The sequence below is a fragment of the Pedobacter sp. MC2016-24 genome (genome assembly GCF_015223055.1).
GTDB lineage: Bacteria > Bacteroidota > Bacteroidia > Sphingobacteriales > Sphingobacteriaceae > Pedobacter.
This window is the reverse complement of record NZ_JADFBX010000001.1, coordinates 1-57,671: the sequence shown is the minus strand read 5'-3', so window position 1 is coordinate 57,671 and position 57,671 is coordinate 1. Positions and strand designations below refer to the sequence as shown.

Here is a 57,671-nt window from a genome sequence, read left to right as displayed (position 1 = left end):
ACGCTTTACTTTTTGTGGCTTGGCTTGCTTTTTAAAAGCGTTACTTAATATTTTAACGCCCAACAGTAAGGTATATACTGATATCACTGGTCTGATGTACTGAGAAAATGCCTCACCGGCATAGCAGAGCAGCAATGATCCCCCAATGGCACCCAATACCCCTGGTATAAGGAGCGTTTTAAAGAGCTTTTTATTCACATTGCCGAAACGATAGTGACTGAAACCTGACGCCCCGCTGGAAAACATTTCGGCTGTATGCACACTTCCCGAAATAACTGCTGGATTCAATCCACCAGATAAGAGCAGGGTAGTAGAAACCACACCATAGCCCATACCCAACGCGCCATCAACCATTTGAGCAGCAAAACCGACAAACAGCATCCATAGAAATTTTTCATCCAGACTACCGTATAATTCCTTTCCTAAATCAATGAACTGGTCATAGGAAAGGTAGGAGTACAATGTATATCCACCGAATACAGAAATTAAAATCAGTATGGATAAGTAAGCAATTTGTCGCCATTTTTTCTCTTGTGCACGATCTTCAATCCTTACTTTAATTTCGTTTTCCGGTAGGCTACTCATGGTATGTGATTTAAAATTCGGTAAACTCAAAAGAGTTCACCGAATGCTGTTTAGGTTACTGGTTGTTGATATATTTTAGCAGAATGACCATAAGTAATATGGTCACCGCGTATATTGTCTATTAAATTGGTAGACAATATTAAGGCAACTTTTCCAATAATCAAAATAAATCTACAGATTTAGTAGAATTAATTTCTGTGGACTTGTCGGTCGAAAGACAAGCCATATGATATTGCATGACAACATAAGTCTGAAAGAAAAGTATTAATTCTTATGCAAATGCACCTGACTATTGAGCACTTTGGTTCTTTTTTGGAACCTAAAGAAAAGCAGAAAGCTGGCCGTTAGTAGTCCGAAGGTTAGACCGTACCATATACCGTTTACGCCAAGCCTCAGCACAATACCCAATAGATAACCGAGAGGGATTCCAATAACCCAGTAGGCAACGAAGGTGATTACTGTAGGTATGTTTACATCGCCAATGCCACGTAAAACACCTAAGCCCACAACCTGGGTACCGTCAAATAACTGGAAGAACCCCGCAATAATGAGCAATTGAGCAGCAATACCAATCACAGCCTGATCTTCGGTATAAATATAAGGAAGCAAATGATTGGCAGCTATAAACAAAATGGCGGTAGCACTCATAAAAAGCAGGATTACATGATAACTCGCGATTGCAGAACTTCTTAAATCCTGAAAATTTCGCTTACCAAAATTATTTGCGGTTTTTATGGTCGCCGCAGAGGCAATACCACTGGCCATCATATATGTTACAGAAGCCAGGTTAATGGCAACCTGATGTGCAGCTTGTTCTATAGCACCAATGGTTCCGATCAAAATGGCAGCTCCACTAAAAGCACTGATTTCAAATGAATATTGCAACGCCACTGGAGCTCCGATCTTAACTATTTTTAAACTTCTGATTTTGTCGATAAACAAAAGCTTAAAACTATGAATATAAAGCTTGAAATATTTCGATTTCAATACATAAGCAGTCATGACTATAGCCATTAATGTACGGTCGATCAGCGTACTTAAACCAACTCCTTTAACACCCATTGGTGCTATACCAAACATACCTTTAACGAAAATAATTCCCAAAATTATGTTAATCAGATTGCCCCAGATCGATACAAACATCGCTTGTTTGGTGAAGCCTAAGCCTTCTGCAAATTGTTTAAAGGTTTGAAAAATCATCAATGGAATGATCGAAATGCCAAGGTAACCAAGATATGGTTTAGCATAAGCAACAACCTCAGGCGACTGCCCAAGATGATCAATTACCAACAAGGTTCCCAAATGAACAAACAGATAGAGCAACACCGATGTTAGTATGTTAATAATCAGACTATTTGACAACAACCTGCCGCACTCTTCATAGTTTTTACGTCCGTTTTCCTGGGCAATCAATGGGGTTAGCCCGTAAGCAATACCCATTCCGATCACAAGTATGAGCATGAAAAGACTGTTCACCAGCGATACTGCAGCCAACTGCACCGTACCGGCAAAGTGCCCAACAATTACACTATCAGCCAAATGAACCAGCGTATGTCCAAGCTGAGAAACCACAATAGGCATCGCCAATCTTAAATTGTCTGAATAATAAGGCTTATATTTTTGGTATAGTGCATGTAACATGTGCACAAAAGTCGGTTATTTTAACCTCGGTTTTTAAAATTCCTGTTTATTTTACCTCAGGTTGTTGTAAAATATTCTTCTTTCTCTGAGGTATTCGGCTTAAGCACACCACTTACAATAAGGTTAACTATTATTTTTTGTGCCTTTTTATTTGAGCTTCTGGTGAGCCTGGTAAATTGTTTCAATGTGATGCGACCTTCCTGCCCAAGATATTCAAACAGTTTCTTCTCATCATCAGTGTATGGGATAAGCTGACCGATAGCATCATTGCTCTTTTTAATGACATCAACTATTATTTTACTGGCAAGTAAACTTTTATCATTGACCCTGAAATAAACCCACCATTTTTTATTTTCATCCAGCGCGTAATGCGGTTTAGTATCACTTTTAGGAATATTGACAACAAGAACCAATTTATCATCTACATAGATCTCCTCAAACTCGGGCTCTATAGCTGGCTTACAGAATTGGTGGGCAGATTTGGTAATCATATACCGCTCTTCATCTTCCGACTTGACGCCGATGATATTGCCGTTATCTGCCACGCCAATCAACAATTTTCCGCCTTTATTATTGGCAAATGCGACAAGACTTTTCGCTATTTTTTCATTGTTTGTAATGGTTTTCTTGAAATCAAGCATTGTGCCTTCACCCTGTAAAATTAGTTTCCTGATGTTCATTTCGTTTAAACTTGATCACAATAATTTAATAGGCAATACGAGATTGCTCTCCCTGATGTAGATTACGAATATAAACCTCGTTCATAACCGTAGCACACAATTCACCCGCTGCATCTTTGATTTCCATCGGGTAGGCTTTTACAAATTTACCGCCGGTGTTCAAAGCCTCGATCGCCTCCGTTAACATATCTTCATTCACCTCAATTGTAAAATACAGGCTTTTCCGTCCCGGTTTCAGGTACTGAATGGAGGCACTTTTAAGCCAAACCCTGACTTTAAACCCTCTACGTTGCAACAACTGGTCAAACAGTAAAGCATAAAATGGATCAGTGGCTGCATAAATTGTTCCACCAAAAATAGATCCGTTATAGTTTTTATTAAATAAACTCTTATTAATCTTCACATCCACCCCACGAAATCCCGGATGAAACCTTTTAACCCAAATCCGCTGAAATAAAAGCGGGGGGTATAAGCAAAGGGCCCATTTAAGGGTTTTTTCTGATACAACCATGATGCTTAAATATCAGAAAGTTTATTGAACTATGAAACTTTATACCACATGTTGAAGTAATTTTTTAGTAAATTAGGATTATGTATATATACGACACGCTTACTGCTGCTGTAGCTGATCTGGATAAACGGGGCTACGAATACGATTTTGAACTGGAGCCAGAGTTTATAGAATGTAAGGCGATCGATTTACGGTTAATGCCTGAAGAATTCGAAATTGATGAATTCTATCGCTTTGAAGGCCTGAATGACCCCGATGACAGCGCAGTCATTTACGCAATATCATCCCAGGTTGGAAATTTAAAAGGTGTAATTATAGACGCCTATGGGGCTTATGCGGAGAACCTGGCGCCAGATCTTCTGGATAAATTAAAAATGCATAAATAGCCTGGATCTGATTTAAATAAAACCATTCTTGATTTATATTGTTAAATCATTGAATTTAAATCACATCCCATGAAAAAAGCATATTTAAGTCTTGTCTTTAGCGGATTCTTAATGTTATCTCTATCGGCTTGCAACTCAACCAAAAATGTTTCCGGCACAACGGATAGCATGAGTCGGGACACAGCGATTTCTGTTCCGACAGATACGATGAAACCAGTTGACACTGCGGTTAAGATGCCGCCTGATACAGCTAAAATGCCTCCCGTGCAATAATGAAAAAAAAAAGGCAGCTTATTAAGTTGCCTTTTTCTTGTTCCATCTGCAAGATTGGTTACACGTAATTTTGCCAAAGCATAGTGTCAAAACAATGTACTATCTGTAATTAAAGCTATTATTGGGGGGTTATTAAGGTTAACTTTGAGCTTAGTTTAATTGAAATGGCATTTAAAGATGAAGTAGTAGCTGCTTATCAAAAAATTCAGGACGAAATTTGTAGCAGCCTTGAAATAGCGGATGGAAAAGCCCGTTTTGAAGAAGAAATCTGGAATAGGGAAGGTGGTGGCGGAGGCAGGACCAGAGTGCTGCAAAATGGCAATGTGATTGAGAAAGGCGGAGTGAATTTCTCAGCTGTTCATGGTAAACTTCCTGACGCGGTTAAAAAAGCATTCAAAGTTGAGAGTGATGATTTTTTTGCGACTGGTGTATCAATCGTTATGCATCCCGCTAATCCATTTGTACCCATTATCCACATGAATATCCGTTATTTTGAAATGGATGAACAAACCCGTTGGTTTGGTGGCGGTATAGACCTTACGCCACATTATGTGATCGATACAGATGCCCGTTTTTTCCATCATCTGTTGAAACAAACCTGTGATGAGTTTGATGCTTCGTTTTACAGCAAATTCAAGGCTACGGCTGATGATTACTTTTTCATTAAACACAGAGAAGAAACAAGAGGGGTTGGCGGAATTTTTTACGACCGCCTGAAGCCAGATAATACAGGACTTTCATTTGATCAGCTGCTCGATTTTTCTGTAGCGGTTGGCAACACCTTTATTCCGGCCTATACTGAGTTAATCGACCGAAACCGGGATGCTGAATTTACAGAACAACAACAGGAATGGCAATACTTGCGCAGAAGCAGGTATGCAGAATTCAATCTGGTCTATGACGCAGGCACTAAGTTTGGCCTTGAAACCAATGGACGAATAGAATCTATCCTGATGAGTTTGCCGCCCCTGGCCAAATGGACATACAATTATAACCCAACAGCTGGTAGTCCGGAAGCAGATACCTTAAGTAAACTAAAAAAAGGGATTTCATGGGCCTAGAGTAGTCAAAATGATACTTCTTTTATGCGATAAAATTTTCCACAATGCGCCTAAACGGCGCATTTTTTATTAAATTCGCAAGGTTATAAGAATACCACATTTAAATCGTTCTTAAGGAACATTAATATTTATGGCAGAAGATTTAGAAAATCAAGAAAACGATAAAGTAATTAGAATCGATATTGACGAGCAAATGAGATCCGCTTACATCGATTACTCGATGTCAGTTATCGTATCAAGGGCATTACCTGATGTACGAGATGGATTGAAACCCGTACACCGCCGTGTTTTATACGGTATGCTCGACTTAGGTGTAACCAGCAGTAAACCACATAAGAAATCTGCCCGTATTGTGGGTGAAGTATTGGGTAAATATCACCCGCATGGTGATGCGTCTGTATATTTTACTATGGTTCGTATGGCTCAGGATTGGAGCTTACGGTATCCAATGGTAGATGGTCAGGGAAACTTTGGACACATTGACGGTGATTCACCTGCAGCGATGCGTTATACAGAGGCCCGCTTCTCCAAAATTGCAGAAGAAATGCTGGCGGATATCAATAAGGATACTGTAGATTTTCAATTAAACTTTGACGATACTTTACAGGAGCCAACAGTTTTACCTGCTAAAATCCCTAATTTGCTCGTAAACGGATCATCAGGTATTGCTGTAGGTATGGCTACCAATATGGCTCCGCACAATCTGGCAGAGGTAATTGATGCAACAATAAACTACATCGACAACAGGGAAATCACCATCGAGGAATTGATGAAGTTTGTTAAAGCGCCGGATTTCCCAACCGGGGGTATCATTTACGGTTACACAGGTGTGAAAGAAGCTTTTGAAACTGGCCGTGGACGCGTATTGATGCGTGCAAAAGCTGAGATTGAAATGCTGAAAGACCGTGAGGTGATCATTGTAACTGAAATCCCTTACCAGGTGAATAAAGCCATGATGATTGAGCGTACGGCTGAATTGGTTGGTGAGAAAAAAATTGAAGGAATTTCTAACATTAAAGACGAATCCAATAAGGATGGTATCCGCATTGTTTACGAAATCAAACGTGATGCAAATGCTTCCATCGTCTTAAATAATCTATTTAAACAAACAGCACTACAAACCTCATTTAGTGTAAATAACATTGCACTGGTAAAAGGCAGACCACAAATGTTAAATCTGAAAGATTTAATCATGCACTTTGTGGATCACAGGCATGAGGTGATCGTTCGCCGTACTAAATTTGAATTGTCTGAAGCTGAAAAAAGAGCACACATCTTAGAAGGTTACCTGATCGCATTAGACCACCTGGACGAAGTGATCAAGTTAATCCGTGCATCGGAAACTCCTGAAGAAGCGCGTGTTGGCTTAATGGAGAAATTTGGTTTGAGTGATATTCAAGCCAGAGCGATCTTAGACATGACTCTACGTCGTTTAACCGGACTGGAACGCGATAAGATTAAAGATGAGTATGCTGAATTGATGAAAACCATTGAGTATTTGAAATCAATCCTGGCTGATGAAGGCCTGCGTATGCAGATCATCAAAGATGAGTTGACAGAAATTCGTCAGAAATTTGGTGATGAGCGTCGTACTCAAATTGTTCACTCTGCGGAAGACATGAGCATGGAAGACTTCATCGAAGATGAGGAAGTGGTCATTACCATCTCACACGAAGGCTATATCAAGCGTACCCCTGCAACCGAATACCGTACGCAAGGTAGAGGTGGTAAGGGATCTAAAGGTTCTGATTCAAGAAATGAAGATTTCATCGAGCATTTGCTGATTGCTTCAAATCACAACTACATGTTATTCTTTACAGAAACGGGACGTTGTTTCTGGCTTAGGGTTTACGAAATTCCGGAAGGATCGAGATTAAGTAAAGGAAGAGCTATCCAAAACATCATCAACATACCTAAAGAAGAGAAAATCAAAGCCTTCATCAAGGTGATTAATTTGAAAGACCAGGATTATCTGGAAAACAATTACATCATCATGTGTACTAAAAAAGGAACGATTAAGAAAACTTCATTAGAAGCTTACTCAAGACCTCGTGTTAATGGTATCAACGCAATTAACATCAATGAAGGTGATCAGTTGTTAGAAGCAAGCTTAACTACAGGATCTAGCGAAATTGTAATGGCTTTACGTTCAGGAAGAGCAATTCGTTTCAATGAAGAGAAAGTCAGACCAATGGGTAGAACCGCTACAGGAGTTAGAGGTGTGACCTTGGGCCACGACAAAGACGAGGTAGTTGGCATGATTGCTGTGGATGATCCGGGAGCAACCGTATTGGTGGTTTCAGAAAAAGGTTATGGCAAACGTACAGATATCGAAGATTATCGCGTTACCAACAGAGGTGGTAAAGGTGTTAAAACCATTAATATCACTGAAAAAACCGGTGCTTTAGTGGCTATTAAAAATGTGACAGACGCTGACGATCTGATGATCATCAACAAATCTGGTATTGTGATCAGAATTGTAGTTAGCGAACTGAGGGTAATGGGACGCGCCACGCAAGGTGTTCGCTTAATTAACCTGAAAGGCAATGATGAAATCGCTTCTGTAGCAAGAATTGAACATGAAGACGAAGAGATTGAAGATGCAGAAAGCCATGTTGTAGTTGATGGTGAGCCAGCAGGAGAGGGTGACGTGGAAGAAGATGTTGAGGAGGAAGGTGATGAAGCAGCTGATGAGGAAACAAACGAAGAAGAAAACTAATGTAAATAACATAAAACTACCCCTGATACGGGTAGTTTTATAACCTTAAAAACAAATTATATTCTAATGAAAAAGATACTTTTAAGTTTAATGTTTGTAGGTGTAGCCTCATTTGCAAACGCTCAGAAAAGTGAAATCAATGAGGCGAAAAAAGCATGGAATCTTTTAGGTATTACCGCTGGGAAAACCTTAACCGATCACTTAAAATCACTGAATGACGGATTGGCGCATACTGATAAGGCTATTGCTAATGAAAAATCAAAAGACTTACCAGACGCCTGGTCATACCGTGCTTTATTTGCATCAAGAATTGCTCTTGTAGATTCTGTAGACCAGAATAACTCAAAGAAATTTCAGGGAATAGCTGAAGAAGCCATAACAAAAGCAAAAGCTTTAGATGTTAAAAATTCTGAAAAGGACAACATTGAGCAAGCCAGTACAAATGTCGAAAACGCATTGAGAAACAGAGCAATTTATGCTTATAAAGCTAAAAATTTCCCTGCAGCACTGGAAGCATTCAATGACATCACCGCAAAACACCCAAATGACACTTCAATGTATGTGAATGCAGGTGTTACAGCTAAAGAAATTCCAAATTATCCTGAGGTGATCAGAAACTTCAAAAAAGCGATTGATCTGAACTATAAAGATGCTAAAATCTTATATTCTGAGATCATCAACATTACCTTTGACAAATTGAAAGACAGTGTAGCTGGATTGGCATTGGTAAAAGAAGCCTCTTTAAAATTCCCTGAAGATTCTTATTTCATTGGCTTGGAAACTGATCTTTACATTAAAAGTGGTGACATCGCTAAATCTCAGGAGATGTTGACTAAATTGATTGCAAAAGATCCAAAAAATGCAACTTATCAATATTTGATGGGAGATACTTATTACAAGCAAGCCTTAGCTGTTCAAAATAAAAGAAACAGTATCGATGCTAAAAAAGTAAAAGAATTCAATGCCATGGGTGTAACCATGATGAAATTCATCGACCAGTCTGTTCCGTATTATAATGCAGCTTTAGCATTAGATCCAAAAAACAGCAACGCTTTAGAAAACCTTAAAATTATTTACCTTTTCAAAGATGATAAAGTTAAATATGAAGAAATAAAGAAAAAAATAGATGCCTTAAAATAATATTCGTTCATTTTAAGCTTAAAAAAGAGGGGTAATTTTTATCCCTCTTTTTTTTTATATAAGTTTGTAGGAAGATGTTTTTATATGCGTAAGATAATTTTTAGTAGTATTTTCCTGGTTTCATTAAGTGGTCACGTAGCTCTTGCACAAAAAAGTCAGCTCCAAATTGCCAAAAATAGCGTTGGTAAATTACAGGTTGCAATCAACCTCAAACAGGATGTCAAAAAACAACTCGACATACTAGGAGAGGGGATTAAAGCAAGTGAAGCGGCTCAGAAAGATAAAAAAACAGGAAAATGGCCTGAAACCTGGGCGCTAAAAGGCTATTTAAGCTCTTATGTTGCAATTATAGATCCCAATGATTCAAATGCAGACAGGTATTATACACTGGCAACAGAAGCCATTGATTCTGCAAAAAAACTCGATAAATTCCAAGCAAATTATCGGTTGATTGAAGCGTCTTCATATAATATAAATATCGTAAAACAAAGAAAAGGAAATAAAGCCTACGCAAACAGTGATTTTGCGGCAGCATTTGATTTGCTTGCCCAGGTGAGCGATTATTTCCCAAAAGACACAACTTTAGCAATCAATACAGCGCTGGCTGCTCAAAACATACAGTCGTTCGATAAATCCCTGATCTATTTTAAAAGAGCCAAGGAAAACGGCATAAAAAATCCAATCGTGTTTCAAAATATGGCTGACATTTACAGCTCAAAATTCGAGCACGATCTGGCCATTAGAACCCTTGAAGACGGGATTAAGGCAAATCCATATAATGTATATTTAACTAACGATTATATCAATCTGTTACTTGATAACGAAAAATATACCGAAGCTGCTCAGGTTATTGAATCTACGCTTAAAGTTGAAACAGGAAATAAATTGCTTTATTATCTATATGGATATCTTCAGCAAAATAAAACAAACTACAGTACAGCGGAATTGGCTTACAACCGAGCGTTAAAATTAGACGAAAATTATTTCGATGCATTATATCAACTTGGTGTGGTTTACATCAATTCAGCAAATGAATCGCTTAAATCCAATAAGAAAGACAATAAACAAAAATACAGTGCATTCATTAACCGTGCAGAAATGGCCTTACTACAAGCGCATGAGATCAATCAGAATGACAAATCTACAGTTCAGTTGCTGATCGATATTTACACCCGTAAAAACAGATTAGATAAGGTACAAGACCTAAAAGGGAAACTGGAGGAGTTTTAAAATTAACGCTTTGAAAAGAAAAGATAAGGTATGTTACAATTCGTTACTTAACATAATATTAATTATAACACAATTATTATATAATTACATATTTCCTGTTTAAATTATAAATTGTGAATAGATTAAACAATTATAAAATCTTATATTGATGCTTTAAACGGTACAACATTTGAATAGCGTTATTCTAAATTTACAGCATGCTTCATCGTCCAATCAGAAATATACACGATTTTTTATTAAGTACGTATTTTGCTGATGGACTCCGCATTACACTTGGTGTACTTTGTCCGTCCTTAATACTCGCGCAATTCAGTATGCTTCAGTATGGTATGACTTTATCGCTGGGTGCTTTGTGTGTCAGCGTTGTGGATACCCCAGGCCCAATTGTTCACCGCAGAAATGCAATGCTCATAACAACTGCATTAATCACGCTCATATTTATAGTGGTCGGTTTAACAAACAGCAATGTTTACTTTACAGGAACATTGATTGTACTGTTCAGTATCGTATTTTCTATGTTTTTCGTTTACGGTACCAGAGCTGCTGCAATTGGCACCGCCTCATTATTGATCATGGTACTGAGTATCGATGATGTCAGACCATGGAATGAAGTATTGATTTCGTCTGGATTGATACTTGCGGGAAGCTTATGGTATACCTCATTGAGTTATTTTTTCTATCGGATCCGACCTTATCGCCTTGTACAACAGACATTGAGCGATTCCATACACGAAGTCGGACTTTTTTTACGTGCCAAAGCCAAATTCTACCATAAAAATATAAACTACGACCAAAATTATGCGGATTTACTGCAATTACAGGTACTAGTTCATGAAAAGCAGGATGCGGTTCGGGAAGTTTTATTTAAGACCAGAGAAATTGTTCGGGATTCTACGCCAGAAGGCCGTTTTTTATTATTGGTATTTGTAGATATGGTTGATTTGTTTGAACAAGTGATGTCAACCTATTACAATTACGATAATTTACATCAGCAGTTTGATTCGTCAGGAATTTTATCTAATTACGAATCCGTAATTATAAAAATAGCGGACGAACTTGATGAGATTGCATTTTCCTTAAAAACGGGAGGCACCCCTCGCCCACCGACTTCGCTGATCGAAGACGTAGAGAGACTGAGGAATGAGATCACAAATTTAGAAAGCAACAATACAGATGGAAAATACAATACATTAGGTATCATTGCTTTAAAAAATATTGAAGTCAATATTGAGAATATTCTGGCCCGGGTTAAAACCATCAATGGTTACTTCAACAAAAAGGAAAAGAAGAATTTAAAACCCAGGGAGATCGAAGTGGAGCGTTTCATTACCCGGCAGAATATCGATATTAAACTACTCTACGAAAACATAACTTTTAGCTCCTCAACCTTCAGGCACTCGTTACGCGTAGCTATTGTGATGCTTATCGGCTTCATTGTCGCGAAATCCCTCAGCTTTTCTCACAGCTACTGGATCCTGCTTACCATATTGGTCATCTCCAAGCCGGGCTTTAGCCTCACCAAAAAAAGAAACTATGAGCGCATCATAGGTACAGTCGTCGGCGCTTTTGTCGGCATGGGCATTCTGGTCTATATCCACGATAAACATACATTATTCTTCATTTTACTGATCTGCATGATTGGAAGTTACAGTTTCCAACGTAAAAACTACGTCGTCAGTGTGCTTTTCATGACCCCTTATATTTTAGTTTTATTTGACTTCCTCGGAATGGGAAGCTTATCTATAGCCAGGGAACGTATTTATGATACACTAATCGGTTCTGGAATTGCCATTTTAGCAAGTTACTCCTTATTCCCAAATTGGGAATACGAAAAACTCAAAGAGGCTATGCTGGATATGCTGAAAGCAAATATGAGGTATTTTGAAGAGGTCACTTATCTCTATGCAGAACAGGTCCACAACCTAACCAATTACAAAGTTGCAAGAAAAGAAGTTTACGTAACCACGGCTAATCTTGCTTCAATGTTTCAGCGCATGTTTTCCGAGCCAAAAAGCAAGCAGGTACTGATGACAGAACTCCATCAGTTCACGGCGCTAAACCATCTTTTTTCGTCTTATATTGCTTCTTTGTCTTTGTATAAAAAAGAACATGATTTTTCGGTTTCCAATTACGAAACCCTTAAACCGGTTGTTCAAAACACCATATACTTGTTCAACCTTTCTATTGATAACCTACAAAGCAACAAAGGATTAACCAGTAATGTTCCATTAATCAGATCTGCTGAAATTACGAGTGGACAAACGGGCGAAGCCTCCATTTCTGAACAATTTGACTCACTGCAAAAGGTAGCTTATGACATTTTTAAATTGTCTGAGAAAATTAAAATTTAAAACCTTCTCAGGTTAAAACTGTTGTTATACATATTAAAATAACATTATGGAAAAATTATATACAGCGTCAGTTACAGCCACTGGTGGACGCGACGGACATATCAAGTCTAGTGATGGAATCATTGAATTTGATTTAAGAAAACCGAAAGAGATGGGTGGTCAAGGTGGCTCTACCAATCCTGAACAACTTTTTGCAGCAGCATGGGGACCTTGTTATTTAGGTGCGCTTGGCTCTGTTGCCCAACATGATGGTGTAGATACAACTGAGGCAACAGTAAATGTGCACGTATCTTTTAATAAGGATGGAAATGCGTTTGTATTGTCTGCAGATCTGGATGTACATATTCCTGGTATTTCATTAGATGAAGCACAAAAACTAGCTGATAAAGCACATCGTGCCTGCCCATATTCCAAAGCAACAAAAGGAAATATCGAGACACGGGTTACAGCAATTTAATTAAATAGGATATTAAAGTCTTCTGAATAGAAATCGGAAGACTTTTTTTATGGAATTAAAGCAATAATTTACTAGCCAGCCCCAATAAGAGTAAAAATCCAAAAACATCTGTAAATGTGGTAATGATGATAGAGGATGCAATTGCAGGATCTATTCCTACCCTTTTGAGAATCAACGGGATCCCCGCTCCTGTCACACCCGCGATTAGTAAATTGCCGGTCATAGCCATAAAAATAACAGCGCCCAGTAATGGATTTGAATCAAAAAATAGTGCAAAAACGAATACAATCAGACCGGTTACAGCCCCGTTAATTAAACCAACAGTAAACTCCTTTAAAACAGCGCGGTAGGCCTGGTTATCCGTCAGATCGTACAAAGAGATACGACGTACCGTAACTGCGAGCGCCTGTGTAGCCGCATTGCCACCCATACCAGCAATAATGGTCATATAAGCAGAAAGAATAGCTATTTGCTTTAAAATAGGCTCATAATGCCGTACCACTGCCGAAGCTAAAAAGGCGGTGCCCAGATTTAACACCAGCCATGGAAGACGCGATTTTACAGCTTCAACCCAATTTCCGCTCAGCTCCTCATCTTCAGATACACCAGAGATCTTTAAAATGTCCTCTGTATTTTCGTCTTCAAGTACATCAATAACATCATCAAAAGTAACACGTCCCAGAAGCTTCATGTCATTGTCAACTACCGGAATACTTGTGATGTTGTATTGAGAAATTAAACGTGCAACTTCTTCCTGATCGGTATCTGGAGTAACCCAGGCTACCTCTGCTTTAACCAATTCCGTAATGAGCACATTACCTTTCGCCTTAATGATGTCTTTAAGTGATACAATACCCTTAAAAACATTGTCGTTGTCTATGACAAAAATGGTGTAAAATTCCTCAATTTCTTCGCTTTGCCGAATGATTTCTTCGATTGCATCCTTCTTGGTCATGTTGATGTTCACCCGGATAAACTCCGTATTCATCAAACCACCCGCTGTTTCCTCATCGTAACTAAGCAGGTTTCGGATATTGGAAGCATCATCTTCGCTCAGATCGCCAAGAATTTCCTTTTGCTCATGTTCTTCCAGTTGAGAGATGATATCTGTTGCATCATCATAATCCAACTCCTCCACAATCTCGGTCCTGCGATCGGGATGCAATTGCAATAGTAATTCTTCAGGATGCGATTCCTCGTGCATCTCCGAAATCACTTCAGAGGCGATTTCAACAGACAAAAGGTTGATGATTCGTTGTTTGTCTTCCTTATTTAAACTCTCGAAAAGAATGGCAATTTCGGACGCGTGATATTCCTCAAGAATAATCTTGAGCTGTTCGTCACCACCAGCTAAGGCAAGTTTTATTTTAGATACATCTGTCCTGTCTAGGTCGAAAGATTGCATGAGATCTCAAAGGTAACATATTCAGCGCTATTTAAACCATCCTTTTCTCCAGAAATAGATGATTTGTAAAACTGCGATTATGGCCATACCAATCATGGTATATAAATATCCATGAGCCTGATACAGTTCTGGCATATTCATGGGTAGGATCTTTCCTGTCTTTGGGTCCTGTTGCGCAAAGTTCATCCCATAAATACCCGCAATAAACGTGAGCGGAATAAAAATAGATGAAATGATTGTCAGCACTTTCATGATTTCATTCATCCGATTACTGATGATGGAAAGATACATATCGATATTACTGGCTGAAATTTCCTTTAAAGACTCTACAATATCTATAATCTGGATACAGTGGTCGTAAGCATCCCTGATGTACATTTTAGTTTCGTCTGTGATCAGGCGGCTATCACTTCTAAGCATATCGTTCAGTTTATCGCGTTCCGGCCATACCACCCTCCTTACCCCGATTAGATTGCGTTTAACGAGTTGTGTATCGAACATAATGCTCTTGTCTGGCTTATCGAACAAACGATCTTCAATTAAGTCTAACTCCTCTCCCCAGGAACCTAATATTTCAAAATAGGTATCCACAATAATGTCCATAAGGGCATACATCAGATAACTGCTGCCGGCAGTCCTGATATTTCCCTTACCAACTTTTAAACGCGTCCGCACCGGCCCGAGGCAATCGTCATAGCTCTCCTGAAAAGTAAACAATACCTGTTTCTTCAAAATGAACGAAACCTGGTCGTTGTCCATATTTTTCTGTTCGTCAAAATGGAGCATACGGCTTACCGCAAAATCATAATCGTCATACTCTTCCAGCTTTGGTCTTTGATATGTACTGGTAATGTCTTCCAAAACCAACCGGCTGATTGAAAAATCTTTGCTTAAACTTTCAAAAAGTGCCGGAGAGTTGAAACCTTTAATCTCTACCCAATACGTAAAATCATGATCTGAAATCAGCTTTGATAAATTATTGATGCTTGTCAGTTCCGCTACTTCGTAAGTATCCGCATTGTACTTGTATAAATTTATACGTGGCTTTAATGCGTTTTCATCAATAAATACACTTCCGGGACTGGTACCCGCTGCCGGCAAAGAATAGCGTTTGTTATGCTTGCGTTTACGTGGTGCTGGTTTCCCCATATCATCAAATATAAGACCTGGCTTGTGGTCCCTGATTAAATAACAAATCTACAATGCTTAGGTTTGTCTTAAACCCAAAACGATCATCAAACACCTGAAAATAAGGTTTTAAATCCACCTCAACAACTGGTTTTTTGAAATGAATTTTAGATCTGAAATCCAGATCAGCACTTATATCTTTAACGTATGCTGTTGTAAATACCGGTGCAATTTCTGTTTTCAACTGCTTAAACAACCAGTTTAGAAGCTCAATGTTATACTCAAACAACCACTCGTACTTTTTACGGTAAAATTGAGCAAATTCATCTTCATAATATTCAAAGTAAGCAGAATTGCGATAGCAGCTCTCAAAGCTCTTCCAATGCAGCCGTTGCCAGTTAAAATCGTTGCTTATTTTCACGTCTTTAATCTTGGTATGTACTTTAGAACCCCTGATAACAGGAATAATTAAGTCAAGATCTCCATTTGGAGAATAGATTCTTGCACGGTTTCGATAGGTTTGTTTCGGAAAATGCTCTTCCCGCTCCAGTAAAAAATCGTAATTAAAAGCTTTTAAACCAGAAAAATAACTGACAGGGGGAAGATAAAAAAGAGGAAATATAGCTGAACTTTGCATCTGATAATTTATGTTTGCATTCCAATTCGCCAAATTAATGATAAAAAAAAGCTTTTCTTATATAGGAATATTTTTTTTGAACATTTTATCACTATTGCCACTATCGCTTCTTTATCCCATAGCAGCTTTGGGTTATTACCTCGTATATTATATATTTCCATACCGCAAACACATCGTACGCGAAAATTTAGTCAATTCCTTTCCTGAGAAATCCAAATCCGAAATAATCTGGCTGGAGAAGAAATTCTTCAGGTACTTATGCGATCTGATTGTGGAAATTCTTAAAATGGCTTCCATTTCGAAGTCAGAACTTCAGCGACGGGTCAAATTCACCAACCTGGATCAGGTTGAACGCTATTTCAGCGAAGGAAAAAGTGTGCTGGCCTGTACCGGTCACTATGGAAACTGGGAGCTTTGTATGCTTGCCTTAGGCACCTATTTGTCTGCACCAGAATATGTCATTTATAAGCCCTTAAACAATCAGATTTTTGGAAATTGGTTTTATAAGATCCGTACACGTTTCGGCAACCACTTTATATCCATGCGCCAGACGCTAAGGGCAATAGCCTCCACGCGGAACGAAGCCACAATGTTTTGCTTTGCAGGTGACCAGACCCCGGTGGGTAGCGAGGCCCATTACTGGATAAATTTCATGAACCAGTCTACGCCAGTACTGCTTGGGCTGGAAAAGATTGCCATGCAAACCAACAGGCCAGTCTTTTACTTCAGTACACGCATCATTAAAAGAGGATATTATGAGGTGGATTGCATTCCTTTGTGTCTGGATCCAAAAAGTACCCAGGAATACCAGATTACCAATATGCAATTTGCATTTCTGGAAAACATATTAAAACAAGAACCTGCTTACTGGCTATGGAGCCATAGGCGATGGAAACATAAACAACATAACGCAGGATAATGACGACACCAAGTGTAGCGGTAGTAATTTTGAATTGGAATGGTAGGGCTTTGCTTGAACAGTTTTTACCAGGTGTAGTTCAGTCCAAATATGATAATTTACAGTTAATTGTAGGCGATAATGCCTCTACTGATGACTCTATAGATTTTGTCCGCAAGCATTATCCTAACGTTAAATTGATCGTCAATGACCACAATTATGGCTTTGCAGAGGGATACCGCAAAATACTCCAACAAGTGCAGGCAGATTACTACGTCTTGCTAAATTCTGATGTTGAGGTGCCGGTAAACTGGATACAACCTGTGATCGATCTCATGGAAACTGATCCTTTAATTGCTGTTGCACAACCTAAAATCAAATGGCAGAAAGATAAAAGTAAATTTGAATACGCTGGCGCTGCGGGCGGCTACCTTGACCTACACGGCTATCCGTTTTGCAGGGGGCGTTTGTTTGACACGGTAGAATCCGATTTAGGGCAGTACAATGATCAAAAAGAGGTTTTCTGGGCCAGCGGGGCTGCACTTTTCATTAAAAGTAAACAATGGAAAGAAATTGGAGGCTTAGACCCTGATTTTTTCGCCCATATGGAAGAAATAGATCTTTGTTGGCGACTGAAAAATCTGGGCTATAAGGTAGTTTATTGCCCAGAAGCTGAAGTGTATCATGTTGGAGGTGGAACGCTGGATGCGAATAATCCATATAAGGCCTATCTCAATTTCAGAAACAATCTGATCATCATGCAAAAGAATTTACCTGCAGGAGATGCTTACTTCCGGATTTTCATCAGGATGTCACTTGATTTCATTGCCTGGTTCAGGTTCTTGCTGCAAGGAAAAACGGAATTTGCCTGGGCCATCAATAAAGCACACTATCATTTTGTAATTGGTATACCAAAAAACGCCGCAAAAAGAGCGATCAGGCAGATCCCTTTTTTACAGCATACGGGACAATATCCTTCTAGTATAGTTTATGCTTACTTTGTGAAGAAAATCCAATATTTCACACAACTTTTCTAAGCAAAAATTTATTTTTAAACTGCCTTAAGTAAACTTTCAATCGCAAGGCGGTAACCGTCCATTCCAAATCCAGTCAAAACGCCACGGCAGTTTTTGCCTGTTAAGGAAACGTGCCGATATTCTTCCCGGGCATAAATATTAGAAATGTGAACTTCAACAACAGGTGTTTTAATCGCGGCAATGGCATCGGCAAGCGCAACGGAAGTATGTGTATAGCCCCCCGCATTTAAAACCAAACCATCATAACTGAAGCCGACCTCATGTAATTTATTAATCAACTCCCCCTCTACGTTACTCTGAAAATAATCAATTTCCAGCATGCTGTACATGTCACGCAATGTCTTTATATATTCTTCAAAACCCTGACTGCCGTATATACCCGGTTCACGAACTCCTAAGAGATTCAAATTTGGGCCGTTAATAATTTGTATCTTCATCCATTCAAACTTAAAGTTTAAAACTTACAGTATAAAATTTTTTTTGTGATTAATAACCCCTATTTACAATCGTTTAAAAACTATCTGAAACTGGAAAGATCCTTGTCTGGCAACTCCATTGAAGCCTATCTAGGCGATCTGAATAAGCTGCTACAGTATTTTGAATCACATGATAAAGCGCCTAAAATCAAGGACATTAGCCACAACGACCTAAAGCTATTTATCACCTGGATCAATGAACTCGGAATGTTGCCGAGTACACAGGCACGGGTAATTTCCAGCTTAAAGGCTTTTTTTAGTTTCTTACAATTGGAAGAGGTAATACTCGACGATCCATCCTCACTACTTGAAGCCCCAAGACTATCCAAAACATTACCGGATACCCTGAATATCCATGAAATTGACATCCTGATCAATGCCATCGATGCTTCTAAACCGGAAGGAATGAGAAATAAGGCAATTTTAGAAGTGTTGTACGGCTGTGGCTTAAGGGTTTCAGAATTGGTAAATCTCAGGCTGTCAGATATCCATGAGGAAAGCGAGTTCATTAGGATCATTGGAAAAGGGAACAAAGAGCGACTCATTCCTATAGGAAATAATGCTTTGAAATACATCAATATATATATAGCTGAAGTTCGTGTGCAGCTCAATATCAAAAAAGGATTTGAAAATTACATTTTCTTAAACAGAACGGGTAGCAGCCTGTCCAGAATTTCAGTGTTCACAATGATCAAATCACTGGCCGAAAAAACGGGTATGAAAAAAAGCATTAGCCCACATACCTTTCGCCACTCATTTGCAACTCATTTAATAGAAGGTGGTGCCGACTTACGTGCTGTCCAGGAGATGTTGGGTCATTCCAGCATCACGACAACCGAAATTTACACGCATTTGGACCGCGACTACCTGCGGGGCGTAATTATGGAAGCACACCCTAGAAGCTAGCTTTTATCATGCGGTCTTTCCCCTGCATATCCTTCCTTAACTCAATATGCTTAAATAACTTAGATGACAACATCTGAACCATTTCCGAACCTAAATATTCGTTGATCTCTAAAAATAGGAATCCACCTGTTGTAAGGTTATTGACCGCAAAATCAGCAATGGCTTTGTAAAAAACGAGTGGATCTTCATTGCTGACAAACAAGGCCAGGTGCGGTTCGTTTTCCAGCACATTGTGATGCATTTGAGCCTTCTCATCTTCCTTGATATAAGGAGGGTTACTGACAATGACATCATATTTAACTTGTCCACCTTGATAAGTCAAAATATCCTGTTGTATAAAATTGACTTCGACTTGATTTAAAACCGCATTATTTCTTGCTATGCCTAGCGCATCTATAGAAACATCAAGCGCCGTTAGTTCAGCCACACCCAGCTCCTTTTTCAGTGTAATCGCAATGCAGCCACTACCAGTTCCAATATCCAATATTTTAGTTTGATTTGTGACTGTGCTTAAAATCCAATCCACGAGCTCTTCCGTCTCTGGCCTGGGAATTAATACGTCTGTATTTACTTGAAATTTCAGGCCAAAAAACTCAGAAAACCCCAAGGCATATTGTATTGGGCTTCCGAGCTTTAATGTGGTAAGCAAGCTTAAATACTTCAACTCCGATTCTTGAGAAATGAAGTCCATGCCTTTCAAAACCATGTCTAACTTCCGCAATCCCGAGTATTGTGCTGCAGCTATATAAAACATGGCAGAAGCTTCGTCCGCATCGTAAATGTCCTGTAATTCTATTGTAAAATGTTGCAACAGTTGCCTTAAATTCATAGCCAACAAAAGTAAGTAAATCGAACAATATACCTTACTTTTGCTGAAATGGCTAACGAATTATATCTTAGAAGATGCCTGGAGCTGGCGAGTTTGGGAATCAGCAATGTCAGCCCAAATCCAATGGTCGGCTGCGTCATTGTCTGTGAAGACAAAGTGATTGGTGAAGGTTACCATGCAAAATTCGGCGAAGCACATGCAGAAGTAAATGCCGTTAAAGCAGTTTTCGATCGTTTTGCTGATCAGGCCCCACTCCTGTTGTCAAAATCTACTGCCTATGTTAGCCTGGAGCCATGCGCTCATTTTGGCAAAACCCCACCTTGTGCTGATCTGCTCATCCGGCATCGCATCAAAAAAGTTGTGATTGGCAACCGCGATCCATTTGCAGATGTCGACGGAAAAGGGATAGAAAAACTCAAGGCTGCTGGAATTGAAGTTGTTTCAGGCGTCCTGGAAGCCGAATGCAGCCACCTCAACAGGCGCTTTTTTACCAGAATACAAAAACAACGCCCCTATATCATTTTAAAATGGGCTAAAACAGCGGATGGCTTTTTTGGTAGAGAGGACCATACACAAAAGTGGATTACCGGAGCCCTAGCTAAAAAACTGGCGCACAAATGGAGAACGGAAGAAGATGCAATTCTTGTTGGAAAGAATACCGCGATCACCGACAATCCACAATTGAATTCACGAGAATGGCCCGGAAAAAATCCGATACGAATCGTAATCGACCGCCACTTACAGGTGCCTTTAGCTAATAACCTGTATAATAACCAGGCCAGGACTATCATTTTCAACGAACGAAAGACAGACGTACAGGACAATATTCATTTCATCCAGATGGAAGACATGCAATTTTATTTACCGCAAAAAATCGCTTTTCAATTGTACCTGATGGATATTCAATCTGTGATCATAGAAGGCGGAGCAAACCTGCTGAACCAGTTTATCAACAACAACTTATGGGACGAAGCCAGAATCTTTACTTCAACTGTAGAAACCTGGGGATCCGGAATTGCGTCGCCAAAAATTAACGGGACGCTCAGCGAAGAAATCAGGCTGAAAGACGATACATTAACCATTCTCCAAAATAAACATTCATGATATTCTTATTGATCAGCATTTGCTGCAGTGTTACCGTAGCTGTACTCCTCAAGCTAGCCAGGCGTTATAAAATCAACATTACCCAGGCTGTAACCTGGAACTATTTGTTTGCGATTGTGCTCAGCTATATTTTCTTCAAGCCCAGCCTTGCGCAACTCACCGGAACAGTTCCGTCCAGTGAATACATTGCCTTAGGTGTTTTACTACCCGTGGTCTTCTGGTTCCTGGCTGGATCGGTGCGACACATTGGTATTGTCAAAACAGACATCGCACAGCGCTTATCGTTGTTCATTCCTATTCTAGCAGCTTACTTCCTGTTTAAAGAAGATTTCACTTTAACAAAGATCTGCGGATTATCCGTAGGCTTTGTGGCGATATTTTTCACGCTCCATAAAAAAACAAGTCAAAAAAATGAAGGCCTGAACTGGCTGTATCCCATCATTGTTTTTATCGGCTTCGGCTTGATCGACATCTTGTTTAAAAAAGTAGCACAAATTAAAATTATCCCTTACACCAGTTCCCTGATCCTGGTTTTCATTCTTGCTTTTGTGATATCATTACTGTCAATTGCTTACTTAAAAGTCGTAAAAAAGCAGAAAATGGAATTCATCAATTTCATCTGTGGATGTATCCTGGGTTTTTTCAACTTCTTCAACATCTGGTTCTACCTGAAAGCGCATACCGCAATGGCAAGTAATCCTTCTGTTGTTTTCGCCGCAATGAACATGGGTGTAATTATCGTGGGTAGTGCAGTCGGTATTTTAATTTTTAAAGAAAAACTGAACAAGCTCAATTACCTGGGACTGGCGCTCGCATTGGTCGCCATCATATTAATTACTAATGTTATCCCAGCACTGTACCAGATGCTCAGCTAAACTTTAGCATTTACCTGATAGAATTATGTTATTTGACGATACTTATAAAACCATAGCTGCCCCATCTGAAGGAATATTCCGTGACCGTGGAAGTAAATTTATTGGCTATGCCTACCCAGTTCAAACAGAGGATGAACTGAAGCCGCTGTTGCTAAACCTCCGGGCAGAACATGCAAAAGCCCGGCATTTTTGTTGGGCGCTCAGATTAAGTCCCGATCGTAGTATATTCCGGATTCAGGATGACGGTGAACCGTCTGGAACTGCAGGTCGGCCAATTTTAAACACCATGCTTTCAGCTGATATTACCAATATTTCTATTGTTGTGGTACGCTATTTCGGAGGCACCTTACTGGGTGTTCCAGGCTTGATCAATGCTTACAAGACCGCTGCTGTCGAAGCCTTACGAGCCGCAGAGCTGATTGAAAAAACAGTAAATGACATTTACCAGATTGATTTCAATTATTTGGTGATGAATGACGTGATGCGACTCATTAAAGAAGAGAAACTGACTGTACTTTCGCAGGATTTCGACAACAAATGCGCCATTAAACTGGCCATCAGAAAAAGCAGTTTAAACGTTATACTCCAAAAATTAGATCAAATCGGGGAACTTAAAACAAGCTATCTTTATACAGCCTAAAGCGCCCGCGGCATATACTTAAACACATACCTATGGAAAACAAAATTTCTGAAGCCGACCTGATCATCAACCCGGATGGCAGCATATACCATTTGAATTTATTACCAGAAGATGTTGCCGACACGATCATTACCGTTGGCGATCCTGATCGGGTAACAGAAATCACCAAACATTTTGATTCCATAGAGTTGAAGAAAGGAAAGCGGGAATTTCTCACACAAACCGGCTATCTCGGTAAAAAAAGAATTACCGTCATTTCTACAGGAATAGGAACCGACAACATAGATATCGTTTTCAATGAACTTGATGCCCTGGTTAACATTGATTTCAAATCCAGAAAGGTTAAAAAAGAACTGACCGCTTTAAACATCATTAGAATTGGTACTTCCGGAGCCATACAACCGGATATTCCAATGGGCACGATCTTAGCATCATCCTTCGGATTGGGGCTCGATGCGCTGATGCATTATTATGTCCACGAACTATCAGGTGATGAAAGAAGTATTTTAAACGGTCTGAATACGCATCTTTCGCAGATTAAAGGCATCCATCCGTACCTCTCGGCGGCAGACAGCGATTTACTAAATACTGTGGCTGCTGATATGGATAAGGGCATCACCGTTACTGCACCAGGCTTTTATGCGCCACAGGGACGGCAAGTCAGGGCAAAAAATACGGTTCCCAATCTCGTTCATCAATTAAACACATTTAGACAGGGTAATTACAGAATAACAAATTTGGAAATGGAAACTGCCGGAATATATGCAATGGCTAAAGTACTCGGGCATAAAGCACTTTCTGTAAATGCAATTCTTGCAAGCCGGGTAAATTTTGAATTTAGCAGTAATCCTGGAAAAGTTGTAGCTCAGGCAATTAAAATGGTTTTAGACAAGTTGAGCTAACTAAATGCCAGCTCTGTCAAACAAACATTAAGGGCAATTTGTTAGTCAAGGACACTTATTAAACGAACAACATGCTAAAAAAAATAAAAGAAAGGTTTACACTTTCGATCATAAATTCTTTATTAAACGATTACGAGGCGCAGGAATTACATGCTGGCAAACGCATTGTATCTATCATAGCCGGTGTTTATATATTTCAGAAGGGAATCAGATGTATCACTAAAACCCCTATCATTGCTATTGAAGAAGTGGCATTAGGTGGGGTACTGCTTTATACCGCCTTTTCAGGACTTAATGGCAAAATCATCAAAAAGCCGATCAACCCCTCTGATATCCGTAGAAACCAGATTCAGGGAAATGATCCAAACAGTACAGTACCCGCATTTGTATAGCATTTTATGCTATACAAATCTACCTCATTTTACCTGTCATCAAAAAAGTAAGTTTACCGCCTTCAATAATATCTGAATGCTTGATGGTATGAGACTTAAGTTCAACTCCATTTAGTAATACTTTAGCTACGTAAACGTTTTTATCACTTTGATTGCGTGCTTCAACGGTAAATGATTTTCCATTTTCCAAACGCAATACAGCTGAGTTTACAGATGGACTTCCCAAAGCATATTCATCAGATCCGGGCGAAACCGGGTAGAAACCTAAGGCAGAAAACATATACCAGGCGCTCATCTGTCCACAATCATCGTTTCCACCCAGACCATCTGGCGTAGGTTTATACTGCATTTTTAAAATTTTACGTACCCTTTCCTGGGTTTTCCAGGGTTGGCCCACCCAGTTGTACAAGTAAGCAACATGATGGGCAGGCTCGTTGCCATGGACATAGCCACCGATGATGCCCTCCCGGGTGATGTCCTCTGTTTCCGCAAAAAATTCATCCGGTAAATGCATGGTAAACAAAGAATCCAATCGCAGTGCGACCTTCTTCGCACCACCCATTTGTTCAATCAGACCTTTTGGATTATGAGGCACAAAAAAACTGTAGTTCCAGGTATTGCCTTCGATAAAACCCTGATTGTGTGTACTCAACGCGTCGAAATCCGCTTTGAATGAGCCATCGGCTAATCTGGGACGCATGAAACCGATCTTTGGATCAAATACATTTCTCCAGTTTTCAGCGCGTTTTATAAATTCCTGGTAGATATCCTGTTTGTTTAACTTTTTAGCCAGCTGGGCAATACACCAATCATCGTACGCGTATTCCAATGTATTGGATACAGAATTGCTATTGGATGCGGATGAAATATAACCACGATCTATATATTCTCCGATTCCTTCGTAATTCCGATGTTTAGCTGTCGCTACACATGCTGCAAGCGCCTGCTCCGCATCGCCATTATAAACACCTTTAATCACTGCATCCGCAATCACAGATACACTGTGATACCCGCTCATACACCAGTTGTCATTGGCATAATGCGACCAGATCGGCAACATTTTCAAGGTGCTTTGATCATAATGTGCCATCATTGATTTCACCATATCGTTATTCCTTGCGGGCTGCATAATGTTTAAAAATGGATGTAATGCCCGATAGGTGTCCCATAGCGAAAAGGTCGTGTAGTTTTTAAAACCATTAGCTTGATGCACATTCTGATCCAATCCTTTATATTGACCATTGACATCATTGTAATTCGTCGGATTGATAAATGCATGATACATGGCAGTATAAAAATTAATCTTTTCATCCTCCGGAGCATCGATCTTAATCTTGTTTAATTCCTTGTTCCAGCTTTCCTGTGCTGACTGTTTAACCTGGTTAAAATCCCAACCTTTGGCTTCCGTCTCCATATTTTCTAAAGCATTTTCCTGGCTTACCGGTGATAAAGCGAATTTAATTCCTATTTTTTCATTTGCTTCCGTATTAAAGTCAAAATACATTCTGATACGTTTACCAGCGATTTCCGGAAAATTCTTAGTCTGATCGAATTTTCGCCAAAAACCTTTGTAAACCTGAGCTTTATCAAAATTCTTTTGCCCATAACTTTTAAATGCTTTAGAGAATGACATCGCGAAATAGACAGTACGCGTACGTGCCCAGCCATTGGTTTGCCTGTAACCCGTGATCAGGCTGTCATTCACAACCCTTACAAAAGTCCAGACTGTTTTGTCGTCATAATTGTAAATGCCTGACATCAGGTCCAGAATAATATGCGCATCTTTTGACTTCGGAAAAGTGTATTGATGTACGCCTACCCTTTCCGTAGCAGTCAATTCAGCCTGAATATCATATTTATCCAATTTAACTTTATAGTAACCCGCCTCTGCCTGTTCATTTGCATGAGAAAATCCAGAACGGAAACCGCTTTCAGGATCGTCTGCTCGACCGGGGTTCATGTTCAATTTTCCAACCGTAGGCATCACCAAAAAGTCCCCTAAATCGGAATGACCCGTTCCGCTAAAATGCGTATGACTAAAACCAACAATCGTTTTATCTTCGTATTTGTAACCAGCACAATATTTATAAACGTCGCCGTTATACTTTCCATTCAATTCATAAGACAAAGTATCTGTATCCGGACTAAGTTGAACTGCTCCGAAGGGTACAGTAGCTCCTGGATAGGTATGTCCCATTTTTTGGGTTCCTATGATGGGCTTGACATATTTAATCAGGTTTTGCTGTTGCGCATACAGCATTCCAGGCATGAAGAACAGACAATAAAACAAAGTTTTTTTCATTGTGGGTTATTTGGTTTATAGGGGCAATGTATAAAAAATATTTAAAAACAAGATTGTTTACGTACACAATATCATATTTAATTTAAAATAGCACAATGGCCGGCATCCACCGGCCATATTGTGCAGCCTAATTTAACCATAAGGGGCAACAAAACAAGTCCCCGATGTACATAGTTCCAAAGGTCAGTTGTTTTTAAATCAGTTCCAATTGAATCCTTCACTTCCGGAAAAGCCGCATCAATAAAGGAATTCTGCAAAATAATGTTTCAAAACAACCCTATCAGAACAAGCACGTCGATATATAATTTTGTAGCGCGTTTGCGTGCTGAAGTTTTTTACAAGGAACTGACCCCCCTGATGCCGTTTCATCGTTAAAAACCCTTACTTTTGCCGCTTGTATTTATATGCCGGGCCTTGAACCCGAGTCAGTATTAAAAATTATGAGTAAACGCGGTAGAATTTTGGTCGCCATGAGTGGCGGCGTTGACAGTTCGGTAGCAGCTGTAATGTTGCACGAACAAGGCTATGAAGTAATTGGCTTAACCATGAAAACATGGGATTACGCCACTTCAGGCAGTAGCAGTAAGGAAACAGGATGTTGCAGTTTAGACAGCATCAATGATGCCCGTACGCTGGCCGTGAACTACGGATTTCCACATTACATATTAGATATACGCGACGAGTTTGGAGATTTTGTAATCGATAACTTTGTAGACGAGTACCTTGCGGGCCGCACGCCGAACCCTTGTGTACTGTGCAATACCCATATCAAATGGGAAGCTTTGCTGAAACGTGCCAACAAGCTGGACTGTGAGTTTATTGCTACCGGGCACTATGCCAATATCCGGCAACTGGAAAGCGGTCGTCATGTCATTTCCAAAGGTAAAGACGAGAATAAAGATCAATCTTATGTACTCTGGGGAGTTTCCCAGGAAAATCTGGCCAGAACACAATTTCCGTTAGGTTCTTTTGCCAAATCCGAGATTAGACAAATGGCTTTGGATATGGGGCAGGAAGAACTGGCTAAGAAAAGTGAAAGCTATGAAATCTGTTTTGTACCAGACAACGACTACCGTTCGTTCCTCAGACATAAAGTAGATGGTCTTGAAGCACGTGTAGATGGTGGTAATTTCATCACCAGCGACGGCATGGTGGTAGGAAAGCACAAAGGTTACCCTTTTTATACCATTGGTCAGCGTAAAGGCTTAGGTATCGCCTTTGGAGAGCCTATGTTTGTGACCCAGATTCTTCCGGAAAGCAATACCGTTGTGTTGGGCCGTGCAGATGAGCTGGAACGCAGGGAAGCGATGGTTAGAAATGTCAACCTGATCAAATACGAGTCCATTTTAGAACCAATGGACAATGTCATTACTAAAATCCGCTACAAAGACGCCGGGATGTTAAGCACTATTGTACAGGAAAAAGAAAATATGCGTGTGGTATTTGAACATTCTGTATCCGCGATTGCACCTGGTCAGTCGGCCGTTTTTTATGAAGGAAACGATTTATTAGGAGGTGGATTCCTTTGCTAAGGAACCTTAAACCTCCAATGCCTCAGATATCACATAGGGGGAAGCGGTTTGGATCCGTTTTCCCTTATACTTTTCAAAGTAATAATCAATACGCCCCAGATTAATTCCTGCAAAGCCAACTTGATTAATCGTGGTTATTCCTCCACTTAAGTTAACTACATCTTCCGGTTTTTCCATAAAAGTATGAGTATGTCCGCCAATAATTAAGTCAATATTGCTGGTGCTTTTAGCCAATACCTGGTCTGAAACTCTTTTGTGATCGTATTTGTACCCCAGGTGAGATAAACAGATAACCAGATCACACTGGTGCTCCTGCTTTAACAGGGCTGCAAATTTATTGGCTGTGGCAACCGGATCAGCATATTGTGTATTGCCATAGTTCGCATCGGCAACAAGTCCATGCAGCTCAATGCCAACACCAAATACACCAATTTTCAAACCTTCTTTCCTAAAAATCTGATAAGGCGTAGTGGACGCGTGCATAAGGGTATCTTTGAAATCGTAATTGCTGCAGATGATCGGAAAATCTGCATGAGGCAATTGCTTATAAAAGCCCTCCAGGCCATTGTCAAAATCGTGATTGCCCATCGTTGCAGCATCGTACTTCATGGCGGTCATCAATTTCATTTCCAGCTCTCCCCCATATTTATTAAAATAAGGTGTTCCCTGAAAAATGTCTCCGGCATCAAAGAGCAATATATTTTTTTCTGTGGCTCGTATCTGTTTAAGCAATGCTGCACGCCTGGCTGTACCTCCTAAACCCTGATTTTTAGAGCCGTCCATTGGAAAGGGTTCTATCCGGCTATGTACATCATTGGTATGCAAAATGGTCAGTTTAACCACGTCTCCGGAAGCAAAGCTCCCCAGGGCATTCAGATTCAATGCAGTTGCGGCGGCGGCAATACCTCCTGTTTTCAGGAAGTTTCTACGACTAATTCTTAGTAATTCTTCCATCTAATATTGGTTTAATGCTTTTACCGGCAGCTTCATTTTCTTTCACATAACCGATCAATGCGGCTCTCACACGCAAATTCAACATTTTTTTCTCAAGTGGATTTTTAAAACTCTCCACCCGGTCTCCTCCACCAGCAATGTAGTCAGAGGTTAACACCCAATAGCTTCTGCCAGGGTCAAAAGGTTTACCTTTAATGATCACATCTGCAGGTTTGCCTTCCTTTATCTTCATGCTGAAACCTGCAATCGGCTGCCCACCGGTATCGGCAATAAATTCAAGCAGATTCTGAACATCACTTCCTTTCAATTTGTAAACAATAAGTTCATTTTCAAAAGGCATCAACTCAAATATATTCGTCAACCGGATTGGGCCTTTAGGAACGTCTATCCGAATTCCACCCTTAGTAGAAGGCATGGCCAGGTCAATCTCAGGATCGATTTTAAGGGCCTGTGCCAGACAAGCGTCAGAAAAGAAGTTACGTAACAAATTTTCGGGTACGGTATCCACTTTTGACATCAGCACATCAGCATGACCTATAACCTGGTTCATTTCTTCTTCCAGCTTAGTTTTATACGGCGTATATGTTTTGATGATCGTACTGTCAACCTCAGCATTTTGATTCATCTGATAAGCTGACCTATTTGCTTTTACCAATTTATAATTAGATACTGAACAGGAATAAGCTAAGGTGCCGCTTAGTAAAATCAGACAAATTTTAATGGAAGTCTTAATGTCGGGCATAGCATTGCATTTATGGCAGAATATTAAAAAAAGAGAAATCCAGGCTAAGGATTTCTCTTTTTTATTGAATTATATAACCCTGAAACTTAGAAATTTTTAACAATGTCTTCGCTTAGTGGTGTTACTTTAGAGCGGAAACGATGAACCAGTTGTCCTTTTTCATTGATCAGGAATTTCTCAAAATTCCATTTGATGTCACCCGTAAAGTCAGGATTTTCCTGTGCGGTGAGGTACTTAAATAAAGGGTTGATGTCATCACCTTTAACACTTACTTTTTCACTTAATAAAAAAGTAACTCCAAAGTTCTTTTTACAGAAATCCTGAATTTCAGAATTGGTGGCCAATTCCTGTCCGCCAAAATTACCTGCCGGAAAACCAATCAGGACTACTTTATTTCCATATTGCTTATACAGTTTTTCCAAATCTTCATATTGCGGGGTATAGCCACATTTTGAAGCTGTATTAACAATCAAAATCTTTTTACCTTTAAATTTCGACAGTTTCACTTCCTTGCCGTCAATTGTTTTAAATGAAAAATCATATACGCTCTTTGCCGGCGGGCTAAAAAACATCGTGAGTAAGATCAATAGTGTATTCATGTTTTGTTTTTTTATCTATTTACGAAGTTAGTCAGAAATAGTTTAGAGAATTATAATCACAAGGTAAAAAACTAAAGAGACTTTGCAGTTGTAAGACATCACATACCCCCTCGGGTCTTGTTAGGTAACGACAGGACTTATAGTTGGGTAAAACTTTGCCTTTTTTCGTCATTTATAGGACTATAGTCCTAGCCGACTCCTAGGAGACTCCTATGTAACTCGGCTTTTGTCTCCTGTTGTTACGAGCCAGACCCGAACGAGATCTAGACCACACCTGGACAAAGAACTAACTGGACCTTAATTCCTTGACCGGATAATTAAAGCTCCTGGCCAGTGCCTTTATCAAGCATGTACAAAGATACAATAGTTGGATTGAAATCGGTACATCTGGAAAAAAAATACTATAAAAATTAGACTGAATTTTGATTTTAGGCTTATTTATAGCTTTATTTGCAGAAAAACGTTCTGAATGGCGAAGAATTTACTGATAGTTGAGTCACCTGCAAAAGCTAAAACCATAGAAGGGTATTTAGGCAAAGATTTCCTTGTTAAATCAAGTTACGGACACATTCGTGACCTGGTTAAGGGGGATATGGGCATAGATATTGCCAATAATTTTGCCCAAACCTATGAGGTTCCAGCCGATAAGAAGCAGGTGGTCGCAGAACTGAAAAAATTAGCTAAGGAGGCCGAGATGGTATGGCTCGCATCCGATGAGGACCGCGAAGGAGAAGCCATTTCCTGGCACTTATTTGAAACTTTAGGGCTTAAGGAAAACAAGACCAAAAGGATTGTTTTTCATGAGATCACTAAACCAGCAATCTTAAAAGCGATTGAAACACCACGTACAATTGATTATAACCTGGTGAATGCACAGCAGGCCAGACGCGTCCTTGATCGCTTGGTAGGTTTCGAACTGTCGCCTGTATTGTGGAAAAAGGTTAAACCATCCCTTTCTGCCGGACGTGTGCAATCTGTTGCCGTACGTTTAATTGTAGACAGGGAGCGTGAAGTAAACAAATTTAATGCAGCGGCAGCATTCAAAATTGTGGCGCAGTTCCATACCGGAAACGGGAAGGAAATTGTCAAGGCCGAATTACCGCAACGTTTTGAAAAAGAAGCGGATGCTGAGCAATTTTTAAAAGACTGTATTCAGGCGAGCTTCAAGGTAAGCAATCTGGAAACTAAACCAGCAAAACGTAACCCTGCTCCTCCTTTTACCACCTCAACACTACAACAAGAGGCTTCACGTAAATTGGGATACTCCGTTTCCAGAACGATGCAAATTGCACAAAGGTTATATGAAAGTGGTCGTATTACTTATATGCGTACCGATTCTGTGAATTTATCGGAAACGGCATTACAGGCGGCTTCCAGTGAAATCAAATCTGCCTGGGGTGACAAATATCACCAGATCAGAGTTTATAAAACCAAGTCTGCAGGTGCACAGGAAGCTCACGAAGCCATCCGCCCTACTTATTTCAACCATCATACCGTTCCTGGCGACAGCTCGGAACAACGGCTGTATGAGCTGATCTGGAAGCGTGCCATTGCTTCTCAAATGAGTGAAGCGCTATTTGAGAAAACAACCGCACAGATTGGCATCAGCTCCCGTCAGGAAAACTTAGTTGCAGAAGGTGAAGTGATGAAGTTTGATGGTTTCTTAAAGGTATACCTGGAATCCAGCGATGAAGACGATGCGGATGACGCCGAGGGAAATAACATGTTGCCGCCATTGACTAAAGGTCAGGAACTGACGCTAAGGGAAATGACTGCGACAGAGCGCTTCTCCAGACCGCCGGCAAGATATACAGAGGCTAGTTTGGTAAAAAAACTGGAAGAACTGGGCATTGGCCGTCCGTCTACCTATGCGCCTACCATCTCCACCATACAAAATCGTGGGTATGTAGTTAAGGAAGATCGTGATGGCCGTCAACGTGCTTTTGTAGCAATAGTATTAGCCAACAATGCCATTAGCAAACAAACAAAAACGGAAATTACAGGAGCAGAAAAATCAAAACTGTTTCCGACAGATATTGGAGAGGTTGTAAATGACTTCCTTGTAGAACATTTTAAAGGTATTGTCGATTTTAATTTTACGGCAAACGTAGAAAAAGAGTTTGATGAGATTGCGCAGGGCTTGCAGGAATGGACAAAAATGCTGCACTCTTTTTATACCCCCTTCCATCTGGAAGTAGAAAATACTTTAGAAACGGCCGACCGTGCAAATGGTGAGCGTTTGCTGGGTATTGATCCTGCTACAGGGAAAAATGTATACACCAAGGTGGGTAGATTTGGACCATTGGTGCAAATTGGAGAGAATGACGATGAGGAAAAACCCCGTTATGCCAGCTTAGCCAAATCGCAGTCTGTAGGAACCGTAACTTTAGAACAGGCTTTAGAGCAATTCAGATTACCTTTCCAACTGGAAGATTATCAGGGAAAAGAGGTTTCTGTAGGTGTTGGTCGTTTTGGTCCTTATGTGAAATGGGGTGATGCCTACATTTCCATTCCTAAAAATGAAGATCCTTTGTCCGTTGATCAGTCAAGAGCAATTGAAATCATTGGAGAAAAGATTACTGCAGACGCGCCGGTAGCACATTATCAGGGCTTACCAGTAACTAAAGGAACTGGGCGTTTCGGACCTTTTATCAAATGGAATGACTTGTTTATCAATGTGCCCAAGGCTTATAATTTCGAGCAATTAAGCGAAAAAGATATTGATGAGCTGATTTCTAAAAAGATAGAAAAAGAAGCCAACAGGTTTATCCAGCAATGGAATGAGGAGAAAATTGCGATCGAAAACGGCCGTTGGGGTCCATTTATCCGCTTCGGCAAAGAAATGCTGAAATTGCGTAAAAACCCAGCGACCAATGATAAATATACAGCTGAAGAATTGGCATCAATTTCTTTAGATGAGGTTAAAAAACTAATTGTTGAACAGATTCCAGGTGCATTTGAGCCCAAAGCAAAGAAAGCTGCTGCTAAAAAGGCAACTGGTACGAAGACAGCGGTGAAAAAGAAAGCTCCGGCAAAAAAAGCAGTCGCGAAGAAATAGTTATGAAAAAAGATCTTCCTGAAAATATTGTTGAAGATGTAGCCATGGCCGTGGTATTGATTGGAGAAAGTCCAGAGGTTAAGAACTGGACAGTTTACCTGGTCAACCTAAAAGAAATCGCTATTGAAAACGTCCTGATCAGCTCTAAAGGATATGGTGAAAAGGATGGTAAAATCGTTAAAACCTCGGTATTGAGACATTTTCTTGGAGATCTTAAACCAAAGTCTTTTGCTGGAGTTGAAGCGATTGATACGGAAGTTTTCGGCTTAACCAATGAGTATTGGCTGAGTTACTATATTGACGGGGTAATTTTCGATAAGAAGTTTATTTTCCTGCCAGAAAGTATTGTGGATGAGAATTTAATTCACGTACCCCTGGTTAATATGCCGGGAGTAATGATTAAATGATAACATTTAAGTCAAAAAATAAAATATGCCGTATCATAATCTGAACGGCATATTTTATTTTTAGTTCATATTTATTTAGTTTGACGTATCGGTTTTGGTTTCGATAACGTCCTGAATGCTTAGGGGCAAACCTGATAATAAATTGTAACCAGTAGCAGCTTCAATAGAGCGTACTGTTACCCTGTACTTCTTCCAGTCAGAATCAATGGTATTCACATTCGGCGTATTGACCGCAATTACCCTTGTGGTAGCCGATACCCTACTTAAATCACCATTTCCCGTAGGAATAATCACTGCGACTTTCCACACATTGGAAGGCACAGTCACTTTACCATCTGCAATTGTTGAGGCAGTACCATTGTTGCCTATACCGCCAATACCGTAACTGCCCATTATAATATAAACTTCATTACCTTCCAGCACCTTAGCGCGCAAATAATTCTCCAGGTTAGCCCAGGTTTTCTGATTATTCTGTGGTGCCTGAGGAATCATGTTGGTCATTAAAAATGTGGCGCTGTTGGCATTCACAGAACTTGTTCTATCGGCAGAAGGAACGTTGTGGCCGCGATCAAATCCGCTACCTGAATAACTGTTACTCTGAACCACAAATAAGTTTTGGGGTAAACCGATAAAACCCGCAAAATTATCTTGTCTACTGGCCGCATTGCTGATGTTCGTTGCATCCAGATGCCAGCTTACCCAGTTTGGTGTACCGCGACTTCCACTGTAAGATTCTACATAATAACTCTGATCCAGTAAAAAATTATCGTTGCTCAGGGAGCTTGCATTCGATGGATTTCCAAACAGCAAATTACTGTCGTCACCAGTACCGGGTTGTGCATCTGTTCCAGCAGTGATCCCCCTTGGCGTACTTGCAGAGCCACCTCCTGTAGGCGGATCTACAGGATCAGGGTCTGAATCCGTAATTCCGGAATCTCCCGTGCCCCTGAATGTAATGTCATCTAAATTGATCCGGGTGGTTCCCTCCTTCTGGATTTGAAAACGAACCTTCCCTGTGGTATTCACCACAAAAGAATCCAGTTTCAGCGGAGCGTTATTTTCTACAATATCCGCACCCATTTGGCTATAAGTTGCCCCACCATCGGTCGACATCATTAACTTCCATGTAGAAGCTGCGTCTTTATTGAATTTGCCATGTTTGATGTAAAGCATTTTCATGCCGGTCACGTCAAAGTTCATACTAAGCTTTCCTGCCCTTACCCGTACACTTTTCAATCCCTCTTTTAAATCATCTGCTGAAGTTGCAATTAATGCATCATCCAGCGTCCAGGAGCCGGTCGGCATATTCAGTACACCAACTGCGTAACCAGTTTTAGAAGGGCTATTTTCAAAATTTTCAGTAATCGAATATACTGAAGGTTCGGCAGGGACTTCAATAACGGGTTCTTCTTTGACCAGTTCTTCAGTCGTTTTTTTCGAACAGCCGGCCAATACCAAGGCCAGGCTTGAATAAACAAGTAGTTTTTTGAGAATCATAAGTATTTGTATAATGTGGTTACAAATCTGGAATTTTTATGTTACCATATTGTTAGATAATTGATATTTATTCCAATTATTTTTACACAATCTTAATATTTTGCGGTATTTCTCCAATTTGTGGATAATAATAGTTTTTGCTTTACAATCATTTTCCCTAATTTTCCTACACATCTAATTATTACATTACCCAGCTTATGGAATCATCCCAACAACCTTCCTTTCTAAAAAGGAATAAAAAGCCACTGATTGTCGCGGTAGCAATAGCCCTCATTGGACTAGCCGCAGTATTGATATTAAAAAAACAGCGGCCTAACGATTACAATCAGAAATATGCCAAATACATTGAGGCCTACACTTCGGGTACCGTTTCAAAGAAAAGTTTCATTCGGGTTCACTTGGCCAGCCAGGTTAAAACGATGGCCGATATTGGCGTGGCCGACAGCCGTGACCTGTTCAGTTTCTCCCCTTCAGTAAAGGGTAAAACTTACTGGATCGATGCGCAGACTGTAGAATTCAGACCGGAAGAAGATCTTAAACCGGGAAAAACTTATGAGGCTACATTAAACTTAGCTAAAATTCAGGATACAGAAAAGGGATTGGAAGAGTTCGAGTTTGACTTTAAAGTCATTACCCCAGGAATGAAGCTCAGTCAGAACGGACTGGTTTCACAAAATAACACCACTTTAGATTATATGAAGTTGAGCGGAGAAATCAGTACTTCGGATCAGGAAGATGCAAAAGCCATTGAGCAATCCCTGAAAATCGAATTCCCACAAACTTTGAAGGTGAAATGGCAGCACAATCCAGCCAATAACACTTCAACATTTGTTGTGGACAGCATTAAAAAAGCCAAACAAGAAGTATCCTTAAATCTGATTTGGTCTGGATCGGAAATCGGAGCCGATAATAAAGGTGAGGAAATTGTAGTGGTACCAGCTTCAGGAGTATTTAAGGTGTTGGATATGAAGGCTGTTCAGGATATGGAAGATTTTGCATTGGTGCAGTTCTCAGAACCTATTGCTGTGGGACAGGATTTAAACGGTTTGATCTCACTGAGTGGTGTATCTGACCCTAAGTATACCATTGATGGCAGCCAGGTAAAAATCTATTCCCCTCAAAGTCTGGAAGGCACTTACACTTTAAGCGTTGATGCTGGTGTAGAAAACATCAACAGTAAGAAACTACAAGCTGCTAAAGCTGCAAACATCATTTTTGAGAATAAACTACCTTCAGTTACGATCGCCGGAAACGGCACGATCCTGCCCAATTCCGGAAAACTGGTGCTCCCTTTTGAAGCGGTAAATTTAAAGGCTGTGGATGTTACGGTGATCAAGATATATGAAAACAACATACCTCAGTTTTTTCAGACCAACAATTATAAAGATGGCCAGGAATTGCGCCGTGTAGGTAAGCCGATCATTCAGAAAACGATCAGACTGGATGAAGATAAGGCATTGGATTTACATAAAAAGCATCGTTTTACGCTTGACTTGGACAAGATTATCCGTACAGAGCCGGGTGCACTATATCGTGTAACCATTGGTTTCAGACAACAATATAATGTATTTAAATGTGCAGAAAAGGACAATGGAGATGGTTCGATTGCCACAGATGATAACGGTGATGAATACAATGGTTATGGCGAAAAAATAGATGAAGATGATGAATTTTGGGAGCGGTACAATAGTTATTATCCAAATAACTATCGCTGGGAAGATCGCGACAATCCATGTACGCCTTCTTACTACACCAATGAGCGTTGGGCCAGTAGAAATTTAATGGCTTCAAATATTGGCTTGATTGCCAAACGCGGCAATGACAACAGCATGCTGATTGTGGCTACAGACCTGCTAAGTACCAAAGCGCTAAGTGGCATAACGCTGGAATTGCTGGACTATCAGCGCCAGCTCATCCATACCGTAAAAACTGATGGAGATGGTATGGCTACTTTCGATTTGAAAAGAAAACCCTTCCTGCTGATCGCCAAAAATGGCGATGAACGCGGTTATCTGAAACTTGATGATGGCAACTCTTTGCCCTTAAGCCGTTTTGATGTTGGTGGTGATGTGGTTCAGAATGGATTAAAAGGCTTTATTTATGGTGAGCGTGGTGTGTGGCGGCCAGGCGATTCCGTATTTGTGTCTTTTGTGCTGGAAGATAAACTCAAAAAACTACCTGGAGGTTATCCGGTTACTTTTGAATTATATAACCCACATGGGCAACTGGTTAAAAAGATCATTAACGGAAAACCTTTAAATGGTTTTTATGCCTTTAGAACAGCAACTGAAAGTACAGCGCCAACCGGCAACTGGATGGCTAAAGTAAAAGCTGGCGGCGCCACCTTTACCAAGACACTGAAAATTGAAACCGTGATGCCGAACAGGCTAAAAATCAATTTTGACATCGGTAACCGTACCTACCTGGCTTCAGGTCCGGGTTCTACAGCCAGCCTGTCTGCCACCTGGCTGTTCGGTGCACCTGGCAAAAACTTGAAAGCGAAGGTAGATGTGAACCTGAACACCATGAAAACCACGTTTAAAGGCTTTGAAGCATTTACTTTTGACAACCCAACGGTGAACTTCGAATCGCAGGTTAAAACCATTTTTGAAGGTACGCTAAATGAAAATGGTTCGGCAATTGTGAATACCAATTTAAATGAGAACAATACGGCTCCGGGCATGCTTAAAGCCAATTTCTCTACCAAGGTATTTGAAGCCGGTGGTAATTTCAGCATAGATAACTTTAGCATTCCCTACCATGTTTATAACAATTACTATGGTATAAAAACGCCTGAAGGTGATAAAATGAGCGGAATGTTGCTGACCGGTAAAGATCATAAAATTGAAATTGTAAATGTAGACCGGAATGGTAAGCTGGTTAGCGGAGCGAAAACGGTGGACGTAGAGCTGTACAAGGTTCAATGGCGCTGGTGGTGGGATCAGGACAATGAAAATTCTTATGCCAATTTTACGCAAAACAGTTATAACAAAATAATCAGCAAACAGAACATTACCCTGTCAGATGGTAAGGGTAGTTGGAATTTAAGATTGGATGAACCAGAATGGGGTCGTTTCCTGATCCTCGTAAGAGATGTAAATGGTGGTCACGTCACTGGAAAATCAGTTTATGTAGACTGGCCGGGATGGGCACAACGCGAACAGTCGAGTAATCCGACAGAAGCAGCCATGTTATCCTTTACAGCCAACAAAACGAAATTTAAGGTTGGTGAAGATGTGGTGCTGACCATCCCATCGGGAGATGGTGGCCGGGCCTTGATTTCTATTGAGAATGGTAGCCGGGTATTGAAAACTTTCTGGACCGACACCAAGGCAGGCCAGACACAGTTTACCTTTAAGGCAGAGAAAAACATGGCGCCAAATGTTTTTGCCAATGTAACCTTGCTGCAACCACATGCACAGACTGTAAACGATTTGCCTATCCGTATGTATGGTGCAATTCCATTGTTAATTGAAGATCCGGAAACCATACTGAAACCTGTCATAAAAATGGCCGATAAGTTGAAGCCTGAAACCTTAAGCAGCATCACTGTATCTGAACAAAATGGTAAGGCCATGACCTATACCATTGCTATTGTAGATGAGGGTTTATTGGATTTAACCAGGTTCAAAACTCCTGATCCGCATCCGGTATTCTATGCACGTGAAGGTTTGGGTGTAAAAACCTGGGATTTGTTCGACTATGTATTGGGTGCATGGGGTGGAAACCTGGAACGGATCCTGAGTATTGGTGGTGACGGCAGTGTAAACCGGAACCTAAATCCGGCTAAGGCAAACCGTTTTGTTCCTGTGGTCAAATACCTTGGGCCTTTTGCTTTGGGCAAAGGTGAAAATAAAACACACCAGTTTAAACTTCCGCAGTACATCGGCGCAGTTCGTGCCATGGTTATTGCCGGACAAGACGGAGCATATGGTGCAACCGAAAAATCGGTACAGGTTAAAAAACCTTTGATGTTGCTGGCTACTGTTCCCCGCGTAATCGGACCAGGTGAAACCTTTACCTTACCTGCTACGGTATTTGCTACAGAGAAAAACCTGAAAAATGTGACCTTAACACTGCAAACGCAAAACTTAAACGTACAGGGTAATAAAGCCATACAGCTTAGTTTCAAACAACCTGGAGAGCAAATGGCTTACTTTGAAGTTCAGGCTCCTGAACTGACTGGTATCGCAAAAATTAAGTTGATTGCGCAAAGTGGCGCAGAAAAAACAGTTTATGATGTGGAATTGGATATCCGAAATCCAAGTCCTTTTGTAACCAATGTACTTTCTGCGGTGATTGAACCTGGCAAAAACTGGGGTACCCGTTACAACCCGATCGGGATAGCAGGAACCAATTCGGGAAGTCTAGAAATATCATCCATCCCTCCGATCAACTTAAAAAAACGATTGAGTTACCTGGTTCAATACCCACATGGTTGCGTGGAGCAGGTTACTTCTGCGATATTTCCACAGTTGTACTTAAATCAGCTGGCGCCGCTTTCCGCACAACAACAAACAAGTACAGAAGCCAATCTAAAAGCAGGCATCAACCGATTGCGTGGCTACCAGGCAACCGACGGTGGTCTTGCTTACTGGCCTGGAGAGAATACAGCAGATGAATGGGGCAGCAATTATGCCGGCCATTTCCTTGTAGAAGCACAGAACGCTGGTTATACCATGCCAGTCGGTATGCTGGACGAGCTATTGCGCTACTTAAAAACGAAAGCCAATGGATGGGCTCCAAACAGCACCAATTTCTATGGTGGTGATCTTTCTCAGTCTTACCGTTTGTATGTTCTAGCCTTAGCTAAACGACCTGAAATGGCGGCAATGAATAGGTTGCGCGGCTTCCAGTATTTATCTGTGACAGCCAAATGGCGTTTGGCTGCAGCTTATAAATTAGCCGGGCAAACCGATGCAGCAAATGCATTGATCAGGGGCTTAGCGATTGAGCAAAATCCATATACACAACTTGGCGGAACTTATGGCTCAGACGTGAGAGATGAAGCCATGATTCTGGAAACCATGATACTCATGGGCCGTAAAGCAGAAGCAGGCAGGGTGTTGCAGTCACTGGCCCAAAAACTAGGACAGGAAACCTGGTATAGTACGCAGACTACCGCCTATAGTTTATTGGCCATTGCTAAATTCTGTGGCGCCAACAAAGCCAGCAACAACCTTAAATATAGCTATGTTATAGATGGAAATAAAGGTCAGGTGAATGGCAATCAATTCTTAAATACGACGGCACTTGGCTTCAAAGGAGGCAATAACCTGAGCATTACGAATACCGGAGACCGGGTGCTTTTTGCAAGATTGATTTTGCAGGGACAGCCTGCTGCCGGTCAGAATAATTTTCTGCCAAATAATCCTGAAGTGCTCGACATGAGTATCAGCTATAAATTACTAAATGGTAAAACGCTGGATCCGGCTTTACTAAAACAAGGAACTGATTTTTACGCGGAAGTAACCCTGAGAAATCCGGGTAGAATGGGTTATTATGAGCAAATGGCATTGACTCAGATCTTCCCATCGGGATGGGAGATCATCAATACCAGGCTGAATGATAATGAGAGCATGCTAGCTTCCGCTCCTTATACTTACCGGGATATCCGGGACGATCGCGTATTTACCTATTTCAACCTCAGGGAAAATCAAACAGTAACTTATAAGGTGTTATTGAATGCATCTTACATTGGTAAATATTATCTATCGGCAGTACAATGTGAAGCGATGTATAACAATAACATCAGTGCAACTGAGGCAGGGAAATGGGTGCAGGTAATTAAATAAAATGCTAAAAAATATCCTTTATGAACCAAAACTGATGATCAGCGATGGCATTTGCCTGGCAATGTTCGTCTGGTTTTGGTTCTGTTTACCCTCCAGGTTATTTGTGAGCCCTACATCCTACGTAGTGGAGGCATCCAATGGCGAATTACTCAGCGCTGCGATTGCAAGGGACGGACAGTGGCGCTTTCCAATGGCAGACAGCATTCCGGAGAAATTTGCGGATTGCATCATTGCCTTTGAAGATAAGCGATTTTACAGTCACATTGGTATTGATCCGCTGGCGATGGGCCGCGCCTTGCGTCAAAATTTCAAGGCAAAAAGTGTGGTTAGTGGTGGTAGTACCCTAAGCATGCAGGTGATTCGATTGTCACGCAGGGAAAGTAGAACGGTATGGCAAAAATTGATTGAAGTAATTTTGGCTTTCAGACTGGAGTTGCGCTATTCCAAAAAAGAGATTTTAAATCTATATGCCACACATGCACCTTTTGGCAGCAATGTAGTGGGCTTAGATGCTGCTGCCTGGCGCTATTTTGGTCGCAGTGCGGGCAGTCTTTCCTGGGGCGAAATGGCAACGCTTGCTGTATTGCCAAATAGCCCTTCCCTGGTGCATCCAGGCAAGAACTCCACGAAACTGATCAAAAAGAGAAACGACTTACTGGATAAAGTGGCAGCATTGCACATGATTGATCAGGCCAGTGCTAATTTATCTAAACTAGAGCCAATTCCTGGTAAACCGCAACCTTTACCCCAAAATGCACCTCATTTGCTCAATCGTTTTAAAGCGGAGCGTAAAGCCCTGGGAATAGAAAGCACAAAAATTATTTCTACACTAAACTATGAGCTTCAGCTCAAGGTGAACGGGTTGCTTAAGCGTTACAACAACCGCTACAGGGCAAACGACATCAATAACATTGCGGCTCTTGTGTTAGATGTCAGTAAAGGATCAGTAATCAGTTATGTGGGCAATATCTATCAGCCAGAACATAAAGAGCTGGAAAGCCATGTGGATATGATTAAAGCAGCACGGAGTCCGGGTAGCACCTTAAAGCCGCTATTATATGCCAGCATGATGAACGATGGATTTCTGTTGCCTAAAACATTGGTTCCTGATGTTCCCACACAAATTAACGGCTATTCCCCGCAAAACTACGACCTTGGTTATGATGGTGCAATTCCTGCCGACAAAGCCCTGAGCAGGTCTTTGAATATTCCGGCAGTAAAGATGCTGCAGAATTATAAATACCAGCGTTTTTATGATAAACTGAAAAAACTCGGTATCAGTACACTGAATAAGCCGGCAGATCACTATGGTTTATCCCTTATTCTTGGCGGCAGCGAGGTCACCATGTGGGATCTGGCAAAAGCATATCTGGGCATGGCGCGTACCCTAAACCATTTTAACAACTATCAGGGGAAGTATAATATACACGATTACGATGCGCCTTTATATGTTGCAGGACAAAGAGACGAACGTTTCGACCGCTTTGAAGCAGAGCTGAGTTCAAATTTTGATTACGCCTCCATATGGAACACCTTTAATGCGATGGAAGAGCTGATGCGCCCGGGCGAAGAAGGCCTCTGGGAACAATTTTCCTCTGCACAACGCGTAGCCTGGAAAACCGGAACCAGTTTTGGCTTCCGCGATGGTTGGGCGATTGGCTTAACACCACAATATGTCGTTTGTGTTTGGGTAGGCAATGCCGATGGAGAAGGCCGCCCGGGTTTAACGGGTATTGACGTGGCAGCTCCGGTCCTGTTTGATATTTTTAAGCAGTTACCAGCGGGAAAATGGTTTCAAACACCAAAACACAATTTAAAAAAAATGCGTATTTGCAAACAGAGTGGCTATAAAGCTGGTACATATTGCAATGAAGTCATCGAAGAATTGGTTTCACCCGCGGGCGAACGTACAGCATTATGTCCCTTTCATAAACTGGTACACCTGGATCCTACCGGTCAATATCGGGTGACCGATGTGTGTGAATCTCCTGGAAATATGGTACATCAGTCCTGGTTTATTTTACCTCCTGCTATGGAATATTATTATAAAATAAAACATAGTGATTACAAAATATTACCTCCTTTTAAGCCAGGTTGCAGTGATGCCGCCGGAAATTATGTGATGGAGATGATCTACCCTAAAAACAATACCAGCATCTACGTTCCCCTAGAATTTGACGGTCGCCGGGGTAAAGTTGTACTCAATGCCACGCATCGGGATGCCAATGCGAAAATATACTGGCATATAGACAATGCTTATGTGGGAACAACTAAAAATTACCATCAACTGGAGCTTAGTCCCAATCCGGGTAAACACACCTTAACGCTGGTTGATGAAAATGGAGAACGATTGGTTCAAACCTTCACTATTCTTGATACTAACAAACATTAGTTGAGCAACTTGCGCGTTGAAGCGCCTATGGTGATCAGGTATTGTGCTGCCATGTAGCTGGACATAATGATGATCTGACCGGTACTAAAGGGTTGAACAAATTTATTATAGGCCAGGATTGCATCTGAAATCATAAAAAGTATGGCGCCTGTCAGGATTAAATTAAAACTAATGGCGTTTACCCGAAGGTTCCTGAAACAAGCCATCATGACCATCATGCTGATCACCAGCATATAGATCATCACCGGCAGCTTCATGTGACCGAGATACGGCCTCAAATACAGATAAAAACCAATGACCAGTATTGCGCAAGTGCCAATCGCAATTCTGGCCCCGCGCTTATCCAACTCAGGGGCTGACTTAAAATCGAGATAAAAAGCACTGGTATAACAAATATGACCGATCAAAAAGGAGAAAAGCCCCCATAGGAAATAAGATTCATTTCCTGAAGCAAACAGGAGAAAAATATCACCTGCAAGGCCAAAGATCAGTCCCGCAAATACTCTTTTGTGAAACCTGCCTTTAAGCGCAGTTTCGGAAGCAAGCAAAAGCATCAAAGATATCGCTATGCAGGGTTTGGAGATTTGCCTGAGTAGTGTGATTTGCCAGGCTTCTGCCGTCAGCTGTAAAACAAAAATCAGGGCAAAGAGCAGGTTAAATTTCAAATACTTTTTAAGCATGTTTTTCATTTCTTTAGCAAAACTATTAAAATATTTTGCTTAACCGCTATCGGGAAAGAAAACAGCATGCCCAGATTTAAAAGTGGAAAAGTTTAGTCAATGCTCTATTTAAGCACGACTAAAACCCACCTTCGTCAGAACAGAAATAAAAACAGCAGTCGTGATTTATTCGCAACTGCCGTCCTATATACATTGTTCTAAAATAGAATCAGCAAATTGAATGAGCTAATTAATAGCTTTTTTCTGTGCGGTTATTGCGTCTAAAGCCACCACCTGCACCACCACCACCAGTATTTGGTTTTTCTTGTGCTTCAGCAACTTTGATGCGGTTACCGTTATAATCGCCACCGTTCATGCGTTTGATTGCTTCTCTTGCCTCTTCATCAACGGGCATTTCCACAAATCCAAATCCACGACTTTGACCAGTCTCGCGATCTTTGATAATCCTAAGTGATTTTACTTGACCGAAATCACCAAATACGGCTGTTAATTCATCTTCCCCTACTTCTAACGGAAGGCCTGTAATAAATATCTTCATTAATGTTTAAAAATTTGTACAAAAATAAGCATTTTTTTGCTTAAAATTCATGCTTAGTGTCAGTTATAAGTATAATTATCTAATTATATCATTAAACAAAGCATTTTAATTTTTGTTTGAAAACCTCATCAGAAATAGTTAATACACTTAAGCTAAGGACTTACCTACCCTGTTATGGGAGTCAAAATATAGCTTCCCCAATTATTTAATATTTTGTTTGCTGATTATAGGATTTTATTTGGGTATATTGAGCAGTTGATTTCCGGATTGGGTTGTAACAACAGGCTTTGATGGAATAAAATTATAAGAAAATTGTAAATTTTATTTTAAAAAGTAATATATTGAAACTTGGTTGGCTTCAAGTTTTGTTTTCTGTGTTTATGATCTTAGCTTTGGGAAGTTTTTATTTTATTTGACTTATTTAACTAAATTGTCAAAATTTGTAAACGAAAACAAAGTGTTGTTAAAGACAGAACAAATAATACTTTTTAAGAATAACCATACATCAACTAAACGTTCTGTGAGCAAAATATACAAAGTACCAGCATGCGCAAAAAATTATACGATAGGATAGCAGCTTTTAAAGATGCTACGGCGATTAAGGAAAAAGGGTTGTATCCTTATTTTCGGGCAATAGAGTCAGGCCAAGATACAGAAGTAGTGATAGATGGAAAGAAGGTGCTGATGTTTGGCTCCAACTCCTACCTTGGATTGACCAATCATCCTAAGATAAAAGAAGCGGCTAAGAAAGCAATTGATAAGTATGGTACAGGTTGTGCAGGCTCCAGATTTTTGAATGGAACTTTAGATATCCATATTGAACTGGAGAAAAGACTTGCAGCTTATGTTGGCAAAGAAGCTGCAGTATTATTCAGTACTGGATTTCAGGTTAACCTGGGCGTAATCTCCTGTTTACTGGACAGAAATGATTATTTAATTCTGGATGAATATGACCATGCATCGATCATTGATGGCAGTAGATTATCTTTCTCCAGATCCATTAAATACGCACACAATGATATGGATGATCTGCGTAAAAAATTAAGCAGGTTACCTGAAGATGCAGCAAAATTGATTGTTGCTGACGGGATCTTCAGTATGGAAGGTGATTTGGTTAATTTGCCTGAAATTGTAAAGATTGCTGATGAATTTGGTGCAAATATCATGATGGATGATGCACACAGTTTAGGTGTTATTGGCTTTAACGGTTCAGGAACAGCTTCACATTTTGGCATGACGGATAAGGTTGATCTGATTATGGGTACGTTCAGTAAATCATTAGCCTCTTTAGGTGGATTTATTGCCGGCAACGAGGAAACCATTGAATTCGTAAAACATCGTGCACGTTCGCTGATGTTTAGCGCAAGTATGCCTCCTTCGGCGGTAGCCAGTGTAATTGCTGCATTAGATATTATTGAATCGGAACCAGAGCGTATTGACCGTTTGTGGGACAATACCAATTACGCAAAAAAATTATTACAGGAAGCTGGTTTTGACATCGGTCATACCGACAGTCCGATCATTCCGGTTTACATCCGCGACAATGATAAGACCTTCCTGGTTACCAATATCCTGAGCAATAATGGAATCTTTGTAAATCCTGTGGTTTCACCTGCAGTGCCTTCAGATTCTTCACTGATCAGATTCTCCTTAATGGCTACCCATACCTTTGAACAGATTGAAGAAGCTGTAGAAAAGCTTTCTGCTGCTGCAAAAGAGGTACAGGTTAAATCTTTTCAAGAAACCATATGAAAACCATTGTTGCCGTTAGCACAAAGAAACAATTAGCAACATTTATAGATTTCCCACATGATTTGTACCAGGCAGATCCGAACTATGTTCCGGAACTGTTTATTGCGCAACGGGATTTATTAACGACCCACCCCTTTCACAAACACTCTTCATTGCAGTGTTTTTTACTTTACAACGGTGAAAAAGTGATTGGCAGGATCGCAGCAATATTGAATAACAATTACAATGCCCTGCACAAAGGAAGTGATGGCTTTTTTGGTTTCTTTGATTGTGTTAACGATCAGGAAGCAGCCAATTTGTTATTAGATACAGCCGCAAAATGGGTAAAGGATAAAGGTGTTACAGGTAAAATCCTTGGACCTGTTAATTTTTCGACCAATGAATCTTGTGGTTTGTTGATTGAAGGTTTTGATTCCCCGCCGGTGGTGATGATGCCTTACAATGCAACTTATTATCCGGCTTTACTGGAGCACTGGGGGTTACAAAAAAACGTTGATCTGATAGCCTGGAAGTTTAACGGAGACAATTATGACGATCGTTCGGTAAAGCTCATGGACCGTTTGGAAGAACGTTTGAAGAGAAACAACATCGTGATCCGTAAAATAAACATGAAGAATTTTAAACAGGAAGCAGCAAACCTGCGGGAAGTTTACAATAAAGCATGGGATAAAAATGCTGGTTTTGTGCCCTTAAATGACGAGGAATTCGATTACCAGGCTAAAGATTTAAAACTGGTGCTGGATCCTGACTTTTGCTTTGTTGCCGAACAGGATGGCAAATTGGTTGGTTTTGGTGCGGCAATCCCGGATATGAACCAAATTCAAATCAAGATTAAAAAGGGTCGCCTCTTGCCTACCGGTATTTTCAAGCTGTTATTGGGTAAGAAGAAGGTAAAGGGCATCCGGATTCTGTTATTGGGTGTGGTTGACGGTTATCGTAAAATGGGAATTGAAGCCTGTATTTATGGAAACATCATCAAATCTTACCGTGCCAAAGGTTTTGAATATGCTGAAGCAGGTTGGACATTGGAACACAATGACCTGGTAAACAATGCAATTTTAGCAATTAAAGGTGATCCTTATAAAAAATACAGGATCTACGAGAAGACCTTATAGGATGACGGAAAAGAAGCGGGTATTGATTACCGGTGCAAGTGGATTTGTGGGTTACCATTTGATTGAAGCTGCGGTTATTGCAGGTTTAGAAGTCTTTGCTGCGGTAAGACCCAGCAGTGACAAAACACATCTTAAAGGACTGAACATTCAGTATACACATCTTGACTATACCTCTGTACCGGCTTTAAAGCAAGAGCTGGAAGAGAAACAATATCATTATATCATTCATGCTGCCGGAATTACCAAGGCAAAAACCAAGGCTGAATATGACCTGGTAAATGCAGGCTATACACAAAATTTAGCCCTTGCAGCCAGCACGGCGCATTTTCCACTGGAAAAATTTATATTTTTAAGTAGTCTGGCGGCTGTTGGTCCGCTAGACGATTTAAGCCAGGAAATCAAAGACAATACAGCGCCTCGTCCGGTTACCAATTATGGCGCCAGCAAATTACTGGCAGAACAATATCTTGCTGAATTCAAGCAATTGCCTCTAATTACCATACGACCGACGGCCGTATATGGCCCACGTGAAAAGGATTTATTCATTTTATTTAAAAGCATCAACGGTGGTTTAGAGCCTCATATCGGTCGGTTTAAACAGCAATTGAGTTTTGTATATGTGAAAGATCTGGTGGATGTGGTGATCGCTGCGCTATCGAGTAAGACGGTTCAAAAGAAATATAACATCTCTGATGGCCATGCTTATGACCGCTACGCCCTGGCTGATTTCACCAGGAAGGCTTTACATAAGCGTACCATTAAGTTTCATCTCCCGGTATCTGTAGTTAGTTTAATGGCTACGGTAATGGATTTCCTGTATAAAAACAGAAAAGATACCCCCGCTCTGAACAAGGAGAAAATGTCAGAGCTAACGGCCATCAACTGGGCTTGTAATATCGACGCTGCAAAAACAGACCTGCAGTATGATCCGCAGTTTAATCTGGAGAAAGGAATTACACAAACTGTTAAATGGTATAAACTCAACAACTGGTTGTAGAATTTTAATGGTATAATTGCAGCGGGCAAAACTATTTTTTGCTTTTATTTGTTAACGTAGTAATGTTTTAACAAAAACAGCATGTAATAAATGGCCAAAGAAATTAAAGCGATCAAATGCCCGCAGTGTGGCAGTACGGATAAAACTGAATTGAGAATTGATTTTTACCGCTGTAACAACTGCCAGACGGAATATTTTCTGGATGATAATGATGTCACAATAAATTACAACCATAACTACAACCACAACAGACCCAATTACACAACCAATAACAACAGGGCAATTAAGGTAATTGGAATCTTTGCGGGTGTTGCTTTTGCACTGGTGATTGTAATCAATACATTAACAGTTATTTTTGGAAGCAAAAGGAGTTCAAATACGGCAGCGGTCTATTCTGCCGGTGTTACAGAGCGCGAAGAAGATCAAGGTTATAGTTCCAGCCGATATCAGAATTTCAGTTTCCTTCAAACCAGTACACAGCAACCTGTGGTGATGTTTATGGAAAACCGTCGTTACCGTTCCAACGTAAACAAAGACAAGGAAGGGACGTATTTAGCCTTTTATAATCCTTTGACGAAGAAATTGCTTGCTGAAGAAAAAATCAGTGATAAAAGTCTTTCCAGTAGTGATTTCAAAATCCGCACATTTTCAGACGGCAATACTTATGCGATTAACGACAAGTCTTCGCTCCTGATGTTAGACAAAGAAAACTTTAAAATGGTAGAAGCGGGTAAACGTTTCTTCAACGCCAAACAGGAACTTCAGGTTGGTGTAGCGACTATGGAATTTGTATATGAAGACAATGGTGATGGTTTAATTCTCCTCACCAATGATGGAAAAAAACGTTTTTATTATCCATTGGTACAAAAACTGTACGATGAAGATGCCTATTACAATGCCCAGATTGGATTTAACACTTTACTTCCTGGCGCTAAAGACAAGACATATTTTGTTTTCACTTCAACAAGTTCGGACTACCCTGAAGAAAAATTGCAATTGCTACAGATCAATTATAAAGACAATGGCGGTGGACCAAAGGACATTGCCGAAAATATATCATGGGGTAAAGATTATGGTGGCTCCGGTATATTTACAGACCGAGACCCTTATACCAAGGTATTACTAAGCAACTATAGCAAACAAAGGGGCAGAATTAACAGCTGGAAGGACCTTACTCCGGGCCGGTTATACTTCTCTCCAGCAGTGGCATTTGACGACGGCAATACGCTCATTATCCGATTTAAAGCTGATGCCAATCCAAAAAGCAGTTATAAACTTCAACAAATAAACCGCAATACCGGGGCAGTTGAATGGACCAGTGAAATTCCTGGCGGAGAACGCGTAAACGCTTTAACAAAGTTTAAATCGGGATATGTGGGCACTTTGAGCAGCGATGAAATGGTTTTGCTGGACTTCAAAGGCCAGGTAACAGGAAACTATAAACTAGATTAATTATGGGAATAGGAGATTTTTTTAAAAGGCAGTTAAGAACAGTTATTGAGTGGAAAGATCAACAACCAGAATTGTTGCTGTATAAATTTCCGGCTTCAACGGATGAAATTAAAGACGCAAGTCAGCTGATCATTGCTCCGGGACAGGGCTGTATTATTGTATATGAAGGTGAGATTAAGGAGGTGATTACTGAAGAAGGCCTGTTTCATCTTCAAACGGACAACTACCCTTTCATCACCAATTTGGTTAAGTTTATGCAACTTTTTGAAAGTGAACATAAACTTCACATTTATTTTTACCGCAAAGCGGATATTGTCAACCAAAGCTGGGGTACTCCCGCTCCGGTTAAATACCTGGATCCTGAGTATAAACTCCCGGTAGAGTTGGGCATGTACGGTAACTATTCCATGCACATCAATGATCCTGCATTATTTTTTAAAGATATTGTAGGTTCGAAAGATCAGTATACCACTGCTGACTCCAAGTCTTTATTGCTTTCTAGATTGCCACAACAGCTGATTTCACATTTGGCGCAGGCAAAACTATCCTACCTGCAGATTGACGCTGAGTTGAATACACTTTCTGAAGCTTTGAAGGAAAAATTAAATATTGAATTTAATAACCTTGGTTTTGCACTTAAAGATTTTAAAATTCAGGGTACCTCCTTTGATAAAGACACCCAACAGCGGGTAGGCAAAATTGCAGACATCACTGCAGAAAGCCGTGCTGCTGCCGAAGGTGGACTGACTTATATCGAAATTGAAAAACTAAAAGCCCTTCGTGATGCTGCGCGCAACGAAGGTGGGTTGGCAGGTGCCGGCTTACAATTGGGCTTTGGTATGGAAATGGGTAAGGTATTGGATGACAAAAAAGAAGAGATGACGGCATATAAAGCCAACACGGATCCCGTTATCCAGCTTCAAAAACTCAAATTGTTATTTGATGAGCAAATTCTGACCAAGGAAGAATTTGACGCCAAGAAAAAAGAGATATTAAGTAAAATGTAATTTTAGTCAGGCAGGTGGGTTTTCCATCTGCTTGATGATCTTATTCACTTCAGTTTCTGTTGCGCGTAATTTCAGCTGGCAAAACTCAATGAGGTCTGATGCACGCTTCACCTTTTCGGCAAGGACATCCACAGAAACCGATTCTGTTTCAATTTCCTGGGCAATCTCTGCCAGCTCCCGGTAAGCATTTTCATAGGTTAAATTCTCTTCCATCTATTTCTTTTTTAGATTCTACGATTGTTAAAATTTCTGCATCTGCGGTAGTTACTGTCAGTCGTGTGCCAGGCAGAACCGCACTGCTGTCACTTGCAATTTTTCCATTTACCTTAAGTATTGCAAAGCCTTTGTTTAAAATATTTTGAGGACTCATCAGTCTAACCACAGACTGAAAATGACCGATATATCCCCTTTTATTGGTAAAATACATTCTACTGTAAGTCTGAATATTACACAATAAGTTGTTCAGGTCTTTCCGTTTGTTGGAAATGATGATCCTAGGGTTGGTCAGTATAAGGCCGGAAAGCTGAAGCATATTTCTGTGGTGATGTTGTAAAAGATCTCTGCTGGTATGAATCGTAATCTGGTTTAGCTGTACCAGTCTATCTTTATGATGGTTAATGAGTTGATAGGTTTTAATCAGCATCATTTTTTGCATAGCGCTTAAAGATTCCTCGAAGGACTTATTGTGAGCAATGATCAGTTCAGCAGCTTTAGTTGGGGTTTTTGTAGCAGTGTGTGCCATTAAATCCACAATGGTTTCATTTTTCTGGTGGCCAATACCCGTAATTACAGGAATTGGGAATTTAGCGATGGCCCTGCTCAATTCATAATTGTCAAAAATGAGAAAATCTGTCTGTGAGCCACCGCCTCTGATGATGAACAAAGCATCGTATTGACGATCAGACTCAAACACCTCGATTAATTTAGACAAAAACTGCCTGGCGTTTGCTTCGCCCTGTACCATAGAGAAAAAATCATCTACCTCAAAGCGGTAGCCAAAAGCATTGTGATCCAATGTATGTCTGAAATCCTGGTAGCCAGCAGATGTTGCAGAAGAAATTACCGCAATGCGCTGAATGACCCGGTTTAATGACAATTGTTTATTTCTCGTAATAAACTCTGATCCTGAAAGTTGTATAAATCCCGGATTTTCCCGGATTAATCGCGCAATGGTTTCTTTACGTTGCTGTTCAAACAGCCCAAGCGTGAAATTGGTGTCGATATCCAGCAAATTCAACTGTAGACCAAAAGCGGTGCTGTACTGTACAGAAACCTGGATCAATACGTTGATATCGTTTTTGAACTGTTGCCCGGTAACCCGCTCAAAATTACTGATGTTTACACAGGCATTTCCCCAGGCGCGTCCGGCTATACGAGCCACAATTTTAGAAGAAGATTGTTCTTTTTCAACCAATTCAAAATAATGGTAATTGCTTTGTGGTTTATAGGTATGGTTGGTGATGTCGGCAATAATCCAGAACGTTTGTTGTCCAAATACCCCCTCAATAGCTTGTTGGATTTGTCTGGCCAGAGCAGAGAGCCGGATTGCTGCCGGGTTAACGGGATAAGAGGGAACTTCCATTAGCATCTACATTAAGGAGGTATTGAACACCACATTTTAGTGCAAAGTTATTCTTTTGATGGCCTACAGGAAAATCAAAACAGACCGGATATTCATATTCTTTAATTTTTTCTAAGATAATATCATAAACAGTCCGCCCAAATTCATCGCCCGGATCATCTGGCTTAAGTTTAAAACCACCAATAATCAATCCTTTTAATTTGCTCAGCTTTCCGCTGCGTTTCAAATTCCAGAACATGCGGTCAATACTATATGCATATTCGCCTGTATCCTCTATAAACAAAATTTTACCTTCAGTATCCAAATCAGATTCGCTGGCAGCGAGTGTTTCAATAATGCTGAGGTTGCCCCCGACAAGCTCGGCCTCTGCCCTTCCTGCCCGGTTGATGGCCAGTGCCGGGCCAGTATATTTTAGTGCAGCCCCACTTAATGCCTGTTTGATAGAAAGTATGGTCTCAATCTGGATGGGTTCAGCCTTAGACCAGTCTGACGGAAAGCTATTGCACATTTTAGAATGAATCGACGCTATACCCAGTTTACGGTTCAGGTGACAATGAAATACAGTAATATCACTAAAGCCAATAATCCATTTGGGATTGTTTTTGAAACGATCGAAATTGAGCCGGTCAATGATGCGGATGACCCCATAGCCACCCCGGGCGCACATGATCGCATGTATTTTTGGGTCGTCGAGCATTTGCTGAAAATCCGCGGCACGCTCTTCATCCGTGCCGCCCAGGCTAAAGTCCCTCTTGCCTATTGTATTTCCAATTTTGATATTAAAGCCCCAGCTTTCCATCAGTTTAACAGCCGGATCTATTTGTTCCGGCGTGACGTAACCTGCCGGAGCAGTAATGCCGATGGTATGACCCGTATACAGATATGGCGGTATCCTGACTGCTTTTACAGGGTGATGATCTGTAGCTGCTTCTAAATCTTTTACAGACATGACCAGCCCACTACTCAGTACAAGAGATACAAAATGCTTACGATTCATTGGCCAGTGATTATTGCTGACAATAATAAGAGTTATTCTGCTGAGTTCTATAGTTACTCAATCGTTTTCGTAAATTAATTTGATAATAAACTGAGTTTTTAGGCCGATTGTGTTTTAAGAGCGGTATATTTAAGGACCAAATACGGACTGTGTCCGAACACACAAACCAAATGTTATGAACAGAAGTATTTTTATAGGCCTTTGTCTCCTGGGTACACAAGTGCATGCGCAGACCAAAAAAGTAAGCTTTTTATCAGTTCCGAAGGAAAACAAAGTTGAAGTGCTCATCGATGGCAAAAGATTTACGAATTTCATGTATCCCGAAAATCTGGAAAAGCCGATCCTTTATCCCCTAATTACAGCCAGTGGAATTACGGTAACACGGGGATTTCCTTTACAAAACAGGGATAATGAAAGAACAGACCACCCGCACCATGTTGGTCTCTGGTTTAATTACGAAAGTGTAAACGGATTGGATTTCTGGAATAATTCTTACAACATCCCTGCAGAGAAAAAATCCGGATATGGCTGGATCAGGAATGTTAAGGTGACTAAAATGCAGCATGGCTTAACCAGTGGGCAACTCAGTTACACTGCCAATTGGGAAAAACAGGATAAAACCGTATTACTTAAGGAAAATACCACCTTCACTTTCAGCGGAACACATGACTTACGTACCATTGACCGGGTGACGACACTTACCGCGCAAAAAGACACCGTTCGTTTTAAAGATGTCAAAGACGGTTTATTGGGCGTACGCGTGACTAAGGAACTGGAAATCCCTTCTGATAAAGTTGAAGAATTTAAAGACAACAATGGCATCGTGACCAAGATTACGCCACGTAACAATGGAGCCAACGGTGACTATTTAACCAGTGCCGGTAAAAAGGGTAATGATGCCTGGGGTACACGCGGCAACTGGTGTATGCTTTCTGGCTTAAAAAACGGACAACATGTGGGCATTACGATGATCGACCATCCGGGAAATCCGGGTTATCCAACCTACTGGCATGCGCGTGATTACGGGTTATTTGCAGCAAATCCCCTGGGTCAGGACGTATTTAGTAAAGGAAAAGAGAAACTTAGCCTGACCTTAGCCCCGGGCGAATCTGTGACTTTCAAATACCGTATCATTGTCAGTTCAGGTATGGTTGTACCTGCAGAAGGCATCAACAGACAAGCCAAAGACTTTAGTAAAAAATAAATTTAAACCTACACAACAACAATGAAAACCAAGAAACTAATCGTATTAACCAGTATTGTTTTTGCAGCTGTGAGCACCAGTCTGCATGCACAAACCGGGAAATGGCAAAACCTATTTAATGGAAAAGATCTTTCTGGCTGGAAACAGCTCAATGGAAAAGCACTATATGAAGTGAAAAATGGTGAAATCATCGGTACTACGGTGCGTGACACACCCAATTCCTTCCTGGCAACAGAGAAGAATTACGGAGATTTTATCCTGGAACTCGACTTGCTGGTCGACAATTCCATGAACTCAGGAGTACAGATCAGGAGCGAAAGCAAAGCCGATTATAACAATGGCCGTGTGCATGGCTACCAGGTTGAGGTAGATCCATCTGATCGTGCCTATAGCGGCGGCATTTATGATGAAGCCAGACGTGGCTGGTTGTATACCATGGATACCAATCCAAAAGGTAAACTTGCTTTCAAAAAAGGAGCATGGAACAAATACCGTATAGAATGTATTGGCAATTCCATCAGAACCTGGATTAATGGTGTTCCAACGGCAAGCGTGGTAGACAATATGACGCCAGCTGGCTTTATCGCCTTACAGGTTCATGCCATTGGTAAAAATGATGAGCCGGGTAAGCAAATCCGTTGGCGGAACATCAGGATTCAGACAGAAAACCTAAAACCTTCTAAAACAGACGATATTTTTGTAGCCAACCTGATCCCGAATGATTTATCGGGACAAGAAAAAGCCAACGGTTATGCCTTATTATGGGATGGAAAAACAACCAAAGGCTGGCGAGGTGCTTATCAAAGCACATTTCCTGAAAAAGGGTGGCAAATTAAAGACGGTGAACTGAGCGTGATGAAGTCTAACGGTGCAGAGTCAACCAACGGTGGAGATGTTGTAACCGATAAAGAATATGGTGCATTCATTTTAAAGTTTGATTTCAAATTATCAGAAGGTGCAAACAGTGGTGTCAAATATTTTGTGACGCTAACTGAAGGCAACAAAGGTTCTGCTATTGGCCCGGAATATCAGATTCTGGATGACGAGCGCCATCCCGATGCGAAATTGGGTAAAAATGGCAACCGTACGCTGGGTTCGTTGTACGACTTAATCACCAGTAAAAAAATCCCAAATGCACAGCGCAAAATCGGGGAATGGAATAAAGGGGTGATCATGGTGTATCCAAACAATAAGATTGAATACTATTTAAATGGTTTCAAAATATTGGAGTACACCCGTGGATCAGCAGAGTTTAACACCCTGGTTGCTGAAAGCAAATACAAAAACTGGAAAAACTTTGGTATGGCACCTAAAGGTCATATCCTGCTGCAGGATCATGGCGATTTCGTATCCTTCAGAAGCATCAAATTAAAAGAACTTTAAACCAGCATAAATATGTTAGCGTCAAGAAGAAAATTTATCAAGCAGTCAGCCATCGCAGCTGCCGGAACTTATTTGGGTACCATGGGCATGAGTGCCAAGAGCTATGGAAATATTATTGGGGCAAATGACCGCGTTAGAGTGGGCGTAGTCGGTTTCTCTGATCGTTTCAAGGGTTCCTTGCTTCCGAGTTTTATGAACCACCATAAGGAACTTAATTTCGATATCGTAGCCGTTTCAGATTTATGGAACTACCGCAGAGGTCTGGGTGTTGATCACCTAAAAAAACAGTTTGGCCACGACATTACAGCCTGCCGCAATAATGATGAGCTGTACAACCTGAAAGATATAGATGCAGTAATCGTGAGCACGGCAGATTTCCAACATGCCTTTCATGCGACTGAGGCTGTCAATAACAAATGTGATGTGTATTGTGAAAAACCATTTGCGGAAACTATGGAAGATGCACGCATGGCATTAAAGGCAGTAAAAGCTTCTAAACAGATTGTTCAAATCGGGTCTCAGCGCAGAAGTGGGAACAATTACAAAGCGGCGTCACAATTCATCAAGGATGGTAAATTTGGTGACATCACCATGGTTGAATTGAGCTGGAATGTAAATCAACCTGGTCGTTGGCGCAGGCCTGACCTGGTGGCGATGTTAAAGCAAGAGGATACCGATTGGAAACGTTTCCTCATCAATCGTCCTTTTGAAGCCTGGGATCCACGCAAATATTTAGAGTATCGTTTGTTCTGGCCTTATTCATCAGGCATGCCTGGTCAGTGGATGTCTCACCAGATTGATACTGTCCACTGGTTTACCGGTTTAAAACATCCACGAAGTGTGGTAGCGAATGGTGGCATTTACCAGTGGAAAGATGGCCGCAGGAACTGGGATACTACTACAGCGGTATTTGACTATGGTAAAACAAATGATCCTCAAAACGGATTCCAGGTTGTATTCACCTCCAGAATGCACAATGGGGATGAAAATCCGGCAGAGATCTATTATTCCAATGGTGGTGAGCTCAACCTGAATACCAATATGGTTTCTCCAAAAGGTGGCTTAGACGCTAAGGCAGCCGCAGCAATGAATATGAAGGCCAATTTATTGCCGGAACTAAAGTTATCAGATATGGCAGAAAAAGTGGTTGCCTCGGCCAATACAGGTGGTGATAAACTAACTTCAGCACACATGCGTAACTGGATGGAGTGTGTAAGAAGCCGTAAGGAACCAAATGCACCGGTTGAGGCTGGTTATTACCATTCTATTGCCAATATCATGACCAATGCTGCTGCCAGAACAGGACAGAAAGCAACTTTTGATGAAGTTAAACAGGAAGTAATGGTTGGTGGTAAAGTATTTAAATACTAAATAAAGCCTGGCTGAAACGTAAAAAGCTGCATGACAAAATTTGTCATGCAGC

The 57,671-nt window shown here is 40.6% G+C and carries 48 protein-coding genes (1 of these 48 running past the window's edge); 28 read left to right on the top strand and 20 right to left on the bottom strand.

The annotated features are described in order from the left end of the window. The 4 genes from IM797_RS00240 to IM797_RS00225 form a co-directional block, all read right to left on the bottom strand. Positions 1–585, bottom strand: partial view of a sulfite exporter TauE/SafE family protein gene (locus IM797_RS00240; RefSeq protein WP_194125087.1) — the 5' portion only. Its footprint begins 357 nt before the window's first position; 585 of the gene's 942 nt are visible here — the first part of the coding sequence; the start codon lies at positions 583–585; the stop codon falls past the left edge of the window. A gap of 264 nt (positions 586–849) precedes the next feature. After that, the gene (locus tag IM797_RS00235) at positions 850–2,226 is read right to left on the bottom strand and encodes an MATE family efflux transporter (RefSeq protein WP_194125086.1); all 1,377 of its coding nucleotides are present in this window, start codon (positions 2,224–2,226) and stop codon (positions 850–852) included. A gap of 56 nt (positions 2,227–2,282) precedes the next feature. Beyond that, a complete protein-coding gene (locus tag IM797_RS00230; protein WP_194125085.1) occupies positions 2,283–2,906 on the bottom strand; it encodes a helix-turn-helix domain-containing protein in 624 nt (207 codons plus the stop codon). A gap of 25 nt (positions 2,907–2,931) precedes the next feature. Next, the gene (locus tag IM797_RS00225) at positions 2,932–3,417 is read right to left on the bottom strand and encodes a DUF4442 domain-containing protein (RefSeq protein WP_194125084.1); all 486 of its coding nucleotides are present in this window, start codon (positions 3,415–3,417) and stop codon (positions 2,932–2,934) included. Between the two features lie 80 nt (positions 3,418–3,497). On the opposite strand from IM797_RS00225, the gene IM797_RS00220 reads away from it, so the two are divergent. Beyond that, entirely contained in the window at positions 3,498–3,803 is a 306-nt protein-coding gene (locus IM797_RS00220; protein ID WP_194125083.1) for a phosphoribosylpyrophosphate synthetase, read from the top strand. Between the two features lie 41 nt (positions 3,804–3,844). Here IM797_RS00220 and IM797_RS00215 read toward each other — a convergent pair whose 3' ends face one another. After that, positions 3,845–4,153, bottom strand: coding sequence for a hypothetical protein (locus IM797_RS00215; protein ID WP_194125082.1), 309 nt, complete (start codon positions 4,151–4,153; stop codon positions 3,845–3,847). Between the two features lie 87 nt (positions 4,154–4,240). Here IM797_RS00215 and hemF point away from each other — a divergent pair, with 87 nt between their 5' ends. From hemF to IM797_RS00185, 6 genes are all read left to right on the top strand, one after another. Then, positions 4,241–5,137, top strand: coding sequence for an oxygen-dependent coproporphyrinogen oxidase (gene hemF, locus IM797_RS00210; RefSeq protein WP_194125081.1), 897 nt, complete (start codon positions 4,241–4,243; stop codon positions 5,135–5,137). Between the two features lie 130 nt (positions 5,138–5,267). Next, the gene (gene gyrA, locus IM797_RS00205; protein WP_194125080.1) at positions 5,268–7,856 is read left to right on the top strand and encodes a DNA gyrase subunit A; all 2,589 of its coding nucleotides are present in this window, start codon (positions 5,268–5,270) and stop codon (positions 7,854–7,856) included. Positions 7,857–7,922: 66 nt separating this feature from the next. Continuing rightward, entirely contained in the window at positions 7,923–8,996 is a 1,074-nt protein-coding gene (locus IM797_RS00200) for a tetratricopeptide repeat protein (protein ID WP_194125079.1), read from the top strand. Between the two features lie 84 nt (positions 8,997–9,080). Continuing rightward, a complete protein-coding gene (locus IM797_RS00195) occupies positions 9,081–10,226 on the top strand; it encodes a lipopolysaccharide assembly protein LapB (protein ID WP_194125078.1) in 1,146 nt (381 codons plus the stop codon). Positions 10,227–10,423: 197 nt separating this feature from the next. After that, a complete protein-coding gene (locus tag IM797_RS00190; protein ID WP_194125077.1) occupies positions 10,424–12,577 on the top strand; it encodes an FUSC family membrane protein in 2,154 nt (717 codons plus the stop codon). Between the two features lie 46 nt (positions 12,578–12,623). Then, positions 12,624–13,034, top strand: coding sequence for an organic hydroperoxide resistance protein (locus tag IM797_RS00185; protein ID WP_194125076.1), 411 nt, complete (start codon positions 12,624–12,626; stop codon positions 13,032–13,034). Positions 13,035–13,089: 55 nt separating this feature from the next. Here IM797_RS00185 and mgtE read toward each other — a convergent pair whose 3' ends face one another. The 3 genes from mgtE to IM797_RS00170 are packed head-to-tail and all read right to left on the bottom strand — an operon-like array spanning position 13,090 to position 16,204. After that, positions 13,090–14,439 (bottom strand): magnesium transporter, encoded by a 1,350-nt coding sequence (gene mgtE / locus IM797_RS00180; protein ID WP_194125075.1) that lies wholly within the window; start codon positions 14,437–14,439, stop codon positions 13,090–13,092. A gap of 27 nt (positions 14,440–14,466) precedes the next feature. After that, positions 14,467–15,588 (bottom strand): magnesium/cobalt transporter CorA, encoded by a 1,122-nt coding sequence (corA, locus tag IM797_RS00175; protein WP_194125074.1) that lies wholly within the window; start codon positions 15,586–15,588, stop codon positions 14,467–14,469. A 4-nt stretch (positions 15,589–15,592) separates the two neighbouring features. After that, a complete protein-coding gene (locus IM797_RS00170) occupies positions 15,593–16,204 on the bottom strand; it encodes a WbqC family protein (RefSeq protein WP_194125073.1) in 612 nt (203 codons plus the stop codon). A gap of 76 nt (positions 16,205–16,280) precedes the next feature. Here IM797_RS00170 and IM797_RS00165 point away from each other — a divergent pair, with 76 nt between their 5' ends. Beyond that, a complete protein-coding gene (locus tag IM797_RS00165) occupies positions 16,281–17,123 on the top strand; it encodes a lysophospholipid acyltransferase family protein (RefSeq protein ID WP_255526699.1) in 843 nt (280 codons plus the stop codon). Beyond that, positions 17,123–18,139, top strand: a complete 1,017-nt coding sequence (locus IM797_RS00160; RefSeq protein ID WP_194125071.1) for a glycosyltransferase family 2 protein — start codon at positions 17,123–17,125, stop codon at positions 18,137–18,139. Before IM797_RS00165 ends, IM797_RS00160 begins: the two co-directional genes overlap by 1 nt. A 14-nt stretch (positions 18,140–18,153) precedes the next feature. Here the strand turns inward: IM797_RS00160 and aroQ are convergent, their stop codons facing one another. After that, the gene (gene aroQ, locus IM797_RS00155) at positions 18,154–18,576 is read right to left on the bottom strand and encodes a type II 3-dehydroquinate dehydratase (RefSeq protein ID WP_194125070.1); all 423 of its coding nucleotides are present in this window, start codon (positions 18,574–18,576) and stop codon (positions 18,154–18,156) included. 45 nt (positions 18,577–18,621) lie between these two features. Here aroQ and xerD point away from each other — a divergent pair, with 45 nt between their 5' ends. After that, the gene (xerD, locus tag IM797_RS00150) at positions 18,622–19,521 is read left to right on the top strand and encodes a site-specific tyrosine recombinase XerD (protein ID WP_194125069.1); all 900 of its coding nucleotides are present in this window, start codon (positions 18,622–18,624) and stop codon (positions 19,519–19,521) included. Here the strand turns inward: xerD and prmC are convergent. Further along, the gene (gene prmC, locus IM797_RS00145; RefSeq protein WP_194125068.1) at positions 19,511–20,350 is read right to left on the bottom strand and encodes a peptide chain release factor N(5)-glutamine methyltransferase; all 840 of its coding nucleotides are present in this window, start codon (positions 20,348–20,350) and stop codon (positions 19,511–19,513) included. The genes xerD and prmC overlap by 11 nt on opposite strands. Positions 20,351–20,398: 48 nt before the next feature. Between prmC and ribD the strand changes: the two genes are divergently transcribed. The 5 genes from ribD to IM797_RS00120 all read left to right on the top strand — a co-directional run bounded on the left by ribD (position 20,399) and on the right by IM797_RS00120 (position 24,263). Continuing rightward, entirely contained in the window at positions 20,399–21,454 is a 1,056-nt protein-coding gene (gene ribD, locus IM797_RS00140) for a bifunctional diaminohydroxyphosphoribosylaminopyrimidine deaminase/5-amino-6-(5-phosphoribosylamino)uracil reductase RibD (protein WP_194125067.1), read from the top strand. Next, a complete protein-coding gene (locus IM797_RS00135) occupies positions 21,451–22,329 on the top strand; it encodes a DMT family transporter (protein WP_194125066.1) in 879 nt (292 codons plus the stop codon). Before ribD ends, IM797_RS00135 begins: the two co-directional genes overlap by 4 nt. A gap of 25 nt (positions 22,330–22,354) precedes the next feature. Next, entirely contained in the window at positions 22,355–22,969 is a 615-nt protein-coding gene (locus IM797_RS00130; protein WP_194125065.1) for a YigZ family protein, read from the top strand. A 32-nt stretch (positions 22,970–23,001) separates the two neighbouring features. Further along, positions 23,002–23,871, top strand: coding sequence for a nucleoside phosphorylase (locus IM797_RS00125; RefSeq protein ID WP_194125064.1), 870 nt, complete (start codon positions 23,002–23,004; stop codon positions 23,869–23,871). Positions 23,872–23,942: 71 nt separating this feature from the next. After that, positions 23,943–24,263: a hypothetical protein gene (locus IM797_RS00120; protein WP_194125063.1), complete on the top strand. Its 321-nt coding sequence runs from the start codon at positions 23,943–23,945 to the stop codon at positions 24,261–24,263. A gap of 19 nt (positions 24,264–24,282) precedes the next feature. Here the strand turns inward: IM797_RS00120 and IM797_RS00115 are convergent, their stop codons facing one another. After that, positions 24,283–26,565 (bottom strand): GH92 family glycosyl hydrolase, encoded by a 2,283-nt coding sequence (locus IM797_RS00115; protein ID WP_194125062.1) that lies wholly within the window; start codon positions 26,563–26,565, stop codon positions 24,283–24,285. Positions 26,566–27,005: 440 nt separating this feature from the next. Here IM797_RS00115 and mnmA point away from each other — a divergent pair, with 440 nt between their 5' ends. After that, positions 27,006–28,097, top strand: coding sequence for a tRNA 2-thiouridine(34) synthase MnmA (gene mnmA, locus IM797_RS00110; RefSeq protein ID WP_194125061.1), 1,092 nt, complete (start codon positions 27,006–27,008; stop codon positions 28,095–28,097). Positions 28,098–28,103: 6 nt separating this feature from the next. Here mnmA and IM797_RS00105 read toward each other — a convergent pair whose 3' ends face one another. The 3 genes from IM797_RS00105 to IM797_RS00095 all read right to left on the bottom strand — a co-directional run bounded on the left by IM797_RS00105 (position 28,104) and on the right by IM797_RS00095 (position 30,392). Then, positions 28,104–29,051 carry a bifunctional UDP-sugar hydrolase/5'-nucleotidase gene (locus tag IM797_RS00105; protein ID WP_194125060.1) on the bottom strand — a complete coding sequence of 316 codons (948 nt, stop codon included), beginning with the start codon at positions 29,049–29,051 and terminating at the stop codon, positions 28,104–28,106. Continuing rightward, a complete protein-coding gene (locus tag IM797_RS00100; protein ID WP_194125059.1) occupies positions 29,029–29,793 on the bottom strand; it encodes a 5'-nucleotidase C-terminal domain-containing protein in 765 nt (254 codons plus the stop codon). The genes IM797_RS00105 and IM797_RS00100 overlap by 23 nt, the downstream gene beginning before the upstream one ends. Positions 29,794–29,879: 86 nt before the next feature. Continuing rightward, on the bottom strand, positions 29,880–30,392 hold the full coding sequence (locus IM797_RS00095) for a glutathione peroxidase (RefSeq protein WP_194125057.1): 513 nt from the start codon (positions 30,390–30,392) through the stop codon (positions 29,880–29,882). Between the two features lie 469 nt (positions 30,393–30,861). On the opposite strand from IM797_RS00095, the gene topA reads away from it, so the two are divergent. Beyond that, a complete protein-coding gene (gene topA, locus IM797_RS00090; RefSeq protein ID WP_194125056.1) occupies positions 30,862–33,450 on the top strand; it encodes a type I DNA topoisomerase in 2,589 nt (862 codons plus the stop codon). A 2-nt stretch (positions 33,451–33,452) separates the two neighbouring features. Continuing rightward, positions 33,453–33,857 carry a hypothetical protein gene (locus IM797_RS00085; protein ID WP_194125054.1) on the top strand — a complete coding sequence of 135 codons (405 nt, stop codon included), beginning with the start codon at positions 33,453–33,455 and terminating at the stop codon, positions 33,855–33,857. 75 nt (positions 33,858–33,932) lie between these two features. On the opposite strand, the gene IM797_RS00080 is transcribed toward IM797_RS00085, so the two are convergent. Continuing rightward, positions 33,933–35,354 (bottom strand): DNA/RNA non-specific endonuclease, encoded by a 1,422-nt coding sequence (locus IM797_RS00080; RefSeq protein ID WP_194125053.1) that lies wholly within the window; start codon positions 35,352–35,354, stop codon positions 33,933–33,935. Between the two features lie 197 nt (positions 35,355–35,551). Between IM797_RS00080 and IM797_RS00075 the strand changes: the two genes are divergently transcribed. After that, a complete protein-coding gene (locus IM797_RS00075) occupies positions 35,552–41,149 on the top strand; it encodes an MG2 domain-containing protein (protein ID WP_194125051.1) in 5,598 nt (1,865 codons plus the stop codon). Between the two features lies 1 nt (position 41,150). Continuing rightward, positions 41,151–43,541 carry a penicillin-binding protein 1C gene (pbpC, locus tag IM797_RS00070; protein WP_194125049.1) on the top strand — a complete coding sequence of 797 codons (2,391 nt, stop codon included), beginning with the start codon at positions 41,151–41,153 and terminating at the stop codon, positions 43,539–43,541. Here pbpC and IM797_RS00065 read toward each other — a convergent pair. Next, positions 43,538–44,221 (bottom strand): lysoplasmalogenase, encoded by a 684-nt coding sequence (locus IM797_RS00065; RefSeq protein WP_194125047.1) that lies wholly within the window; start codon positions 44,219–44,221, stop codon positions 43,538–43,540. The genes pbpC and IM797_RS00065 overlap by 4 nt on opposite strands. Positions 44,222–44,450: 229 nt before the next feature. Next, the gene (locus IM797_RS00060; RefSeq protein ID WP_194125046.1) at positions 44,451–44,759 is read right to left on the bottom strand and encodes an RNA-binding protein; all 309 of its coding nucleotides are present in this window, start codon (positions 44,757–44,759) and stop codon (positions 44,451–44,453) included. Between the two features lie 546 nt (positions 44,760–45,305). Between IM797_RS00060 and IM797_RS00055 the strand changes: the two genes are divergently transcribed. From IM797_RS00055 to IM797_RS00035, 5 genes are all read left to right on the top strand, one after another. Continuing rightward, a complete protein-coding gene (locus IM797_RS00055) occupies positions 45,306–46,511 on the top strand; it encodes an aminotransferase class I/II-fold pyridoxal phosphate-dependent enzyme (RefSeq protein ID WP_194125045.1) in 1,206 nt (401 codons plus the stop codon). Next, a complete protein-coding gene (locus tag IM797_RS00050; protein WP_194125044.1) occupies positions 46,508–47,626 on the top strand; it encodes a hypothetical protein in 1,119 nt (372 codons plus the stop codon). The genes IM797_RS00055 and IM797_RS00050 overlap by 4 nt, the downstream gene beginning before the upstream one ends. Before the next feature lies 1 nt (position 47,627). Further along, on the top strand, positions 47,628–48,623 hold the full coding sequence (locus IM797_RS00045; RefSeq protein ID WP_194125042.1) for an NAD(P)-dependent oxidoreductase: 996 nt from the start codon (positions 47,628–47,630) through the stop codon (positions 48,621–48,623). Between the two features lie 90 nt (positions 48,624–48,713). Further along, positions 48,714–50,075, top strand: coding sequence for a hypothetical protein (locus IM797_RS00040; RefSeq protein ID WP_194125041.1), 1,362 nt, complete (start codon positions 48,714–48,716; stop codon positions 50,073–50,075). Positions 50,076–50,077: 2 nt separating this feature from the next. Then, positions 50,078–51,082: an SPFH domain-containing protein gene (locus IM797_RS00035; protein ID WP_194125040.1), complete on the top strand. Its 1,005-nt coding sequence runs from the start codon at positions 50,078–50,080 to the stop codon at positions 51,080–51,082. Positions 51,083–51,088: 6 nt separating this feature from the next. Here the strand turns inward: IM797_RS00035 and xseB are convergent, their stop codons facing one another. Genes xseB through IM797_RS00020 form a run of 3 tightly spaced genes read right to left on the bottom strand, consistent with a single transcriptional unit; the run spans position 51,089 to position 53,661 of the window. After that, the gene (gene xseB, locus IM797_RS00030; protein WP_194125039.1) at positions 51,089–51,295 is read right to left on the bottom strand and encodes an exodeoxyribonuclease VII small subunit; all 207 of its coding nucleotides are present in this window, start codon (positions 51,293–51,295) and stop codon (positions 51,089–51,091) included. Then, positions 51,273–52,664, bottom strand: a complete 1,392-nt coding sequence (xseA, locus tag IM797_RS00025; RefSeq protein ID WP_194125038.1) for an exodeoxyribonuclease VII large subunit — start codon at positions 52,662–52,664, stop codon at positions 51,273–51,275. The genes xseB and xseA overlap by 23 nt, the downstream gene beginning before the upstream one ends. Beyond that, positions 52,639–53,661 carry an LD-carboxypeptidase gene (locus tag IM797_RS00020; protein ID WP_194125037.1) on the bottom strand — a complete coding sequence of 341 codons (1,023 nt, stop codon included), beginning with the start codon at positions 53,659–53,661 and terminating at the stop codon, positions 52,639–52,641. The genes xseA and IM797_RS00020 overlap by 26 nt, the downstream gene beginning before the upstream one ends. A 175-nt stretch (positions 53,662–53,836) precedes the next feature. On the opposite strand from IM797_RS00020, the gene IM797_RS00015 reads away from it, so the two are divergent. From IM797_RS00015 to IM797_RS00005, 3 genes are read left to right on the top strand one after another with little or no spacing between them, the layout of a single operon-like run. Further along, a complete protein-coding gene (locus tag IM797_RS00015) occupies positions 53,837–54,865 on the top strand; it encodes a PmoA family protein (RefSeq protein ID WP_194125036.1) in 1,029 nt (342 codons plus the stop codon). 21 nt (positions 54,866–54,886) lie between these two features. Continuing rightward, complete coding sequence (locus IM797_RS00010) at positions 54,887–56,248, top strand: DUF1080 domain-containing protein (RefSeq protein ID WP_194125035.1); 1,362 nt, start codon at positions 54,887–54,889, stop codon at positions 56,246–56,248. Between the two features lie 12 nt (positions 56,249–56,260). Further along, entirely contained in the window at positions 56,261–57,619 is a 1,359-nt protein-coding gene (locus IM797_RS00005; protein WP_194125034.1) for a Gfo/Idh/MocA family protein, read from the top strand. Positions 57,620–57,671 lie beyond the last annotated feature (52 nt).

Coding starts and splice junctions, on each gene's coding strand:
- IM797_RS00045 (WP_194125042.1), top strand. CDS start 47,628: ATGACGGAAAAGAAGCGGGTATTGATTACCGGTGCAAGTGGATTTGTG.
- aroQ (WP_194125070.1), bottom strand. CDS start 18,576: ATGAAGATACAAATTATTAACGGCCCAAATTTGAATCTCTTAGGAGTT.
- IM797_RS00190 (WP_194125077.1), top strand. CDS start 10,424: ATGCTTCATCGTCCAATCAGAAATATACACGATTTTTTATTAAGTACG.
- IM797_RS00055 (WP_194125045.1), top strand. CDS start 45,306: ATGCGCAAAAAATTATACGATAGGATAGCAGCTTTTAAAGATGCTACG.
- IM797_RS00005 (WP_194125034.1), top strand. CDS start 56,261: ATGTTAGCGTCAAGAAGAAAATTTATCAAGCAGTCAGCCATCGCAGCT.
- IM797_RS00160 (WP_194125071.1), top strand. CDS start 17,123: ATGACGACACCAAGTGTAGCGGTAGTAATTTTGAATTGGAATGGTAGG.
- IM797_RS00095 (WP_194125057.1), bottom strand. CDS start 30,392: ATGAATACACTATTGATCTTACTCACGATGTTTTTTAGCCCGCCGGCA.
- IM797_RS00065 (WP_194125047.1), bottom strand. CDS start 44,221: ATGCTTAAAAAGTATTTGAAATTTAACCTGCTCTTTGCCCTGATTTTT.
- IM797_RS00200 (WP_194125079.1), top strand. CDS start 7,923: ATGAAAAAGATACTTTTAAGTTTAATGTTTGTAGGTGTAGCCTCATTT.
- IM797_RS00185 (WP_194125076.1), top strand. CDS start 12,624: ATGGAAAAATTATATACAGCGTCAGTTACAGCCACTGGTGGACGCGAC.
- mgtE (WP_194125075.1), bottom strand. CDS start 14,439: ATGCAATCTTTCGACCTAGACAGGACAGATGTATCTAAAATAAAACTT.
- gyrA (WP_194125080.1), top strand. CDS start 5,268: ATGGCAGAAGATTTAGAAAATCAAGAAAACGATAAAGTAATTAGAATC.
- IM797_RS00130 (WP_194125065.1), top strand. CDS start 22,355: ATGTTATTTGACGATACTTATAAAACCATAGCTGCCCCATCTGAAGGA.
- mnmA (WP_194125061.1), top strand. CDS start 27,006: ATGAGTAAACGCGGTAGAATTTTGGTCGCCATGAGTGGCGGCGTTGAC.
- IM797_RS00235 (WP_194125086.1), bottom strand. CDS start 2,226: ATGTTACATGCACTATACCAAAAATATAAGCCTTATTATTCAGACAAT.
- IM797_RS00230 (WP_194125085.1), bottom strand. CDS start 2,906: ATGAACATCAGGAAACTAATTTTACAGGGTGAAGGCACAATGCTTGAT.
- IM797_RS00135 (WP_194125066.1), top strand. CDS start 21,451: ATGATATTCTTATTGATCAGCATTTGCTGCAGTGTTACCGTAGCTGTA.
- corA (WP_194125074.1), bottom strand. CDS start 15,588: ATGGGGAAACCAGCACCACGTAAACGCAAGCATAACAAACGCTATTCT.
- IM797_RS00080 (WP_194125053.1), bottom strand. CDS start 35,354: ATGATTCTCAAAAAACTACTTGTTTATTCAAGCCTGGCCTTGGTATTG.
- IM797_RS00085 (WP_194125054.1), top strand. CDS start 33,453: ATGAAAAAAGATCTTCCTGAAAATATTGTTGAAGATGTAGCCATGGCC.
- IM797_RS00120 (WP_194125063.1), top strand. CDS start 23,943: ATGCTAAAAAAAATAAAAGAAAGGTTTACACTTTCGATCATAAATTCT.
- IM797_RS00050 (WP_194125044.1), top strand. CDS start 46,508: ATGAAAACCATTGTTGCCGTTAGCACAAAGAAACAATTAGCAACATTT.
- topA (WP_194125056.1), top strand. CDS start 30,862: ATGGCGAAGAATTTACTGATAGTTGAGTCACCTGCAAAAGCTAAAACC.
- IM797_RS00075 (WP_194125051.1), top strand. CDS start 35,552: ATGGAATCATCCCAACAACCTTCCTTTCTAAAAAGGAATAAAAAGCCA.
- IM797_RS00170 (WP_194125073.1), bottom strand. CDS start 16,204: ATGCAAAGTTCAGCTATATTTCCTCTTTTTTATCTTCCCCCTGTCAGT.
- IM797_RS00035 (WP_194125040.1), top strand. CDS start 50,078: ATGGGAATAGGAGATTTTTTTAAAAGGCAGTTAAGAACAGTTATTGAG.
- IM797_RS00115 (WP_194125062.1), bottom strand. CDS start 26,565: ATGAAAAAAACTTTGTTTTATTGTCTGTTCTTCATGCCTGGAATGCTG.
- pbpC (WP_194125049.1), top strand. CDS start 41,151: ATGCTAAAAAATATCCTTTATGAACCAAAACTGATGATCAGCGATGGC.
- IM797_RS00010 (WP_194125035.1), top strand. CDS start 54,887: ATGAAAACCAAGAAACTAATCGTATTAACCAGTATTGTTTTTGCAGCT.
- IM797_RS00100 (WP_194125059.1), bottom strand. CDS start 29,793: ATGCCCGACATTAAGACTTCCATTAAAATTTGTCTGATTTTACTAAGC.
- IM797_RS00020 (WP_194125037.1), bottom strand. CDS start 53,661: ATGAATCGTAAGCATTTTGTATCTCTTGTACTGAGTAGTGGGCTGGTC.
- IM797_RS00195 (WP_194125078.1), top strand. CDS start 9,081: ATGCGTAAGATAATTTTTAGTAGTATTTTCCTGGTTTCATTAAGTGGT.
- IM797_RS00060 (WP_194125046.1), bottom strand. CDS start 44,759: ATGAAGATATTTATTACAGGCCTTCCGTTAGAAGTAGGGGAAGATGAA.
- IM797_RS00125 (WP_194125064.1), top strand. CDS start 23,002: ATGGAAAACAAAATTTCTGAAGCCGACCTGATCATCAACCCGGATGGC.
- IM797_RS00220 (WP_194125083.1), top strand. CDS start 3,498: ATGTATATATACGACACGCTTACTGCTGCTGTAGCTGATCTGGATAAA.
- xseA (WP_194125038.1), bottom strand. CDS start 52,664: ATGGAAGTTCCCTCTTATCCCGTTAACCCGGCAGCAATCCGGCTCTCT.
- ribD (WP_194125067.1), top strand. CDS start 20,399: ATGGCTAACGAATTATATCTTAGAAGATGCCTGGAGCTGGCGAGTTTG.
- IM797_RS00225 (WP_194125084.1), bottom strand. CDS start 3,417: ATGGTTGTATCAGAAAAAACCCTTAAATGGGCCCTTTGCTTATACCCC.
- IM797_RS00015 (WP_194125036.1), top strand. CDS start 53,837: ATGAACAGAAGTATTTTTATAGGCCTTTGTCTCCTGGGTACACAAGTG.
- IM797_RS00040 (WP_194125041.1), top strand. CDS start 48,714: ATGGCCAAAGAAATTAAAGCGATCAAATGCCCGCAGTGTGGCAGTACG.
- hemF (WP_194125081.1), top strand. CDS start 4,241: ATGGCATTTAAAGATGAAGTAGTAGCTGCTTATCAAAAAATTCAGGAC.
- xseB (WP_194125039.1), bottom strand. CDS start 51,295: ATGGAAGAGAATTTAACCTATGAAAATGCTTACCGGGAGCTGGCAGAG.
- prmC (WP_194125068.1), bottom strand. CDS start 20,350: ATGAATTTAAGGCAACTGTTGCAACATTTTACAATAGAATTACAGGAC.
- IM797_RS00105 (WP_194125060.1), bottom strand. CDS start 29,051: ATGGAAGAATTACTAAGAATTAGTCGTAGAAACTTCCTGAAAACAGGA.